Genomic DNA, 52,762 nt, shown 5'->3' on the forward strand with positions numbered 1-52,762 from the left:
GCTGGCCAGAACGCGCAGGTCGACAAGCGGGTTGTGCGCGACGAAGTCGTGCAGCCTCGGGATCAGCCATTTGGTGGCGAAGCTTGGCGTCACGCTGACCGTCAGCCGCGCCGGTTCGGGACGCAACAGCAGCGTCGCCTCGGAGATCAGGTCGAAGGCGCGGCGGATGTTGGGCACATAGGCGCGGCCCTCATCGGTCAGCGCCAGGCCGCGCGGCAGCCGCTCGAACAGCTTTGTGCCGAGATCGGCTTCCAACCCGCGAATGTGCTGGGCGACCGCCCCTTGAGTGACGTTCAGCTCCTCGGCCGCGATGCGGAAGTTGAGATGACGCGCCGAGGCTTCGAAGGCGCGCAGCGCATTCAATGGCGGCAGGCTGAGGAAGGCTTCGGGCATGCAGGAGTTTTTCTACAGGTTGATTTCAAGCATTCTGGTTCGAACCGGTGTGGAAAACCAGCTATATCGACGTTCAACTCCCGAAAACACCGTTTGCGGTGCCCGCCAACCCTGAGAGGAAAATCCGATGAGTGTAGAAAAAGTAGCTGTGGTGGTGGCCGGCGGCAGCGGCATGGGTGCGGCGGCGGCCAAGCGGCTGGCGGCGGACGGCTTCAAGGTCGCCATCCTTTCGTCTTCCGGAAAAGGCGAGGCGCTGGCTGGGGAATTGGGCGGGCTCGGCGTCACCGGCTCCAACCAATCCAATGAAGATCTGCAGCGCCTCGTCGACCTGACGCTGGAGCGCTTTGGCCGCATCGACGTGCTGGTCAACAGCGGCGGCCACGGGCCGCGCGCGCCGATCCTCGAAATCACCGACGAGCAATGGCACACCGGCATGGATGTCTATCTGCTGAACGTCATCCGTCCGGTGCGCATCGTGGCGCCGCAGATGGTCAAGCAGAAGGGCGGCGCCATCATCAACATCTCGACCGCCTGGGTGGTCGAGCCGAGCCCGATGTTCCCGACGTCCGCCGTGTTCCGCGCCGGGCTTGCCGCCTACACCAAGATCTTCGCCAACACCTATGCCGCTGACAATGTACGCATGAACAATGTGCTGCCCGGCTGGATCGACAGCCTGCCGGCCACCGAGGAGCGCCGCGACAGCGTGCCGATGCAGCGCTACGGCACCTCGGAAGAGATCGCCGCGACCATCGCCTTCCTGGCTTCGGAAGGCGCCGGCTATATCACCGGCCAGAACATCCGGGTCGACGGCGGCATTATCCGCGCTATTTGAGGGCGTCGATCGGGAGGGGGACTCCGGCATCTCACCCCAAGGAGCAAAGAATGCGGCTTTTGATACTCGGCACCGGCTGGATGGCGCAGGAACATGCGCGGCGCTTCATCGCCATCGACGGCGTCGACATTGTCGGCGCGGTCGATGTCGATCCGGCCCGGGTCGGCGAGTTCGCCGACAGCTTTGACATTCCCAACCGCTTTACCGCGCTGGATGAGGCGCTGGCATGGGGCGAGTTCGACGCGGTGGCCAATGTCACGCCCGACCGCATCCATCACCCGACCACCATGACGCTGATCGCCGCCGGCAAGCCGGTGTTGTGCGAGAAGCCGCTGGCCGAAAACTTCGGCAAGGCGACCGAGATGGCCGACGCCGCCGAGGCCGCCGGCATCGTCAACATGGTGAACCTGACCTATCGCAACGTCGCCGCGCTGCAGAAGGCTCGCCAGATGGTGCAGGCGGGCGAGATCGGCATGGTCAGGCATGTCGAGGCGTCCTATCTGCAAAGTTGGCTGGTGTCGAAATTCTGGGGCGACTGGCGCACCGATCCGAAATGGCTGTGGCGCCTGTCGCGCGGCCACGGCTCGAATGGCGTGCTTGGCGATGTCGGCATCCACATCCTCGATTTCGCCAGCTATGGCGCCGCGGTCGACATCGACCATGTCTTCTGCCGGCTGCGCGCCTTCGACAAGGCGCCCGGCAACCGCATCGGCGACTACGGGCTCGACGCCAATGACAGCTTCGCCATGACGCTGGACTTTTCCAACGGCGCCTTCGGCGTGGTGCATGCCAGCCGCTGGGCGACAGGCCATCTCAACGAGCTGCGTCTGCGCATCTATGGCGAGAAGGGGGGCATCGAAGTGGTGCACAATCTCGATGGTTCGACGCTCAAGGCCTGCATCGGCGAAAACGTCGAGAACGCTATATGGGAAGAGCTCGACGCCGGCACGGTGCCGACCAACTACCAGCGTTTCACTGACGCAGTGCGATCCGGCGTGCAAGCCGAACCGTCCTTCCGCCATGCCGCCGAATTGCAGCAGGTGCTGGATCTGGCAGTGGTATCGGACGAGAAGCGCGCGGAGCTGCGGGCGAGTGCGGAAACGCGGTGAGCTGGGGCGAAGCGGCGGAGAGCGCGGGCGCCAGCGGTCGAGATAGCACTGCCGCCAACTTCGGATTGGAGGCTGCGCCAGTCAGGGGCCGGTCACGAGCGAAAAAACCAGTTTCTGCAAATTGCCGCCATCGCCGAATTCGACGCGGTCGAAATCTCGGCTTGCCTGCACACGCGCCTTCGAAATCGCGTCGAGCCGCTTGACCACCTCGGCCCTTGTCTTGCTGCATTTGGGATCGTCGGCGACGGTCAGGCCGTCCGTAGCGGCTTGGATATCGTGGACCATCTGGACCATGCTGGCGCCATGCACCTTCTCATGGGCGGCGACGCCGGCGATGAAGGTTTCCCAGTTCTTCTGGACGGCGGGCGGCAGGGAGCCGGAGGGTTTTGGCAAGGTGTAGGTGACGATCAGCTTCGGCCGCCCGGCCGTCAGCACGCAGTCCTTGCCCCTGGGCCGGTAGTCCCTTAACCCCCAGGTCAGCTTGAAATTGGTGTAGGCGATGGCACGGGCAATGCCGAGCTTTGGCCCTTTCTCGCCGATCGAGCGGTAGAGTTCGGCGCCGGACCGGCCCGAGATCGCGTAGGGCTCGATCTTCTCGACCGGCTTCCACTCGGCATGAGCGGTGAGCGGCGAGGCCAGCAGGGCGGCAAAGGACAGACACAGGCGAACGCAGGCTTTCAATCCAACTCTCCGCGAAACAGGACTGGTTGCCGCAACGGGCATGCCATCGGATCGCTTTTCCTATATGCTGCCGACGGGCGCTGCAAATGCCCTGGAGGCAGTCAATTGGGGGGAGTCATGAGAGCTGGACATCTCGTCGTCGTCGGTGCGGTTGCGGTCCTGCAGGCCGCGCAGCCGGCGTTTGCCGCGTCGTGCGGTGGCTGGAGCGCCAAGATGGAGGAAGACGAGGGCGGCAGCGTGCTGACCGCCTCGGTCTGCGGCGGGCCGAAAGGCGATGCGCATCTGATGCTGACCTGTTTCGACACGCCGGTGCTGAGCTACGATCTCGGTGCCACCGGCCAGCAACTGGAGCCTGGCATCAGCGGTTCGTTCGCGTTCAAGGCCGACGGCAAGACGGTAACGAAGACGCTGCAGCTGGAGGCCATGTACAACTACTTCGTGGTCAATCTGGCGAAAGCCGATCCGCTGCTCGACCTGCTGCGCGGGAAGGGCGATGTGTCGGTCAGTTCAGCCAAATATGGCGAGATCAGCTTTCCGCTGAAGGGCTCCAGTGCGGCCATCGGCAAGGTGCTGGCGCAGTGCGGCAAGGCCGGGCCAGCGGAGGGGGATTGAGGGGCTCTACAGTTCGATGCCGGCGCACCAATGAGGCGGTTCTCGTTGGCTCACCGGGCTTGCTGCCGAACCACCCCACCCAGTCGCACCGTCGCGGCCATCAACTCCTCGTCCGAAAACCCCGAAAAACCCAGCACCAGACCTTGCCGGGGCGCCCCGCCGATGAACATTGAGGACAAGGCCCTGGCGCCGACACCCGCCGCCTTCGCCGCCTCGACGATCGCGGTGTCCGGCCCGGCGTCCTTCAGCGTCGCCATCAAATGCAGCCCCTGTTCGGGCACGGTTACTTCGAGGGCATCGCCGCAATGCGCCTCGAGGCCGGCGACCAGGACGTCGCGCGCGGCCTGGACGCGGCGGCGCACGCGCCGGAGATGCGCGGCGAAATGGCCTTCGTTCAACAGGTCGGTCAGCGCGCCTTCGGCCAGCGTCGAGGGGAAGCGGTCGGAGCGCGCCCTGACCGCCATCACGGCATCGAGCAGCGCTTCGGGCACCACGACATAGCCGATGCGCAGGCCGGGGAAGAGGATTTTCGAGAAGGTGCCGAGATAGGCGACACGGTCTGAACCGTCCATGCCCTGCAGCGAGGTCAGCGGTGGGCCGGCATAGCGGAACTCGCTGTCGTAGTCGTCCTCGATGATCCAGGCATCGTTGCGCCGCGCCCAGTCGAGCAAAGCGAGACGGCGGCGCATCGTCATCGTCACGCCGAGCGGATATTGATGCGAGGGCGTGACATAGGCCGCGCGCGCCTTGGAGCACAGGCTTTCGCCGATCTCGGGATCGAGCCCTTCCGCGTCGACCGGTACCCCAAAAACCCTGGCGCCGCTGCCGGCCAGCACGGCCTGCGCCATCGGGTAACAGGGGTTTTCGATCCAGACGGCATCGCCGGGGCTGAGCGCGGCGCGCACCAGAAGATCCAGCCCCTGCTGCGTGCCCGAAGTCAGCACGATCTGGCCGGCGTCGCAGCGCACGCCGCGTGCGGTCCTGAGATAGGTGGCAATTGCCGTGCGCAGCGGCAGGCCGCCACGGGGATCGCCATAGCGGAAATGCTCCGGCCCGGGGCGAGCGAGGTGGCGCGACAGAAGGATGCGAAACAAATCAAGCGTGCGCGGATCGGACACCGCCACGCCAAGGCCGCAGGGCAGCGAGGTGGCTGCGTCGATCTCCGGCGGACGCGCCTTGACCAGTGTTGTCGGCAGATGCGGCACGTCAGGCGCGACGAAGGTTCCGGCACCGATCCTGGCGACGGCGAAGCCTTCCGAGACCAGGATTTCAAAACAGGCAACCGCCGCCGAACGCGACACGCCGAAGCGCTGTGCGAGATCCCGGGTGGTCGGCAATTTGGCCCCGGCGGCCAGCGCGCCGGTCTCGATCAGCCGCCTGAGCGCCGCATAAAGCTCGCGGCTGCGCGGGCCGTCGCCCGGCAGGACCGGGATCAGCGCCGACCAATCCGGCAAATTGGTCTGTTTTTTCTTCATCGGATTGGTTCTTTTATCAACCAATGTCATGGCGCATGGTTGGCAGACAACAACCAAGGATGCAAGCCGTGAACGACACGCCAGCCAGCTTTCCGACCACCAGCCGCAACCGCGTCAAGCGCCTGCACGAGCGCGGCAGCTACGACCATGCGGCAGTCTTCGCGGTGCTGGATGCCGGGCTTCTGTGCCATGTCGCCTATACGTTCGACGGCCAGCCCTATTGCACGCCGACCATCCACTGGCGCGAGGACGACATGCTCTACTGGCACGGCTCGTCGGCCAGCCGCATGCTGCGCTATCTGCGCGGCGGCACGCCGGCGTGTCTGACGGTGTCGCATCTCGACGGGCTGGTGCTGGCGCGCTCGGGCTTCAACCATTCCGCCAATTACCGCTCGGCGATGTGTTTCGGCACGGCGCGGATCATCGACGAACCTGATGAGAAACTGAAGGCGCTGGCCGGAGTCGTCGACCGCTTCTATCCCGGCCGGAGCGAGACCTTGCGGCCGATCTCGGTGCAGGAGGCCAAGGCGACGATGGTGATCGGCATGCGCATCGAGGAGGCGTCGGCCAAAGTGCGCGCCAAGGGCGTCGGCGACGACGAGGAGGATTACGGGCATCCGGTGTGGGCCGGCGTCATCCCGGTGCGGATGGTGGTCGGCGCCACCGAGCCGTGTCCGAGGCTGCTGCCCGGTGTGGAGCGGCCGCAGAATCTGGCTAGATATGCCGAGGGTGCGAGACTTGATGACGCGCTGACGCAGGCGCAGCTGGCGTATGAGGGCGAAGTTTAGCCAGCGCCTAGTGGGAGCGTATTCAAATCTTGCCGCTGCCGCCGCCTCGCGATATCTCGACACCATGATCACCTTCCGCCGTGCGCAGGCCTCCGACCTGCCTGATATCGTCGCGATGCTGGCCGACGATCCGCTTGGCGCCGGCCGCGAGGACGCTTCCTTGCCGCTGGCGCAAGGCTATGTCGATGCTTTCAACGCCATCGACGCCGATCCCAGTCAACTGCTGGCGGTGGCTGTCGAGGGCGGCGAGGTGATTGGCACCTTGCAGATTTCTTTCCTTGCCGGGCTCTCGCGCAAGGGCGCGTGGCGCGGGCAGATCGAGGCGGTTCGGGTTGCCGGCCACCGGCGCTCGGGGGGCGTCGGCAGGCTGATGATCGAATGGGCGATCGATGCGTGCCGGGTGCGCGGCTGCGGCCTCGTCCAGTTGACCACCGACAGGTCGCGCGCTGACGCGCACCGCTTCTATGAGAGCCTCGGCTTCACCGGCAGCCATCTCGGCTATAAGAGAACCTTGTAGTTTCCCGCCCCGTCCCGCCCGGACAGCGGCTGGCGCATAGCGGACGGCTTTCAGCCCTATTCAAAGCGCCGGCAAAGACTGATATAGGTCAGCCAAGTTGACCTATATTGCAGCGTCTGGGGAGGCGTGTCGTGACCCTTATGAATCTGTTGGCTTCGCGCTCGTCGCGCATGAAAGCGTCGGAAATCCGCGAACTCTTGAAGCTGCTCGACCAGCCCGACATCATCTCGTTTGCTGGCGGCATTCCCGACCCGGCGCTGTTCCCGGCCGAGGCGATCCGCGACGCCTATGCTTCGGTGCTGGGCGGCGCCGAGGCGGGTGCGGCGCTGCAGTACCAGGTCTCGGAAGGCTATCTGCCGTTGCGGCGCTGGCTCGCCGGGCAGATGGGCAAGCTTGGCGTCGCCTGTGACGAGGCCAATATCTTCATCACCTCCGGCTCGCAGCAGGCGCTGGATTATCTCGGCAAACTGTTCCTGTCGCCGGGCGATACCGCGCTGGTGACGTGGCCGACCTATCTGGGCGCGCTGCAGGCTTTCAACGCCTATGAGCCTCGCTACGACCGCCTGACCCCGGCCGGCGGCAACATGACGCCCGATGCTTATCGCGCGGCGGCGGCTGCAAATGGCGGCAAGGCCAAATTCGCCTATCTGGTGCCGGATTTCGCCAACCCGACCGGCAACACGCTGAACCGTGAGCAGCGCGAGGCGGTGCTCGACCTCGCCGGCGAACTCGACATCGCCGTCATCGAGGATGCCGCCTATCGCGCGCTGCGCTATGACGGCGAAGGCGAGCCGCCGATCCTGGCGCTCGACTGCATCAGGTCCGGCGGTATCGACAAGGCGCGCACGCTCTATTGCGGCTCGTTCTCGAAGATCCTGTCGCCGGGCATGCGGGTCGGTTGGGTGTGCGCGCCGCGCCAAATCGTCGAGAAGCTGGTGCTGATGAAGCAGGCCTCCGACCTGCACAGCCCGTCGATCAACCAGGTGGTGATGCATCGCGTCGCCGAAGCCGTGTTCGACGGCCAGGTAGAAAAACTCATCGGCGCCTATCGCGAGCGCCGCGACGGGCTGCTCTCTGCACTGGAAGCCCACATGCCGGAAGGCGTGACCTGGAGCCATCCGGAAGGCGGCATGTTCGTCTGGGTGACGCTGCCGGAAGGGGCCGACGCCACCGAGCTTCTGGCGCGGGCGGTCAAGGAGGCGCGGGTGGCCTTCGTGCCGGGCAGCGCGTTTTATGCCGACGGCACCGGGCGCAACACGCTGCGGCTGTCTTTCACGCTCGCCGACCGGCGCGCGGTGAGCGAAGGCATTCCCAGGCTAGCCGCCATCCTGAAGGGATAGGCCGGCGCCGGAAGCCGGCTTTGCCTCCGCCATTACAGTCACCAGCCGCTCAAGCTTTGAAAGCCTGGTGCGAGCGAGCTTGCGGACCGGCTTTTCGACACCTTCTTCGCCGTTTTCGACGACGAAGACCAACGTCATGAAATCGAGCATGAACTCATCTATGGCTGCCGCGACCTCGTGCGACCTGCCCTTGAACCGGCGCAGCAGAGCGGTTGCTTCCTCGATATCGTCGACACCGGCGCTGTCGACAAGCGCTTCGAGCCTCTGAAAACAATCCAATCGCAATTCCTCCCACCGCGCCACCAAACCCGGTTGCGAGCGGAAAGTTCCAAACTGAGAGTGGTCTCGCGAAAGAAATCGCCTCCACCGCTCGAATTCCGCGGTTTCGACCGGCCATCGGCAATTTTTTGTTCGGGTGGAACCTCCGCGGCCAACAAAGGTTCTTACTAGGTCTGATCCCCCCTCAGACCTCTGAAGGCTAGACATGCTTTCCAAAGGCCCGCTGGATCCCCTCCCAGCGGGCCTTTTGTTTGCTGGACGGAAGGAGTATCCGCATTGACGACGCCCTGTCCGAACCTAAATTCGAACCCACACGAGGAGGCGTTTTCATGGAAACCCAGGAATTGCATCGCGGCCGGCTCATCGACCACATCCAACTGGTGGTCAGGGACCTTGCGGCCAGCCGGCGTTTCTACGAGGCGGTCCTGCAGGCGCTCGATGCCCCGATTGGCGGCAGCGGCGCCGACTTTTTCTGGGCCGACGAGCTGTTTGTCTCCACTGCCGACAGCCGGGCCGCACAGGGAAAACTCACCGGCCGCCATCACTTGGCTTTCCAGGCAAGGGACCACGCCATGGTCGACGCCTTCTACAAGGCCGGGCTGGCGGCTGGCGGCACGGACAATGGCGCACCGGGCGAACGGCCCTATCACCCCGGCTATTACGCCGCCTTCCTGCTCGATCCCGACGGCAACAACATCGAGGCCGTCCATCACGGCCCGCATAGTCGCAGCGCCGCTTCGGTGAAGATCACCTTCTAAGCTGCCGATATTCAGCCGGCCGGGATCGCGGCCGCATGGGGCGATGCTGGAGAGAGAGGCTGCTTTGCGTTGCCAGATTGGTGGCCACGATGCTAACCGTGCGAATGGCGAGCGGGAATCGGTATCGAAGCAACGCGCGCTGCAAAATCCTCAATAAAACTCCCCTTACCCCCGTGGAGATATATTTTTTATGCAAAACCCAACAAGGGCGATCTGTGGCGCCACGCTTTTATTTGCGATCGGCGCCGTTGGCCTCAGAAGTATATCACCTTTTGCTTATGTTTCATCGGCGCAGGCGCAGGAGGAATATCTTCCGACCCAGAAGGATTTTGTCGGCAAATGGAAACTGAACGGTGGGGCCATCCGGCCGCCGCGCGATATGAAGGATGCGCCGACACCGGAACAGGAAGCGGCCGCCAATGAATTCCAGCAGACGGTGACCGCGTTTTACGGCGCGTTCGACTATCTGGAGATCACGGCGGACGGCCGCTACAATTTTCATCAGCCGGGTGATCCGACGTCGGGGCCTTGCGTCTGGTGCGGAACCTGGTCCTTCAGCAAGAGTTCGGCGTGGCTCAAGCTGGAGACGGGGCCCCGGCTGGATATCTACGCCAAGGACGGCGACATGCAGATGACCTACACTGTCGAACCCGACGAAAAATCGAAATATGCATGGCTGGTATTCGGTTGGGCGAAGGCCGAGTAGGCGGCGAGGGGGCTAGTACCTCTGCAGGTTGACGGGTCGCTTGCGTTGAGGCGTCGCTTGCCTTGGTGATTTGGCGGAACGCCCATGACTCGTCATCCACGGGCGGAGCAAGGAGCGTAGCGACGCGGCGCAGACCCGAGGATCCATGCCGCGACTTCCGAGTGCGCGCCACGGTGCAGAATTCCGCTCCGCTGCACTCTATGGTTAAGCTCGCGGCATGGATCCTCGGGTCTCCGCGACGGAGCTTCGCTCCTGCTCCGCCCGTGGATGACGAAGGCGGGGAGGCTCCGGCCGTATGTCGGTGAAGGTCGACCGAACAGAGGATGACATCCTCTTGCAGCGCTACCCGAGCGAATTTCGAAACGGGCGCCCTAAGCGGCTTTTCATCCATCTCGTATCCTCGTATACGAGAGGGAGCCAGCCGCCCGAGGAGACCGCATGAACCCGCTGCCTGAAACCGTGCCGTTTTTCAGCCAGTGGGAGACGCCCGACCTGACGCTGGACGTCCTCGCCGACGGCGCGGATGTTGCGCTCAGGCGCGATCCGCTGTGGCGGGGGTCGGGCGCGGAAACTCTCGATGAGTATGCGGTCTGGGCGGCCAACATCTGCGGCATGGCGTGCCTGAAGATGATCTTGGCAAGCCGCGGCGAGATCGTGCCGACGATCGAGCTTGCCAGGCGCTGCACCGTATATGGCGGCTATGTCATCAACGGGGGATCGATCAAGGGGCTGATCTACGCGCCCTTCGTCAGCTTCGTGAAAGAGGTTTTTGGACTCCGGGCCGAGGTGGTGACCAATGTCGCGACGGCGGAGATTCCGGCGATCATGCAGCGGACGCGCTTCTTCATCGCGTCGGTCAGCAGTTCGATCCGCTGGCCCGAGCGCGAGCCGCCCTCGAAGGGCGGTCATCTGGTGCTGGTCACGGCGGCATCCAACCAGGGTTTCCGCTTCCACAACCCGTCCGGCCATGACCCCGCCACACAGGCAGACGCAGTGTTGGCGCCAGCCGATTTCGATCGCTTCTTCGCCAATCGCGGCATTGCCGTCGCCATTTGATTTTTTGACAGTCGAGGGATTTCGATGACCGGTAAGACAAGAGTGGCCATCCTCTATGGCGGGCGTTCGGCCGAGCATGACGTGTCGCGCCTGTCGGCCGCCAATGTGCTGAAGGCGATCGACCGGACGCGCTACGACATCGTGCCGATCGCTATTTCGCGAAGCGGCAGATGGCTGCTGCAACAACTTGATGACGCGGCAGGGGCGCCGGCATCCGAAGACGGCCCGGAGGTTGCATTGTTGCCCGGCGGCAAGGGCCGGCTGGCTGCCGTGTCGCGGGATGGTACGCAGCCTGACCTGCCCCCCATCGACGTCGTGTTCCCGGTGCTGCACGGGCCGTTCGGCGAGGACGGCTCGGTGCAGGGCTATGCCGAGGTCGCCGATGTCGCCTATGTCGGCTGCGGCATCCTCGCCTCGGCCGCCGCCATGGACAAGGATGTCGCCAAGCGGCTGATGCGCGAGGCGGGATTGGCGGTTGCCCGCTCCGTCACCGTGCATCGAAACGGCAAGCATTCCTTCCAGGAGATTGCCGGGATGCTCAGCCTGCCGTTCTTCGCCAAGCCGGCGCGCCAGGGCTCGTCCTTCGGGGTCAGCAAGGTGAATGACAGGGACGGCTTCGAGCAGGCCATCGACACGGCTTTCCGCTACGACGGCAAAGTGTTGATCGAGGAATTCGTCGAGGGCCGCGAGATCGAGTTCTCGGTGCTGGAGCGCGCCGACGGGTCGCTGACGGTGTCGCTGCCCGGCGAGATCATTCCGGCCGGCAAGCACGGCTTCTACACCTATGAGGCCAAATATCTCGATGCCGACGGCGCGCTGGTCAAGGTGCCCGCCGATATCCCGGCCGATGTGGCTGAGAAGGCCAGGGATATGGCGCGGCGGGCATTCCAGGCGCTTGGCTGCGAAGCCATGGCGCGCGTCGATTTCTTCCTGCGCGCCGATGGCAGCCTGCTCGTCAACGAGGTCAACACCATTCCCGGATTCACCGACATCTCGATGTACGCCAAGGCGCTGGCGGCATCAGGCATCGGCTACAGCCAAACCATCGACGTGCTGATCGAGCACGCGCTGGCCAGGCATGCGGCGCGCTGATCCGAACGAGCGAGCCTGACTTCCATTCCGCGCGTTGAGAGCGGCCGACGCGGGCCGGATCATTGCCTGTTGAGTGAGGTGTATTTCACCGTTGGCTAAAGTTGCACGTCGGCTCTATATGCCCGATCATGGCATTTGGCAGGGAGGCATCACGTGGCCAATCGTCGAAACGGCACGGCGTCTCCGGCTGATGGGCCGGGGGACGCCCTTTCAGCGGCCGCGCTTCATCCGCGAACCTCATTGCCAAATGTGGCGGCCATCGTCACGACAGTGGCGGCACTGTATTTCGGGCGCGAGGTTTTCCTGCCGATCGCGATCGCGCTGCTGCTGACCTTCGCCCTGGCGCCGCTTGTCTCAGCTCTTAAAAAGGTCGGTATCCCCCGAATTGCCGCCGTCATTGCCAGCGTGCTCGGCGCTTTCGCGGCCCTTGGCCTGTTCTCCTTCATCGTCGCCACGCAGGTCAGCGAACTGGCGCAGAACATCCCAGTCTACCAGACCAACATCCTGACCAAGATCCGCTCGCTCAAGGAAACCGGGGTGGGGGGCGGGATCCTTGCCAGACTGAGCAAGGTGGTCGAGCGGGTCGGCCAGGAGATCGACAGGCAGGACTCCTCGCTGCCGGCTGCCACCCCGGAAAAGCCGCCGCGCGAGCCGGTGCCGGTCGAGATCGTCGCGCGCGAAAGGCCGCTCCAGGTCCTGCAGAACATCGTCGGGCCGCTGATCAGCCCGCTTGGGTCGGCCGGGCTGATCATCGTCGTCGTCATCTTCATGCTGCTCGAGCGGGAGGATCTGCGCGACCGCTTCATCCGGCTTGTCGGCTATGGCGACCTCCACCGCACCACCGAGGCGCTTCAGGATGCCGCCAAGCGGGTGGGCCGCTATCTCTTGATGCAATTGGTCGTCAACATCGTCTACGCCGTACCGATCGCGATCGGGCTCTGGGCCCTCGGTATTCCCAATGCGCTGCTGTGGGGGCTGCTGGCGCTGGCGCTGCGTTTCGTGCCCTATATCGGCCCCATCATAGGCATGCTTTTGCCGCTGTTCCTGGCGCTGGCCGTTGCGCCGGGCTGGTCGCTCGTGCTGTGGACGGCCGCCCTGTTCGTGGTGATGGAGCTGATCACCGGCAATGTCATCGAACCCTGGCTCTACGGTTCGCGGACAGGACTGTCGCCGCTGGCGATCATCGTCGCGGCGATTTTCTGGACGTGGCTTTGGGGGCCGCTCGGGCTGATCCTGTCGACACCGCTCACCGTCTGCCTGGTGGTGCTGGGCAGACACGTGCCGCAGTTTGAATTCCTCGACGTTCTGTTCGGCAACGAGCCCGTGCTCGAACCCCATGCGCGCCTGTACCAGCGGCTGCTGGCCGGCGATCCGGAAGAAGCCACCGACCATGCCGAGGAGATGCTGGAGGAGAAATATCTGGTCGAATTCTACGACAAGGTTGCCATTCCGGCGCTTCTGCTGGGCGAACAAGACCGTGTGCGCGGCGTCATGGGCGATTTGCAAAGGCGGCAGGTGGCGGCCAGTGCCCTGATGCTGGTCGCCAATCTCGACGACAGCGCGCAGGAGGAGGCAGGTGAGGAGGAGGAGCCGCCCGTGGCCGCAGAGGCGAGCGACGATGGCGATCCCAACGGGGAGGACGAGACCGACCTGCCCGATGGCACCGATATGTCCGTGCTTTGCGCCGGTGGGCGTGGCGAGCTCGACGACGCCGCCGCCGCGATGCTGGCGCAGGTGCTGGAGGTCCAGGGCGCGACGGTATCGAAAGCCGGCTTTGCGGATATGGAGCCCGCCAGCATTCGCCGCCTTGAGCTCGAAACCGTCGACACCGTCGTGGTCGGATTCCTGAACCGGGATTCCGTCAAGCACGCCCGTTTCCTGGTTCGCCGGCTGAAGCGCGCGAAGGCCGCACTTCGGGTGGGAATCGTGTTCTGGTCGGAGGCCGCTGCTGAGGACAAGGAGACGGCCGACAAACTGGCCCGTGACATGAACGCGGATTTCGTGGCGCATGGCATGGTCGACGCCGTGCTGGGCGCGCTGTCAAACGAGCCGCCGGTCGCGCTCAAGCTTGTCGCCAAACGGCGCATGCGGCGACAGCGGGCCGCGTCCAAGAAGGTCACGGCAGCAGCGGCGGGTTAGGCCCTGCCTTCGCCTTCTTCGGCAATGTCGGGGACAAGCCAGGCACGAATTGCGGAAAATAGTTCAGACCGATGTCGATTTCCGGGAGGCCCATTCGTCTTGACGATAAGGAGCCGAAGAATTCACCCAATCAGGAACGATGCGATGACAATCACCATCACGGCATTTGAACGATCGCCCGATCGCGGCAAGGGACTGGCGCGCGATACGCGCGTTCGCTGGGCGCTCGAAGAAGCAGGGCAGCCTTATGAGGTTCGGTTTGTTTCCTTCGCGGAGATAAAGGCGCCTGGCCATCTGGCACTCCAGCCCTTTGGCCAGATCCCCACCTATGAGGAGGGTTCTCTCTCACTGTTCGAGACCGGCTCGATCATCCTTCATCTTGCCGAGCAGCACGCGGGCCTGCTGCCCGGCGATCGCGATGCCCGCGCGCGTGCGATCACCTGGATGTTTGCCGCACTTAACACAGTCGAGCCGCCGATCCTCGAATTAACGACGGCAAAGATATTCGAAGCTGACAAGCCCTGGAGCGAGGAGCGTTTGCCATTGGTGAAGGATCGTGTTCGCGCCTGTCTCGACAGGCTCTCGGCTCGCCTGAGCGCCGCCGAGTGGCTCGACGATGCATTCAGCGCGGGCGATCTGTTGATGGTATCGGTGCTGCTGCGACTAAGAATGTCGGGCATTTTGGACGAATATCAAAACCTTGCTGCCTATGTGGCGCGCGGTGAAGCTCGGCCCGCTTACATCAGGGCTTTCGCTGCGCAATTTGCGGTCAACGCCCCGAGCACGCTGGACAGGCATGGGGCGCGAACGCTCTGAGATGTTCGCAAAGCCAGGGATGATGCAGCGGATTGTAATTCTTGGAAATGCCGGAAGCGGCAAATGACCCTGGCGCGCAGATCCCAGACTTTTGCAGGCGGTGAGGAATGCTTGAAATTCGCCCAGCCCAAAAAGCCGACCGGCCAGCGATCGTGCAACTGTGGCACCAGGGCTGGCATGATGCCCATGCGCATCTGGTTCCGGCCGAAATCCTGGCGTACCGAACGCCCGCGCATTTTTCGCTGTGGCTGGAGCAATCCGCCGATGCATTCCATGTGGCGGCAGCCGATGAATTGCTTGGCTTCGTCTCCATCAACGGAGCGGAGCTGGTGAAACTCTATGTAAGCCCGCAAGCACGGGGAAGCGGGACCGCCCGCGATCTGCTGTTACGCGCCGAGCATCTCTTGTCCGAACAAGGCGTGGCGGAGGCCGAGCTTTTCTGCACGGCGGGAAATCTCCGCGCGCAGAGATTTTATGCCCGCGAAGGGTGGCGCTTGAGCCGCACCTTCGAAGACGCACTTTGGCTGCCGGACGATGTCGCCGGCAGGTTCACCGTGGAAACCCACTGCTATCGGAAGCATCTGGGCTTTCGGTAGCTTTGTCTATTCGGAACGACCTTGGCGAGACCGTCGCGGACGCTGGAGCAGGCACCCCTACCGATCGACCATCGCCATGCCCCGCTCGGTGTAGCGCGGGCCGGAGACTTTTCCCGGCGCAAGCGCTGCGTCGAGCGCGGCCATCTCGGCGGCATCGAGTTTGATGGCGGCGGCGGCGACGTTCTCTTCCAGGTATTTTGTGCGCTTAGTGCCGGGGATCGGCACGATGTCGATGCCAAAGCCGTCGCCCTTCGCCAGCAGCCAGGCCAGCGCGACCTGGCCGGGCTTGACGCCGCGGGCAGCGGCGATGTCGCTCACCTTGGCGGCCGCCTCGACATTGGCGTCGTAGTTTTCGCCCTGGTAGCGCGGGTCGTTGCGGCGATAATCGCCGTCGGGATAGTCTTCCGCGCGCTTGACCTGGCCGGTGAGAAAACCGCGGCCGAGCGGCGAGAACGGCACCAGGCCGATGCCGAGTTCGCCAAGCAGCGGGATGATCTCCGGCTCCAGATTGCGCTCCCACAGCGAATACTCGCTCTGCACGGCCGACACCGGATGCACGGCATGCGCCCGGCGGATGTCGGCCGCACCCGCCTCCGACAGGCCGAAGAAGCGCACCTTGCCTTGCGCGACGAGTTCGCCTACGGCCCCGGCGACATCCTCCATCGGCACCGCCGGGTCGACGCGATGCTGGTAGAGAAGGTCGATATGGTCGGTTCCGAGGCGGCCGAGCGAGGCTTCCACGACCTCTCGAATGTGTTCGGCCCGGCTGTCGGTTCCGACCTGCTTGCCGTTTTCGATGCGAAAGCCGAATTTGGTGGCGATCGTCACCTGGTCGCGCTTGCCCTTCAGCGCCCGGCCAAGCAGGGCTTCGTTGTCGTAAGGGCCATAGACCTCGGCGGTGTCGAGGAAGGTGCAGCCGAGTTCGATGGCACGGTGCAGCGTGGCGATGGATTCGGCCTCGTCGGCCGGGCCGTAGGACTGGCTCATGCCCATGCAGCCGAGGCCGATGGCCGAGACCTGCAGCCCCTGGCTGCCGAGCTTGCGTGTGTTCAGGGTCATGGTGGGGTCTCCAAGGAGGGAATGCCGCGACTATAGCAGCCGCATCGACATTGGCCGATCAATCGACACTCTATTCGATCAGGATGTGGGCTTCACGCGCGGCCTCGACGAGCGCCGCCCTGGCGACGTCGGGGGCGACATCGCCGCTCGTTGCCCGCCGGCAGGCGCGCAGCGCGGACTGATGCTTCGGGCTGCCTGCGTCACGCCAATGTGTGGTGAGCAAATCAATGGCCTGCTGTGTGTTGGACAGATGGTGGATGGAACCGGTGACGCCGACCGAAACCGCCACAGGCTTCGAGAACCATGCCGTTTGCATTGGAACCACCTCGATAGGGCTGAAGCGATAAACGCCTATGGCCGCTCAAAGGTTTCGTCGATGCCAATCAATCCGGTGTGAGAGTTGCCGATACCTCCCAATGGCATTGGGCGACCCATCTTGTGCGCGCGGCTCACATGTTCGAGGAGACGTCGCGGGTGGACGGTGTTTTGGGTTTGTGGGCGGCACGTTGCCGCGGCGCCTGATGGGCGGGGCGGGGTTTGACTGTGTTCACGACAGTGGGCGCCTGCGCCTTGCGGCGCTTGAGCCAGCTGGCTGACAGTTCGGCAAGGAGACTGCGCAAGCCTTTCACGACGTCCTCCTCTTGTAAGGGTGACAAGGTAATTTTCGTCGCCCCAACTTGTTCCGCCGGAAATCTTTCCGCGAAAAATAAAGGTTCTTGCCGGCGAAAGCGGCCGGGCATCACCTGCCGATATAGGCGGCCAGTTCGTCCGGCGTCCCATTCGGGAAGGCCTGTTTCAGAAAATCCAGGAACGCCGACACGCGCGCGCTGAGCAGCCGCCGGGAGGGGTAGAGCGTCCAAAGAGCGATCTCCGGGCCATCGATGTCCCCCCAATTCACCAGGGTGCCGTCAGCCAAATCGTGGCTCACCAGGGAAATTGGGAGACGTCCAACACCGACGCCGGCCCGCACCGCATCCCGCACCATGATCAGCGTCGACAGAGCAAGGACAGGCTCGACCGCAATCGTCGAGCGGCCACCATGGTCCTTTACGTGCCATGTCTGGCGTTCGCCTGTGCCGCGTGCAACGCCAGGAGCGGCCTGCCCACCGGTCGTACGAGGAAGGTCCGGGCTCGCCACAACGACCAGGCGGTCGCGGAGAAACGCTCGTCCGACCAGGCTTTCGTCGGGTTTCGGGTTGACCCGGATCACCAGGTCGTAACCTTCCTCGATCATGTCGACAGCCCTGTCCTCCGTCGTGACCTCAAGCCTCACCTCGGGATGCTTGAGGGTAAATCCCGCGGCGATCCTTCCCATCGCGGTCTGAGAAAAATGCAGAGGTGCGCTGATCCGCAGCCTGCCCTTGGGTCTTTGGCCGCCCGAGGCGATCTCGGCGGCCGTCTCGTCCAGCTCGGCGAGCAAGGTCCCCGTCCGCTCGAAGAGTGCTCGCCCTTCCTCGGTGAGCTTCAGGTTGCGCGCACCCCGTTCAAACAGGCGCACGTCAAGGCTGCTCTCCAAGTCTCCAACCCGCCGGGACAGCGTTGCCTTGGGCCGGCCGGTGGCCCTTGCCGCTTTGCCGAAACCCCCATGGCGGGCAACGAGGTTGAAATCGGTCAGGGCCAGAAGATCCATGAGTGTTCCACCAGTGAGACGGTACGTCTAAAATTTCGGCCTGTTTGACTGTTTGTGAGCCACACATATTGGGCCTGTCAAGCAACCCAACAGGAGAAATTCCATGACCATCCTTGTTACCGGCGCCACAGGCAATGTTGGCCGCCAAGTCGTCGAGCACCTCGTCAAGCGCGGCGCCGATGTCCGTGCTCTCGTCCGCGATCCGTCGAAAGCCAGCTTCCCGGCGGGCGTATCGGTCGCGCAAGGCGACTTTCTCGATGTCGATTCGCTGCGCAAAGCCATGTCCGGCGTTTCCACCCTGTTCCTCTTGAACGCCGTGGTGCCGGACGAATTCACCCAGGCTTTGGTCGCGCTGAACGTCGCCCGATCGGCGGGCATCGAGCGGATCGTCTATCTCTCGGTGATCCATGCGGACGTCTATGTGAACGTGCCGCATTTCGCCGGCAAATTCGGCGTCGAGCGAATGATCGAGCAGATGGGCTTCCAGGCTACGATCCTGCGCCCGGCCTACTTCATCCAGAACGACCTGATGATCGAAGACGTCATCACCGGCTACGGCACCTACACAATGCCGATCGGCACCAAGGGGCTCGCCATGGTCGACGTGCGTGATATCGCCGAAATCGCCGCTCTCGAGCTGCTGCGTCGGGAACGATCCGCAGGGCCGCTTGCGCTGGAGCGGATCAATCTCGTTGGTCCGCAGACACTGACCGGGACGGATATCGCGGCCATCTGGTCAGACGTGCTCGCACGCCCGATCAGCTACGGCGGCGACAATACCGAAGGTTTCGAGCAGAATCTCAAGCAGTTCCTGCCTGCCTGGATGGCGTACGACATGCGCTTGATGGGCGAGCGGTTCCTGACCGACGGCATGCTGCCCGAGGCCGGGGACGTCGAGCGGCTGACCGCGCTTCTGGGCCGCCCGCTGCGTCCCTATCGGGACTTCGCCTCACAAATCGCCGGCTCCGCCTGACGGAACAGCTCTCATCATCATCAGGGTACAGAAACAGCAGGGCGGCCTTTTGAGGAGGCCCCCTGACTGGCACGGGACAAATGCGCGTTCAGCCGGAACTGCCCTACTGCAGGGTTGCCGGACCAGGCCTGTCGAGTTGGGCGATCACGTGCTCGCCACCGTCGCCACCGAGCCCATCCACGAACAGACCAGCTACGCCGTCGAAATTGGTGAGCCCGTCGAATTCAATTGCGGCGCCAATCAACTGGGCTGCCTGGAAGACAAGGTATTCGACGTCCTCGAGGGCGACGTTTTCGGCCAGATTCCTGACCCTTACATGCTCCGCCACCGCCGTGATGCTGACGATGCCGGTCTTCCTGAAGGCGATCTGGACCGCTGAACGGACGTCATCGCGCAGTCGCGCCGAGTAATTATACCGCATCGAAACCTCCCGAAGGGAACGGTTTTCTGTTCAGATCGCACAATGCGGCAAAGACTTCGCCTTGGCAAGTCACGAATTAATAATACCCAAATAAATCAACCAGTTAGCATAGTTATGCAAGTGTGCGCCTTACGCCGAATACCCGTCAGGCTCATCATGAGCACGAGAAGCGGTTCACACATCGCGAGGTCTTGACGCGCTAGGAGCGGTTTCCTAATTATGAGGTAAATGAGTTGAATGCTCATTCGACGTAAACGTGGTCCAGAGCGAGGGAAGCGCGATGACTGAACTGGAACGCCCGGAACGGTTGCAGATCATGCTGACGTCAGACGAACTGGCGGCGCTGGAAAACTGGCGCTTCGACAAGCGCATGCCGAGCCGTTCGGCCGCCGTCAGGGAATTGCTGCGGCGCGGTCTTGCCGCGGATGGCTTCCTGACGGCGGAGCAAGGGGCGAAGTCGCAAGACTTCGGCATCCTGCCAACCGCCGACGGCAACGGCATTTCCGACGGCGGCAAGGAGTAGAGCGGTTCACCGCGCGTGGGCCGCCCTGGTCCCCGCAACGGTCGGCGGTCGCCGCGCGGTGCCGGCCGGCGTAGCGGACGATAACTCTCGATTCAGAGGATGTTTGTCGTCACTTCGACGACGATCGCGGCACCTTCCAGGCTGCCATTGGTGACGTGCACGACGCGCGATACCCGCAGATCCTGCGTGGTTCCGTCGATCGACAGCGCAACGCTTTCGCCAATCCGGGGAACCGCCTGGAAAACGGCGTCCGTGGCCTCCGGCCGGTTGTCGATCGATATGCGGCAGTTGACGGTCATGAGATGTCTCCTGTGTCGGCCCGGTGGTCAACGCGGGGTCCGCGAAATGGTTTCAGGAGGCCGGATGCAACTTAATGGCGCCCGGATCCGTAACGCAGTAATTGCTCCATTGTTCATCGTAACGGAGCAACAGGGCTCGCCGGGGAGGGCGTTGGGGCTGCCTCGGCGAGCTTGATCGCTTTGCCCGGGGGCGCTGCCTCACCGAGGTATGGAGACGAGTTTCGGCGCCCGCAATTCCCCGGCCATCCTTGCCGCCTGGAAAATTGTCATCAAAACCAGGATGGGCTCACCCTCGGTCGGGTTGATGGTCAGGACGACGCGGCCAAGCTCGTCGCTCATGCCGCAAGACCAGTCCTTGACGGCCATCACCTTTCTGGCGGCCATATGCATTCTCCTGCACAGGAGGTTCTCTGCGGGCTACGCCGTCTGGAGTTGGTCGGCAGAACCTTCGCGCGATATTGCAACCAGCCGAAATGCGGCAAATGCGGCCAATATCATGAAAACCGCCGTGATGTTCAGGGACATCGCCGATGCAAGGACGCCCCCGTCAAAGCAACTCAGTTCCATGTCGCTGCACCCCTTCGATCCACTGTCGGCCAGGATGATGATCCTGCTTCGAGTGAAATACAAGCGCGCGCTAATACGCTGAAGCCGGCTGGCCAGTCTGCGCGCAGCTTCGAACCAGCCGAACGCTTGGTTGCTTGCTGGTTCCCGCTCATGGGCTCGAACCACGATTCACGCCTTCAAAGGGCGCTGTCCTACCATTAGACGAAGCGGGAAAATGCAAGTTGCCCCCACCCCTAGCCGGTTCCCGCGCCGGGATCAACGCAATGCGGCGGCAAAGCCGACTGGAGGCGCGGTATCAGTCCGGAAAGCTGGTGACAGGTTCCTCGCAGCGGTAGACCGGGCAGCTGCCGTCACGGGTCGGGACATAGGCCGACATCGGCACCTCCGGCCAGTCGCATTCGTTGCCGAACTGCCTGACATAGCGGTCATAGGTGTTGGGGCCGGTGGTCAGCACCACGGCATGGCGGCTTTGGAGCAGTCGCCGAAGTTGGTCGCAACTCATCGTGCGGGTATCGGGCCTGGCTTCGGCGAGGCCGGTCGCGGCCAGCAGGATCGCTGCCGTCATCAAGGCAATTCGGCGCATCGGCATGGCTGTTCCCTCGAATGGATGTATTGGCCGAAACTCGCATCCCGGCGGGTGGTTCCGCAACCGCCGGCCGGCCGTCGGTGGCGGCGCAACCAAATGGTCCGTCGTGCATTGCTGGGGATGAATGGCAGGAAGCCCTACGAAACCCCGCAATGGCGTCCCGGAAACGGGGATCGCGAGGCCATGTGCTGTTCTTTTTGCGGCGGCCGCGACCACAGCTACGAGGACTGTCCGCAAAGGGATGCCGACGCCGATCCAGCACCGAATGCCCCTGACCCTCCCAAGCCGGACTGATCGGCACCGGTGTGCCGCACCGGCGATATTCGCTGCGCCCCACCGGCATTCGCACATCTGCCTGAGGTCCTCGACGCCGTCCGGCTACATCCTGACCTTGCCGGTGTTACCGATTTCCGGGCGGCTGTCGCTGACCGTTGCCGCCAGCATCTTCACATAGCTGACCACGGTGCCGGGACTGTCCCAATACTGGGCATCTTTCGGCGTCACTTTAAGCACGCGGATCGAAGGGTCATCGGCACTGTCCCACCAGGCCTTGGCCGGGGTCGACCACAACTCCCTGATCTTGGCGCGGTCGTTCGAAACCGCCGCCAGACCGCTGACGGAAACATATTTCTGGCCGCCTGAATCGGCGAAGGCGAGACCGACATTGGGCTCGGCTTCGATCTCGTCGTCCTTATGGCTGTCGACATCGGTGAGGAAGTAGATTGCGTTTTCGTCGCGCACCACATGCGCCGCCATGGGTCGCGAGCGGATGTCATCGCCTTCGCGGGTGGCCAGCATACAGAAACCGATCCTGTCCATCAGCTTCCAGACCCGGTCGAGATCGCCGTCGCTCATCGTGTGCCTCCTTATTGAGCCATCCATGGGGGTGTCGGGTGCAACTCGCGCAAGCGCGCAAGGTTCCAGTGCAAGGTCCAGTCATGAACTGCCCGGACTGTTCCTGGGAGGAATGTTGGGAGGCGATTGCAACCAAAACCCACCGCGGCGCATTGGTGGCCATGCGCGCAATCCGCGCATGAGGGAGAAGGGGTCGACAGTGACAGATTTGGCGGGCTTTGATGCCTTGATCGCCATTACCGCCGATGCGCGGCTGGCGGCGATTGTCGATTCGTCCTTCGACGCCATCGTCAGCAAGGATTTGAACAGCATCATCACCAGTTGGAACGCGGCGGCGCAACGCATGTTCGGCTACACCGTCGAAGAGGCCGTCGGCCGGTCCGTGCTCATGCTCATCCCCGATCATCTCAAGGACGAAGAGACCGACATCATCAGCCGGGTCCGCAAAGGCGAACTGCTGGCAAGCTATGAGACGATCCGCCGACGCAAGGACGGCGGCCTCATCGCCGTGTCGCTGACCATTTCGCCGATCAGGAACGCGTCGGGCGAGATCATCGGCGCCTCGAAGATCGCCCGCGACATCACCGCCAGCAAGGAGAGCGAGCGCCGGATCAGGCTTTTGCTCCGCGAGGTGAACCATCGCGTCAAGAACCAGTTCGCGGTGATCCTCTCGATGATCCGGGAGACCAGCAAACGCTCGACCGATCCGCGCGAGTTCGAGGAGTTGATTCGCTCCCGCATCATGGCGCTGTCGCGGTCGCACGATCTGCTGGTGAACTCGGAATGGGCCGGCGCCAGCCTCTTCGACCTCGCCCAGGAGCAGCTCAAGCCGTTCGGCCACGAGGCGCGGGTATCGCTGTCCGGACCGCTTTTGACCCTGCAGCCGAACGCCGTGCAAAATCTCGGCATGGCATTTCATGAGCTCGGCACCAACTCTTCAAAATATGGCGCGCTGGCGAGCGAGGCCGGGCGGCTCGAGATCACCTGGCGGATCGTCGAAGGCGTTTCGGACAAGCGGGAAATCCATCTGGTTTGGGACGAGACGATGCCGGTGCGTGAAGGAGAGCGGCCCGGGGGGCGGCAAGACGAAAGCACGCGCAAGGGTTTCGGCACCGTCGTCCTGCAACGGGTCGCGCCGCAATCGCTGAACGGCTTGGCGGTGCTGGATCGCAGCCCGGGCCATCTCAAATGGTCCCTGACGGCGCCCCTGGACTCGATCATCGTTCCGGAGCTCGGCGCCGACCTGCCCGAAACCTAGCTTCCTGAGCCCTTGAGGTCTGGTTCCATCAACCTCCCTTTGGCAGATGCGTTTTCAAAAGCGGCCGCATCCTTGCCGCACCTGGCCGTGGATTCAGGAACCGTGACCCGGTGGCCGCGTTGTGGCGTCAAGCTTTCGGAGGGGACATCATGGAACAGCTCGTCAAGGAATTCGGCCATTCCACCTACACCTCGTTTCCGGTCATCGCGGCGCGGCTGTTGCTGGCGACGCTCTATGGCGCGGTCATCGGTTTCGAGCGCGAATGGCGCAATCGCCCGGCCGGACTTCGCACGCATATTCTCGTCTGCGTCGCCACCGCCACCTTCGGCATCCTGACGGTCGAGATCGTGCACGCGCCGATGTTCGCGGGGGAATCGGTCAAGGTCGATCCGATCCGGGTGGTCGAGGCGGTGACCGCCGGGGTCGCTTTCCTCGCCGCCGGCTCGATCATGTTTTCGCGCGGCGAGGTGCATGGGCTGACGACCGGCGCCGGCATGTGGCTGGCGGGCGCGATCGGCGTCGCCTGCGGCCTGGGTCTTTGGCAAGTGGCCGGGTTCGGCACGCTGATCGTGCTGGTCGTTGCCGGCTTTCTGCGCCGGTTCGAACGCGGACCCGGCCTTGCCGCCGGTGATGAAGGCAGTCAGGCAAAGGCGGAGAAGGAGGGGGCTTCGGCCCGATCAAAGGAAGGGCGAAGGTAATTCCGGTCGCCGGGAAATGCCGTGACTGGTTTCACCGAAGAAGCCGGCCAGCAGATCGGCCGTGCGCGCCGGATTCTCTTCGGGAAAGAAGTGCCCGCCCGGCATCGCCTGGCCACGCACATCGTCGGCCCAGCCGCGCCACAGCGCCAGCGGCCCGCCTTCGCCGGCATACCAATCCGCCAAGGCGCCCTGACCGCTCCATAGCGCCAGCAGCGGGCAGCGGATGCGCCGGCCGGCTGCCTTGTCGGCATGGTCGTGCTCGCGGTCGAGCGTGGCTGCCGCCCGATATTCCTCGCAGATGGCATGGGCGTGGGCAGGCGCGCGCAAGGCCTCGATATAGGCCTGACGCACTTCGGCTGGAAACGCCGATGGCGGCGAGCCCCAGCCGTTGAGCGCATTGTCGACGATCGCCTCGACGGCGCCGGACAGGATCTTTTCCGGCAACGGCTCTGGTTGCGCCAGCAGCGACCATGGCCAATAGCCCAGCGCCAGCCTGGCGTCGGCCCGGTCCCAGGCATCGGCGGTCGGCACGATGTCGAGAACGGCGAGCCTGTCGATGCTGTCCCGATGATCGAGCGCCATGCGGTAGGCGACACGCCCGCCGCGATCATGACCGGCGACCATGAAGCTGCTGAAACCCAGCTTCTCCATCAGCCTCCTCATATCGGCGGCCATGGCACGCTTGGCATAGGGTGCGTGGTCCGGAGTGGACGTCGGACAGGAACTGCGGCCATAGCCGCGCAGGTCGGCGCAGACGACGCTGAACCGGCTGGCCAGAGCGGGGGCGATGTCGCGCCACATCAGATGCGTTTGCGGAAAGCCGTGCAGCAACAGCAGCGGTGGGCCGCCGCCGGCACGCAGGCAGTATATGCCGGCATCGCCAATGTCGATTTCCGTGCTTTGAAAACCTTCGAACATGACCGCCTCCGGCACGCGCAACGGCCGGCAAACGGGTTTGGTTGCAATGCCGCCCGGCGAGGCGGCCAACCTTTTTCTTCGACAGGCGTTGTCCCTGTGAAGGGAAGGTCGCCGCGGGCGGCCGTGAAAGAAAAGAAGGAGGCAGTGATGAGAACTCTCGCCATCATGCCACTAGGCCTCATGCTGGCGCTGGCAGTGCCGGCCGCGGCCCAGCAGCAGAACGACAGCCAGGCGCTGCAGGCCGACAAATGCAGGGCTCAGACCGAGCAAGGGGCAAAACAGCAGCCTGAACAGCAGGCCGATGACGGCAATTTGACCGCGAAGCTCAACGACTGCGGCGGCGTGCTGAAACCACCCCCGACGGGCGACCAGGGCATGGCGGCGCCCGCTCCCGACGAAGGCAAGACGCCGGTGATCAAGCCTGGTGAAGTGCCGCCCCAGCCGCCGAAACAATAAACGCCGGCTCGTTGGTATTATCGCGCAAGCTAATGGAACCTCGTTATCTTGGGAGCGTTTTTCTCACGACTTGAAATTTGGAGAGATTATCGTGAGAGATATTGCAGCCACTGCCACGTTGCTTGCCTCGATAGCGATCGTGATTGCCTTGATTCTGCTGGCGCCAAAGAGTTTTGGCTTCGAAACCTCTCACCCGATCGTACAGGGCGAGCTTCCGGCGGAATAATCGGATCGATTATTCGGATACGGAGTGATCAGGACCGATTTGCACGAAGCAGGCGAGGCACGATGCCCCGCCTGCCTTCTATTGAAACCGCTATTGCACCAAAACGCCGGAGTGGCTGCAGAGCGCTGCGAACGCTTCCTGTGCCTCGGCAGCACCTATCTTGGTTTCCAGGGCGGCTTCGACCTTCTCGCGCGCCGCCTGGTAGAACGGCCCGCGCTTGGCCTGCGGCCAGTCGATCAGGATTTCGCTGGCATCCTTGAGCGTGGCGACGTCGCGGATCGTATCCGACCCATGCGGCTTGATCCGCATCGGTGTGGGCAAAATGAGATCAGGCATGGCCCCTGTTCCAACTACTGGAGGAGTTTTGCTTCGCGCGCGGCGTCGATCATCGCCCGCATCGCTTTTTCCGCCGGCGTCCAGCCATCCAGCGCATCGCGGCAACTGCGCAACGCCGCCCGGTAGCGCCGTCCCTGGCCAGCCGGCCAGTCGCCGAGGCATTCCAGGCCTTCCCAGGCGCTGCGGATGATGCGCTCGCGCTCCGGCGCGAATTTCAACCTGATGGGGCGGGGAAACATCTTGTCGTTCAACGGTCGTCTCCATGATTGCCGCAAGTCGCTGGACGGCATGCGTGAGAGGCATCCGGTAACGTCGGCGGCAGGGCAGGGTTCCCTTTCCCGGAGATCAAATCTCAGCGTCGATGTCCGACAGCGATCTCGGCGTCGGCGCTTCGGCGTTGTGCGCCGCTGGGCGGTCATGCTCGAACTGTTCGGTCCCGGGCAGAGGGTGCAGCCAGGTCTCGCGCCTGGAGGTCCACAGTTCATATTCGGGCACGAGATCGGTCGGCGCGATGTCGAGGCTGCCGATCGCCACCTCGGCCTCGTTGTCGTCGACCCAGGCGACGCGGCCGCCGCAGGTCGGGCAAAAGCTGCGCGTGCCATAGGAGCTGACGAGGCCGGTGGTCTCGAAGGCCTCGCGCGGCCAGATGGCAAAGGCCGAATAGACCGAACCGCCGGCCTTCCGGCAATCCTTGCAGTGGCACAGGCCGACGCGCAACGGCGGGCCGTGAACCTCGAACTGCACGCCGCCGCACAGGCAGCTGCCGGTCCTGCGTATGGTGTCGGACATGACAACCTCCCTCAATGCGTGGCGCTGCGGGCCGGGTGGGACAGATGCTCGTCTGCCGTTTCGTTGGCCAGGATGAGAAACCGGGAAAAAGACATCCTGTTCACCGTACCACCAGGCCCGGTTGACACGGCCCGCAGCATCTTCAACGCCGTCCAGGCGAAATGGTTTCGGGCCTAAAGCGCGCCGCGCCCGAACGAGTTCAGACGACCCGCTTCATGCATGTCGTTCTCCCAAAACCGAGATCCACTTTTGGGCGACATGCGCTAGCCGCGGGCCGCCATATGGGCGTCGAGCTTCTTGCGCGAGGGTCCGTAGCGCTTGATGATGGTCTGTGCCTCGCTTGGCGGAATGCCGTATTTGCGGGCAAAGGCGGCAACCTCGTAGGGCTCTTCGCTCGAGACCTGCTTGCGGTCCTGCTTCGTCTTCGACTTGTCGTCAGCCATCTCAGGCCTCGCTTTCTGTTTTCGGGGAAACGCGCAACCTTCAGCGCCCGCGATCAACACGACATAACACAGATCGGCGCTGCCGGTTCCACTAGGCGACATGGCCAGGCTGCAACCGGCCTGTATCAGGCCGATGGCCGCATGAGGTCGGCGTCGGAAGCGTGGTCGCCGTCACATTCGGAGCATGCAGCGCTGAGGCCGGGGCAGCCGCGCCGGTGGGTGCCGGCAGGGCAGCAATGGCCGTTGGAACTCGTCCAGCGCGGGCATTCGAAGACTTGGCCAGCGCCACCGCAGCCGCTGCACTCCAGCGGCGCCGACCGCACGCTATGAGATATCGCCCCAAACCTGACGCTTGTACGCAAATTTCAGCCCACCCAAAATCGCTGCGCCGGCACGCCGGTGCATTAGCCCCGACTAACGATAGCACTTCCGTGATTACCAACAAGTTTCAATCGCGGGCGGCGCCGGAAGCCGTTCGGGCCGTCGTCAGGCCGGCTTCAGCCGCATCGCGGCGAGATACATGAGCGCCGAGGCGGCCTGCCCGCGGTCCCAGCCGGCGGCCTCGACCTTGCGGAGCAGGGCGGCAAACCGAAAATCGCTCTTTGCTGGCGCGGTGCGAGGCTTCGAAGCCTCCTTCGACCGCGGCAAGCGCCCTGTCGAGAAAAATTGGCCTGGCGTGTCGGACCTGGCGCCCGTCGCGCGTCCTAGGAGCGAGCAATCTGCAAAGCTGGAGAACGAGCATGTCGTCGCAAATCACTCAATCGCCGTGGCAGACCACGGCCCTTCTCATCGCCCGGCTGATCTTCGCCGGCGTCTTCCTGATGGCCGTGACCTTCAAGTTCATGGGCATGGACGCCACCGCCGGCTATATCGCCGCCGCCGGCTTTCCGTTTCCGCTGTTCCTGGCCTGGTGCGCGGCGATCCTGGAAGTCGCGCTGGTGCTGTGCTTCCTGACCGGCGCCTTCTTCTCGCAGGCGGCCCTTGTCGCCGCCGCCTATGTGCTGTTCCTCGCCCTGGCCTTCCACGGACCCAGCCACTGGGCCGGCAACCAGGCCGAGTTCGGCTTCTTCGTCGACCATTTTTCGTTCCTGGCCGGACTGCTGTTTGCGGCCGTGCATGGACCGGGCAAGGTGCTTTCGCTCAATTTGGGATGGCCGGGCAGGGCTTGAGGCGAGACCGACCGGCACCGCGCGAAGGACGCGCGCCGGGCCTGCCTTGGCACCCCCTCACAGCTGGTCGTTGTAGGGTTCCTTTATCTTGCCGACCATGCGGGCCAGCTTCGAAAAAGACGGCATCTCCGCCTCCGGCTGGCACTGGTTGGCGAGTTCCAGCAGCCGGATCGGAAAGTTGACGGCGTCGCGGCTGGACGCGGACATGCCTTCGGACCGCTCCTGGTTGGTTTCGCCTGCCTCGGTCTTGCGCAAGGCCAGGTCGATTTCCTCCGCCGTCAGCACCCCCTTTTGAACCAAGAGGCGGTTGATCGAGGCGACGGCCATCAACAGGCCTTCGAGTTGCAGGTTGGCGACATTCATGGCGATTGCTCCCGTGACTGGGGTTGAAACGCGCGAGCGGCATTTCCGCTCCAGAAAGGCTGCGGGCGAACGCCTATTCCTGCGTCAGCCGTTCGCCATATTCGCGCCACAGCGCCTTGACCTCCAGGCTGCCGAGGCTGCCGATCGAAACATCCCCACAGCTGATGGCGACGGCGCCGATGTCGTATTGGGGGTAGGCGTTGGCGACGAAACGGATGGCTTCGCCCAGCGAACGCACGCGGATGACCGGATCCGCCTGACCCTGGCCGGTGCTGCGCACGCCGGAAACCATGGCTGGTGCATGCCGCATCCTGAACACGGATGCCATGGCTGGTCTGTCCATCGTCCTCTCCCACAAGGCCGTGCGACGGGAATCATTCCATGAGCTTCGACGAATGATTTCACACCTGCCGGCTTGTGACCAGCCGCCGGCAAAAGCAGGGTTTTACGCGCTTTGCCAGCGTCGGTCAGGCCGGAATTGCGATCGATCTAGGAATTTTTTCTCAGAAAACGGTTGACGGGGTGAGTGCAGCTATGCTACATTTTTGTCCATGGTGCTGAGTTGCGCCGACGACCCGCCGCCGAGGCGGGTTTTTTGTTTCTGGGCTAGACATGTCGGCAGGACAGAGGGGGGCCCCAAGGAATGCCATCCTTCGCCCGATGACTCATTTCGCAATCCGAGAGACACTCATGACCCGCTACGCCACCATCATCACCGATGCTGACGACCAGGAAATCGTCAGCGCCATCGGCGAATTCGAAGGTGCTGCGCCGCAGCCAGGCCTGGGGCGTGTCGAGCAGGTCGCGCCCAGCGTAAAGATCGGCATGGTGCGGGATGCGGCCGGCGGGTTTGACCGAATTAGGAATTTTTTCTCAGAAAACGGTTGACGGGGTGAGTGCAGCTATGCTACATTTTTGTCCATGGTGCTGAGTTGCGCCAACGACCCGCCCCTGAGGCGGGTTTTTTGTTGCTGGGCTAGACATGTCGGCAGGACAGAGGGGGCGCCAAGGAATGCCATCCTTCGCCCGATGACTCATTTCGCAATCCGAGAGACACCCATGACCCGCTACGCCACCATCATCACCGATGCTGACGGCCAGGAAATCGTCAGCGCGATCGGCGAATTCGAAGGCATTGCGCCGCAGCCACGCCTGGGGCGTCTCGAGGAGGTCGCGCCCGGCGTAAAGATCGGCATGGTGCGGGACGACGCTGGCGAGTTCGGGTTCTCGCAGGCCGGCATCGCCGGGCACCTTGTCGGTCTGGTCATGGCGCGTCTCAGGGCGCGGGCCGGTCTGGCAAGGCCTGCCCCGGCGGCGAAGCCTGCCGACGCGGCAAAGCCAAAGCGCGTCCAGGGAGCCAAGAAGCGCACCAGGAAGAAATCCGCTCGTTCAAAGAAACCGGCCAGCCGGGCCAGATCGATGCCGAAGGCCGGCATTTCCGCTGCCGATGCCAACGCCGTGGATGGTCACGTCCGTGACTGACAAGACCGCCGCCGGGCCAACGCGCCGCAAGCCGGCAAAGCGCAAACCCGCCGCCAAAGCGGCCGCGCAAAAGCCGCGCCGCAAGCGCGCCAAGAAAACACTGGGCGACGATTTCCTGGCCGCCGTGCGGGCCGATTTCCGCGCCTATGGCGCCGGCGTGATCGCCCAGGTGCGAGCCGACAAGCCGGACCAGTATCTGAAGATCGTGCTGTCGGTGCTGCCCAAGGATTTCGATGCCACGATCAACCAAATGGACGGCCTGAGCGATGACGAGATCCGTAGCCGTATCCGCGCCCTCGAAGCCGTCGTCAAACCGTTCCTCGAAGAGCCCGGTGATGTCCGTGAAGATGGAATATCTGGTGCTACTGGCCGAACTGGACAGACGGCGCCGGACCAATCAATTGGCGGCCTATAGACCGTATGAACGCCAGGCCGAGTTTCACGCTGCAGGCGCGCAGAACCGCGAGCGCCTGTTCATGGCCGGCAACCAGCTCGGCAAGACCAGGGCAGGGGGCGCCGAATGGGCCATGCACCTGACCGGTCGTTATCCCCAGTGGTGGCAAGGCAAGGTTTTCGACACGGCCGTTCGGCTGTGGGCGGCCGGCGTCACCGGCGAAGGCACGCGTGACAATCCGCAGCGCGTGCTGGTCGGCCCGCCGCAGCAGCAGGCGGCCTGGGGCACCGGCATGATCCCGGCCGACGCCATTGTGCAGACCTTCATGGGCCGCGGCGCGCCGGGCGCGCTCGACAGCGTCGTGGTGCGCTGGGGTGGCGGCGGCGACGTGCAGGCCGATGAATCGGTGCTGTCGTTCAAGAGCTTCGAGAAGGGCCGCGAGAAATGGCAGGGCGAGACTTTGCACGGCGTCTGGTTCGACGAGGAACCGCCGCTCGACATCTATTCCGAAGGCCTGACCCGCACCAATGCGACGGGCGGCATCACCATCGTGACGTTCACGCCGCTGCTTGGGATGTCGGATGTGGTGCTGTTGTTTCTTTCGGCGGCGCAAGTGGAGGGCATGGCCAAAGGCAGCGGATGAAGACGTTCAAGGGTATTTGCTGCCCGCAAGCTGTCTGGCGCGGGCCTTGGGATCGGTTGCTTTCCGGGTTAGCGGTTGGCGCCATATCCTTTCATCACCCGTAATCTGGTTGTACCAGACATTGCATACTTTGTTTGGTGTGTCCGGGATACAAACTTCGCGTTGGAACCCTGAAGAATTGGCGTACATCTTGCAGGTTTTCTTACTCGTATCATACGGAACGTTCGATTGGCATGCCGACGCGCTCGCGGCAATGGCCACAACGATTGCTATGCGGATCATGTATCTCCCCCAATTGGCCAGCAGCTTTGCATTGATAAACAGTATTATCAATGGCGGTTACTCGTTCCAGCAAATAATTTAGGCAGACTGATATGTCCCGACACGTCACCTTCATGACCATCGACGATGCCGCGCACTACACGCCGCAGGAGCGCGCGGCGATCGTTGCCGCCTATCCCGCGCATGAGCGCGAGGCGCGGGCTCGGGGCATTCCGGTGCTGGGTTCCGGTCGCATCTTTCCGGTGGCCGAGGCGCTGATCGCCTGCGCGCCGTTCCGGCTGCCGCGCTACTGGCCAAGGCTCGGCGCGCTCGATTTTGGCTGGGACCACCCGTCGGCCGCCGTCGAGTTGGCCTGGGATACGGAAGCCGACGTCGTTTACGTAACCAAATCAGCGCGGGCCTCGCAGCAGACGCCGGCGATGCAGACGCTGACGCTGAAACCCTGGGGCGAATGGCTGCCCTTCGCCTGGCCGCGCGACGGCCGCCGCGAAACGCTGGAAGGGGCGGGCGTGGCGCTTGCCCGGCAATATTCCGCGCACGGGCTGAACATGCTGACCCGCCACGCGCAATTCCCCGACGGGTCCGTCTCGGTCGAAGCCGGGCTGATGGAGATGCTCGACCGCATGCAGAGCGGCCGCTTCAAGGTGTTTGCCACGCTCGCCGACTGGTTCGAGGAGTTTCGGCTTTTTCACCGCAGGGATGGCCAGGTTGTGAAGCTGCGAGACGATCTGATGGCGGCGACACGCTATGGCGTGATGATGCTGCGAGAGGCGGTGGTGGACCCGGCGGAGTTCAGGTCGGCGAGAAGGCCGGCGGAACAGAGCGATCCGCTGGGGGCTTTCAGGTGAAGTCGAAAGCGGCCGGACATCCGTTGTGGAATTAATCGAAACGGGAATACTTACTGGGCCGAGCACGCGCGTTTCGCGTAAAACTCGACCTATTTTGCGTTTTCATTGCGACTCAGTTCTAGTCCCGCACGGAGGGGCGAGTATGACTGCTGAAATCGCAATATTGAACAAAATGGCTGTTGCTCTTGCGACGGACAGCGCCGTTACCATTTCAGCCGGCAGCGAAGAGCAGAAGATCTATGACTCGGCTGACAAGCTATTCGATCTATGCGGCCCCACGCCGATTGGCGTGATGATCTATCACGGCATGCAGTTCATGCAGGCTCCGCTGCCGATGCTGATTGCAGACTACAGGCAGCGCTATCAAGAGTTCGATCGGCTTCCAGCCGCTGGGTTTGACCTTCTTCGGTTCCTCTGTGAATGGGGCGTGAAATCTCCAAAGAAGGTTCTTGAGGCTTCCCTATCGAACATGATCGAGCCGGTCCTGGACCGGATTAAGGGGCGTGTGCAGGAGAAGTTAGAAAAGTTGGTCAACGCGCCGCCGCTAGCTCAGCAAGACGATTTCATGAAAAATCTTCGGGCTGCTTTTGAAGAGTCGGTCGCATTGTTCGAGCGTGTTCTTGCAAAACGGCCGGACGGAAAATTCTTGGGTCCCGATGGCTCCAAAGGCCCTCCGGCCATTGGCGATACCGAGATGGCAGCCATGACTTCGATAGTGGCAGCGAATTTCCATGGCGAGTCCGAGGCAATGATAGCCCGACTTGTTGGTATCGCGAGGAATGCGGTCCTGAAAGATTGGCTGTCCGGAGGTGAGACAGGCGTCGTCGTGGCCGGGTTCGGAAAGAAGGATATCTTTCCGAGTCTTGCCTCATTCGAAATTGATGGCATGGCCTTCGGCCGCCTGAAATATATCGAAACGAACACGGTCGACATTGATCGTGACGGGGATCGTGCGCGCGTTATTCCGTTTGCCCAAAAAAAGATGGTTGAGCGCTTCCTTTACGGCCTTGACGAGGGCATTGAGCGCTACATCATGCAGTTCTGTATAAACACTGTGCCGTCTATCAGCACGCACATTTTGGCCAACCTTGAAATGAGCGAAGAGGATAAGGCGGCGCTGGGCGCTAAGGCAGAGGAGGCGCAGAACGCCTTTTTAGGCGAACTTGCAAATTCGACCTTCGCTGACATACGGTCGCAGTCAAAGTCCGCTATTGAAGATATGGTGGAATTTATGCCAAAGCCGGAGCTGGCCACGATGGCCGAGGCGTTGGTGAACCTGACGTCGATAAAGAGGAAGGTTTCGAGGGGGATGGAAACCGTCGGCGGCCCGATAGATGTGGCTGTCATATCCAGGCCCGATAGATGTGGCTGTCATATCCAGGGCAGACGGCTTCATCTGGGTCAAGCGAAAGCATTATTTCGTTCCTGAGTTGAACCCCAGGTACGCCAGTCGCGCTAAGCATCAACCATCTCGTAGGGAGAATAGTCATGAATCGCAGCCAGATCCACGACCCAATCGCCCGGCGAAAGCTCGATCACCTCGCCGATCGGCTGAATGAGCCAAACTCCCACGAACTGAATGCGGCAATCGATAAAACCAAAAAGAAGATTGCAGCGGCGTTTTCTGACGCAAAGAAGGTCCAAGCGACCTTCAAAGCCGCGCATTCGAAGGGGCAGCCGTCCGGCTGATCATCGCTCCGACACGCCTTGGTCATTGGGGCGGCAATAGCCCTTGCTGCAATCTCGTGGCTACTCCACGATCTTCCAATAAGAATCCTTGCGGATCACCTTGCCGTCGCGAAACGTGTAGAAGTCGCAGCCTCGAACTTCCTTTTTCACACCCTCGCGGGTGGTGCCGGTGAGGGTCCATTTCGACATGCCGGTCTCGGCAGCCTCGTCGGCAAAGTGCTCAGCCTTGCCGTAGTGGACATCGGGCAAGCCTTCGAAGCGTGTCGCCAGCGCGTCCCGTACGTTGCGCTTGCCCTCGCAACGGGTTCCCCAGGGCTCGGCTCCCCTCGGCATCTCCAGGACGCAGTCGTCGGCGAAGAACGCCATGATGCGATCGAGATTGTGCGCGTTGAAGGCATCGCATAGCTGCGTCAGTGTCGCTCGAATGTCCATTCGCCCGTCTCCTGGGTAGCCGTCGATGCCCGAAGTAGGTCACTGGCGACGGGGACGGTCAAGTGCGCAGGCCGCCGAGACGCCGCCCGGAAGCGAGAACTGCATTCTATTGCTCAGGCCTGCTCATGCCCCTTCGCATCATACCCGCGACGCTGCGCGACCTGTCCTACATCGCAGCCAATTTGCGCCCTGAGGACCGGGCCGAGATCGACTGCCAGCTCGACCATTGGTCGCCGGCGCTGCTGGCGCTGACAGCGCTGCAGGACTTTGCCTATGTCGCCGAGCTGGACGGCAATCCGGAGGCCGGCTTTGGCGCTGCCGAACAGCGCGGCGGCCTGTGGATCGCCTGGAGCTGGGGCACGCGCCGCATGAAGCGCTGCGTGCCTGGGATCACCGGGTTCTTTCACGCCGTGCTTGGGCCTCAGGTCGCGGCGCGGGACGCCTGGCGGGTCGAGGCGCGGGCGCTGGCCGCCAATGAACTGGCGCTGCGCTGGCTCGGTCGGCTCGGCGCGACGCAACGCTGCCTGTTGCCGGGTTACGGCCGCAACGGCGAAGACTTTTTCCTCTACGACTGGACAAGAACTTCTAATCTTGGAGAAGGCTGGAACCATGTGTCTGTTTCAAAAACCACCGGAACTGAAGCCGTTGCCGCCAACGCCGACGGCGCAGGACAAGGACGTGCAGGCGCGCGAGGCGGCATTGCGGGCTGAACTCGAACAGCGGAACGGCACCGCCGGCACCATCAAGACCGACCTCGCGCCAGGCAGCCTCACCGGCCAGCGCCGCGTGCTGCTGGGGCTATGACCATGACCGCGATGAAGCGCAGTTTCAGGAAGCGCGTGTGGGACTGGTGGGTGTGGCGACGGCATGCAAGGGTGATGAAAAGGCGGGGGTGATTAGCCGATCTCCCCCCTTGCGGGGGAGATGCCCGGCAGGGCAGAGGGGGGTGTGAAGGATCGCTACCCTTCCGCATATCTCACGCCCAGCCGAAGGCGCTTTGTGTTTGGCCGATAGGCCGAGGGACAGCACCCCCCCTCTGTCCTGCCGGACATCTCCCCCGCAAGGGGAGATTGGCAGCTTCAGCCCCTCACGCCTTCTTCGCAAAAGCCCAGACCATCAGCGGGTATTCCTCGTCATTGCTCAAATCCCGCCACAGGCCATAGGCGCGTACCGGGCCGCCGATATGGGCCCTGGCGCAGGCCTTGTTGCCCCAGCCGTGGACCTTGACGTTGGCTTCCGCGAAGCCGCCCTCGACCATAAGCTGCTTGAGGCCGGCGGGGGTCCATCTGTTGTAGTCGTGCGGCCTGGCGTGAACGCGAAACAGGAAAGGTGTCGCCACCATCGCCCAGCCGCCGGGCCTCGTCATGGCGTGGATGTTTTCCACCGCCGCGTGAGGCCGCTGCACATGTTCCAGCACCTGGTCGGCGATGACGATGGAATATTGTTCGTCGGTGCGGTCCTTGCAGATGTCGAAGGCCGGAAAATCGACCGAGCGGTAATTGGGGCACATCGCCCGCCAGTAGCGGTTCCAGCCGGGCGAGATCTCGATCACGTCGGAAGCCTTGCGGTTGCCGGCTTCCAGAAAGAGCGTGAACGCCTCGATCTGGCGGATCCGCAGCCAGTTGCGGGAATCGTAACCGATGAGCCGTTTCACGGCGCGTTTGCTTTGGCTTTTCAGGGCGGCAAGGCTTGTCGTCACATCGACCTCCTCCAAAACCCGCCGCGAGCAAGTTCGTAGCATCGCCAAGTGGGCAAAAGATGACAAGGGAAGGCTGGCGCGAGGCACCCCCCTCTGTCCTGCCGGACATCTCCCCTGCAAGGGGGGAGATTGGATGTGCTGCCGCTTTCGCCAATTGCCGACGTTGCAGGAAACGCGCCGTCGGCAAAACTGCCGATCTCCCCCCATGCGGGGGAGATGGCCGGCAGGCCAGAGGGGGGTGCTGTCCCTCCGCATCTCCAATCAATCGGCAGCTCCGCCGCGCCAAACAAGTGAGAACATCATGACCGATTCCCGCGCCCGCAATATCCTGTCCCGCCAGTCCGAGCTCGAGAGCGAGCGCAGTCAGTATGAGGCTGTGTGGGAGCAGGTGGCGGAGTTCTGCGACCCCGATGCGCCCGATATCTGGAGCGGCCGCCGAACCGGCAGCCAGGACTCGCAGGCCGAGCGGCAGGAGCGGCGCGGCGCCCGCGTCTACGCCAACACCATCAACTCGGCCGCCAACCGGCTGGCCGCCGGGCTGGAAAGCCTGATCATCCCGCAGTCGGAAAAATGGCACGGGCTGTCGACGGCGGCCATGAACGACGAGGAGACCGACGAGGAAAAGGAATGGGCGGAGGCCTTGCGCGATTTCCTGTTTGCGCTGCGCTACTCCGCCAATTCGAATTTCGTGCCGGCGACGCAGGCCTGCCTGCGCAATGTCGTGCGCTATGGCCCGGCCTATCTCTATGCCGAGGAAGGGTTCGGCGCGACGCTGATTCGCTATGCCTCGATCCCGGTGGTCGAGGGCTATCTCAGCCGCAACCGCTGGGGCCAGGTCGACATTTTCCACCGCCGCTACGAGCGCACGGCGCGGCAGGCCGCACAGCTGCTCGGCTATGAAAAACTGCCGGCGCAGATCAAGGTTCTGGTCGACGATCCGGCCAAATGCGAGACGAAGATCTCGCTGATCCAGTGCATTGAGCCGCGCGACGAGCGCAAGATGTACCGGCTCGGCGGCCAATACCAATATCTCGACACGGCCTTCGCCTCCTACCACGTCATCGAGGACGAGGAGGAGATCGTGCGGGAAAGCGGTTTTCGCACCTTTCCGGTGTCGACCTTCAACTGGCGCCGCTACGAGGGCGACCCCTATGGCATTTCGCCTGCTATCGAGGCGCTGACGACCGTGCGCGAGGAAAATGCCGTGCGCCGTTCGGGCTTGCGTGCCTTGCAGCAGATCACCGATCCGGCGACCGCCTCGAAGGCCCGGCTCGACTACGTGCCGGTGCTCAATCCAGGCGAGAATTATCCGGGGCTGATCGACGACAATGGCCGGCCGCTGATCGCGCCAATCTCGACCGGGCAGAACCCGACCTATGCCTTCAACTACGCGCAGAGCCGCGCCGACGAGATCCGCGACATGATGTTCGTCAACCTGTTCCAGACACTGGTGCAGAACCCGCAGATGACGGCTACCGAGGCGCTGATCCGCCAAGAGGAAAAGGGCGCGCTGCTGGGGCCGTCCGGCTCGATCATCCAGGCCGGCTTCGCCAGCAATCTCGATCGCGAGCTCGGCATTCTGGAGGACAAGGGGCTCTATGACGAAGACAGCCGCTTCGTGCCGCCGGAGAGCCTGGCCGGCAAGGCGGTGCGGCCGACCTTTACCGGCCCGCTCGACGTGCTCAGGCGCTCGGCCGAGGCACGCGACACCATCCAGGTGGTGACGACGGCCATGCAGATGGCGCAGTTCGATCCAGGCGTGATGGACAACATCGACAGCGACGAGGCGATCAAGATCGTGCAGAGCGCCGGCCGCAGCCCGCAGCGCATCTTCCGCCGCAAGGAGGAGGTCGACGGCCTTCGCGACGCCCGCGCCAAGGCAAGCCAGGCGCAGGCCGGCATGGCGGCGATCGCCACCGCCGGCAAGGCAGCCAAGGATGCGGTGCCGGCGGCAGTGCAGGCGCGCGACAGCGGCCTGCTCGACGGGTTGCAAGACATGCTGGGCGGCGCCCAAGATGCGCAAAGTGCTCAAAGCGGGCAGCCCGTCGGCCCGGCGGGCGGCGAAGCATGAGCCGGAAACGCTTCGCTCATTCCGGCCAGGCCGGCAGTCCTGCCAAAGCGCGGGACGCGCTGGCCAAGGCGTATCTCCGGGTGTTTTCCGGCGAGGATGGCGAGATGGTGTTGGCCGATCTCGCGGCGACGACCGGCTATTACCGGCGTCCGTCCTATGGCGAGTGGATGGCGCGGACACGGACGCCCAACGGGTTTGAACTGCACAGCGCCTTGAGCAATGCGCGCGCCGAGGTGGTGCAGCACATTATGGGGTTTCTGACGCTCGATGACGCGCAGCTGGTGGCGCTGGAGAAGGCGGCACGGGCGGAGGGGTAAAAGCTGCCGATCTTCCCCCTGTGGGGGAGATGCCCGGCAGGGCAGAGGGGGGCGCGGTCCCGCCGACCTTGCCGCGTTCATCGCACGACAATCAAATCACAAGCGGCCGCTCAAGCTTGGCCGTAGGTGGCAAGGGCATGGGCATGTTCAAAGTTCGGCGACGACAGAGGTAGGCGCTCTACGGCGCGCCCCTCTGTCCTGCCGGACATCTCCCCCACGAGGGGGGAGATTGGCTGTTTCGGCACCGGCGGTGGCGATGAAGCTACCTTGCCTGCCGGCGTTAGTTGTTCGACCAGCCAAGCAATTGGCTTTTCGTCCGCTGCGCGGAACACTCCCCAACTCCCCGTAGAACGGGGAGAAGGGGGCTAACGATCAATAGTCGCCGTTGTAGTACCGGTCGTCGCAAGGCGCGGTGTAGATGCGGCCGCGGCGGTCCTGGTAGCGGCACATCTGTTCGCCGCGGCGCTGCGGCGTGGTGGAGCTGCCGACGACCGCGCCGAGCAGGGCGCCGGCGCCGGCGCCGATGAGCGTGCTTTCGGTGTTGCCGCCGATGGCCTGGCCGACGAGGGCGCCGCCGGCGCCGCCGATCAGCGCGCCGGTTCCGGCCCGCTGCTGGCCTTCGGTCTGCGCGCAGCCTGCCAGTGCTGCGGTCATCAGCACGGCGGCGATGGCTTTGTGAAAGTTCATGTGCGGTCTCCCTTGAAGGCCTGAAATTCCCTATGGCTCGTCCCGTGCGGTCGCATTGCGGCGGAACGGGGGCACGAAGCCTCACGATATAAGACATGGTTTCTCGGGCGTTGATAGGCCGAGGGCCGAAAACATCTCTTTCGAACAAGGCTCTAGCGGTGCTCCTTGTCAAAATGATTCAGCCTTCGACGGCTCGCCCTGCTGGGGCTTGATTGGTCGAGCTGCCAGAATTGCCAATGAAAAAAATGGAGAAATGCCATGACCCGAGGTCTTCCCCGGACGCTTGCCCGTGCCGCCGCCCGCGAGGCCGGCCTTGCCCCGCCCAGGCCTGGCCTGAAAGCCGTCACCACAGGGCAGGGCGGATCGTACCGCACCGTCTTCGCCTTCGCCGGCATGCAGGTGCCGGTCACCGATGCGCTGGCCTATGCCGCCCAAAAGATCTTCGACTTCACCAAGGGCAAAGTGCGCATCAAGGGCGGCACGGCCCGGCTGCAGTTCGCTGTCCTCGGCATCCGTGCGGCGACCATCAACGACAATGCGGCGCTGACCTGGTCGCTGGGCTCGGCCGCCGCATCGAGCGCGACGCTGGCCTCGACCATGGTCAATGTGCTGGCCTCAACTGCCCGCACGCTCGACGGTGTGGGCGCCGCACTGTCCACCGCCTCGATCGCCGACATCGCCGCCGCCGCGACGCTGGATGGCACGGTGACGCCGGTCGATCTCTATCTCAACCTGGCGTTTGCTACCGGCACCGACATCGATGCCGACGGGACGATTGCCGTGACCGGTACGATCACGCTGCTTTGGGAGAACTGGGGGGACAATGTCTAGGCGCCGATGACGCTGCCGATCTCCCCCCGTGGAGGAGATGCCCGGCAGGGCAGAGGGGGCGCTGTCCCACGAGCCTGTCCTGCTGATTAGCATTTGCATGCCTCGGGAGGGCATCGGGTGACGAAGAGCGTCGAACGCTTGCGTTCCTTCGCGCCCCCCTCTGTCCTGCCGGACATCTCCCCCACAGGTGGGGAGATTGGCAGCTTTGCCGCCGGCTCATTTCTAACCCCTAGCAAAGGAACATTACATGACAGATCTGGCAGACGCCGGGTCCGTGGCGGCGCGTGCGCAGCCGGCGGGCAACCCGGCACAGTCACCGGCAGGCACGGATAACGGGTCCGCCGCGCCTGGCGGCAAAAGTTGGTTTGACGGTCTTTCCGAAGGCAACCGCAAGCTCGCTGAAACCAAGGGCTGGACCAAGCCTGAAAGCCTCGATCGGGTTTTCACATCCTATGCGGAGCTGGAGCGGCAGCAGGGTGAGAGCCTGCGCCTTCCCGCCCCGGACGCGCCACCGGAAGACTGGGACCGGTTCCACGCCCGGCTGCCCGAGGCCATGCGTCCGGTCACGTCGTCCGAGAAGGTCGAATACCTCAGGCCGGAAGGCTTGCCGGAAAACTTCGCCTATTCGGACGAACTCGCTCAGGTGTCCAAGGCTTGGGCGGTCGAAGCGGGTGCCTCGCCGAAAACCGCGCAGGCCTATCACGACAGGTTCGTCGGCTACATGGCCGAGCAGGCCAAGCATCAGGAGATCGCGCTGGCCCGCTCGGTGGAAGCCACCCATGACGAGCTTGTCAGGGACTGGGGACCGACCGATAGCGACGGCTTTCGCCAGAGACTGGAGGTCGCCAACCGGGCGATGAAGAAGCTCGGCCTGGTCGACGCCTACAAGGCGAAGGGCATCCTTCTGCCTGACGGGGCGCTGACCGATCCGCAGATCGCCAGGGCGTTCCAGGCGATCGGCGAGGCGATGTTCCGGGAAGACACGATCGACGGCGGTGCTTCTTCCAGCGGAGCCAATCCGTTCAAGCGCAATGCCGCCGGCGAACGCAACCTGACCGATATTTCAGCCCTCGTCAAAAGCGACCCCGCCCGCGCAAGGCGGCTGGCTCGCGAGGCGGGGGAAAATCCCGACCGCTGGATGCCCAACAACCCGCGCTGACGATCGATCAGCCGCACTGAAACGCCCCTCATCCGGCCGCTTCGCGTCCACCTTCTCCTCGTCAGGGAGAAGAGGCGCGCCGACGTCGCAAGTCTCCTCTCCCCCGGAGAGGTCAGCCGAGCGAACCAGAGGCTGGGTGAGGGGGCACCCGCCGCCAACCCAAACCTGAAGGAAGAGAAAAATGGCAGATGCCTACACCCGTATCGCGGACGCGATCGTTCCGTCCGTCTATGCCCAATATGCTTTCGAGGAACATGTGCAGTCGCTCGAGATCTACCAGGCCGGAATCCTGTTTTCCGACCCGGCCATCTCGTCAAAGCTGTCGATGGGCGGCCGCTCCGTCGACATGCCCGGCTGGAAGGACCTCGGCAACGATCCGTCCGAACCGGTCAATGACGATCCGGCTGATTCCATCGAGATGAAGAAGATCGGCTCGCGCCGCGAGGTCGCCGCCCGCAATGTCCGCGCCCAGGCGTGGGGCGTTCCGGACCTGACCTCGATCCTAGCCGGCGACGATCCGCAGAAGCTGATCGTCAAGCGGCAGACCGAGTACTGGCAGCGCGCCAACAAGCTGACCCTGCTCGGCATCCTGAAAGGCGTCGTCGCTGACAACGTCGCCAATGACGGCGGCGACCTGGTGCGCACCACCGGCGCCTCCATCGTCGACACCGACATCATCGAGGCCGCCTATCTGATGGGCGACCGCGCGGACAAGTTCAAGACGATCTGGATGCACTCCAAGCAGATGAAGGCGCTGAAGCTCGCCGACCTCATCGACTATGTGCCGTCTTCCGAGCAGGGCGGACCGCTGATCCCCTATTATATGGGTCTGCGGGCCGTGGTCGACGACGATATCCCGGTCACGGCGGGCGTCTACACCGCCTTCATGTTCAAGGACAAGGCGATCCTGTGGAACGAGCTGCCGGTCAACACCGAGGGCGGCCCGCTGGAGTTCGACCGCAAGCCGCGCCAGGGCCATGGCGGCGGCATCACCGAAATGGTCGGCCGCCGGCATTTTGTGCCGCATGTGCCCGGCACCCGCTTCCTCGACGCCTCCTCGGCCGGCGAATTCGCCACCGATGCGGAACTGGCGCTGGCTGCGAACTGGGACCGCACCGCGTCGAGCGTCAAGAACATGACGTTCATCGCGCTGAAGACGACCGAGGCCTGATAGGACCGAGGCGGGGGCGGGGGCGATGCGCTCCCGCTTCTTTTCTAAACTTGGCGCCGGCCATGTTCCGATCCTGGCGTGACAAACAGAGCCGGAATCCATCGCCGGCACAGGATTGGCCCGCCGAATCAATGCGTGGGCAACACGCTCGTTGGCGGCCTCTCCAAAATCCGGATCCGACGAAGGCATCGGCCTCGAGCGCCATTGCCGGCCGTGCCGCGGCGGCCGGGTGATTTTCGGCCGTTCAGCCCTCAGTGCTTCGTGAGCAGGGAACAGCCATGGTACACATCATCCCCCTTTCCATTGGCCAGCGCCGGCTCGACACCGGCAACGCGCCGCAATATCCGCAGGGGTCGCCAATCGGCGGCGCCATGCACGGGCTGGGCGATCACCTTTCCGCTGTCGCCGAGCGCTACCAGCAGATGAAGGACCAGCAGGAGGCGTTCGACGCCGAATTGGCCCGCCGCCGCTTCCACGGCCAGATCGCGCAGGCGGAAGATGAGGTGACGGCCAACGCCCCGGCTGACGGCGCCGGCCTGCAAGAGACCATGTACGGCCAGGTCAATGCGTACGACGGCAGGGTCGTCAAGACCGGCCTGTTCGACAGGCTGTTCGACAAGGCTTTGCCGAACATGCCTGAGAGCCAGCGCGCCGCTTTCGCCGAGCACAAGGAGACGATGCGCAGGGTTGGCTCGCTGCGCATGGCGCAGCGGCAGCTTCAGCAGCGCGAAGACTATGAACAAGCGCAGGTCGACACGGTGCTCACGACCAGCGGCATCGCCATCGGCAACGCCGATCCCGACGATCCTATCACCTTCGAAGTAGCCCGCCAGGAAGGGCTCGACTTGATCGCCAAGATGGGGCTCGACCCCGGGATCAGACAGCAGAAGGTGAAGGACTGGTTCGGCACCGCGGCCAAGACGCGTTTCGAGGCGCTGATCGCCAAGGATCCGAAACGCGCGCTGGAGACGTTTGGTGTCAGGACCCCGGAAGAGTCTTCGGGAGACGTTCAGCCGATCACTTGGGTTCTTGCCTCGGGCAGATCAGAGGCGGCTGCCGCGAAAGGCGATCGCGTTGGCAAGCTCACGCCAGACGAGCGCGTGGCGCAGGCGTTTGGGGACATTGCTCCGGCGCCTGATACGGCGATCAAGCCCGCAACCGACCATCTCGCCGACCTGTCTCCAGATGACATTCAGCGGCTGATCAACCAGGCACACGCCGCGAATACGGCCCAATTGATCGAGGCGCGCACCAACATCGCTCTCGCTGCGCAGAACGCCCCGAACGCGATCGCCAATACGGGAAGCTATTCCGGCAAGATGCCCAGCCCCGCCGACTTCGCCGCCGTTTATGGCGCCGAGGAGGGCGGCGATCGGTACCAAGACTTCAGCTTGAAGATGGATGTCGGCCGCCAAGCCTTTGGCATGCGGACGATGCCCAACCAGGCGATCCACGCAGCGCTGCGCGATGCGGAGCCTGGGCCGGTCGGCTCCAACGAAGAGGAGACACGGTATCGGGTTACGGCTGCCGCTGCGCTCAAGACCCTGGACATGAGGCGGGCGGACCCTGCTGGCTACGTCCGCGAGGTCTTCCCCAATGTCGACGCCGCGTGGAAGGCGACAACGAGCCCGGATGGCAAGTCGGAGACCGGCAATCCGGAGGCGTACAAATGGGCCATCGCCGTCTCTGTCGCAGCCCAGAGGCAACTCGGCATCGAGACCCCTCAACCTCTGCCGAAGGCCGTTGTCCAAAGCATAGCTGACACCTTCGGCGACAAAAACATGCCGCAGGCTAAGAAGGACATCATCCTGCGTGATCTTCTAGCAGCAGCGCCCGATCCGGGTGTCCGCCAGGCCTTATCTCAGCAGTTGGATCAAGCTGGCCTTTCTCGATCGGCCCAAGTCGGCCCGATCGTCACTGCTGCGACAGTGCAAGGACGGCTTCCATCAGCGCCTCCTGGCGAAGCCCGGTCTGCACTCCAACGAGCTGCGGACGACTTCGGCGATTATCTGAGCGAGGGTTTCGAGGCCCTAGGCCGAATCCCGCATGACATTGGGATAGCTCTCCAGGATCTGCACGATTCTCCTTTGGGTTTCCTTGAGCAACTGCCCGCCACCCCTGGCTCGGGGGCGGTTGCTGAAGGGCGCTTGGCATTAGAGACAGTCGGCGAAGCTGTTGCAAAAGGCTTGGCCATATCCGCGGCGGGACCGGCAAGTTTGCCAAACCGCTGGAGGAGTTTGCAACAAGTGGTTCGCGCGCCACATCGGAGCTTGCCGCTGAGGGCGCGGTGGCTCGCCAAGCCGTCGGTGCGGAGGCTCGTGCAGTAAATGCAGCAAATGAGGCCGCTTACCGCTTGGGCACAGGTGCAAAGCCCGACAAGGCCGAGCTTCTTGAAATAATAAAGTCAATCGCGAGAGACCCCTCAAAGATAAAGTACGCGGGGGCATCGTTTGGCAAGGCTCTTTCAAAAAATTACCGCAAAACGTTTCTCGACGCGAACCCGAAACTGGAGGGTGAAGTTGTGGTCCACCACGCGGCTGAGCAGCAAATCTTGAACAGATATCTCGGGCTCGTGGCCGAAGAGGAGATGCACTCGCTTCAGAATCTGCGTGGGATTCCTAAAAGCTTGGACAACCTCTTGCACAACAAAACTTTCCGATACGAATGGGACGAATTTTATGCGTCGCATCCTCAGGCCACTCGTCAGCAGGTGCTGGACTACGTGGCTTATATCGACAAAAAATACGGACATCTGTTCAACCCTCCAATAGGTGGATAATGCAGTATTTCTATATCAGACCTGATGTGGCTGGTGGGCTTGGCAGAAACACCGTTTTGGACCCCAGCGTCCATCCTCCGATTGTGACCAAGCTCCACTACGTGGTAGAGGGCTGGACCGGTGATGTGCTCGTTACGACGTTCCCGTGTTACCTCGTCACCGAAGAAACCCAGCGTGCACTGCAGAACATAGGTTTTTCGGGTGCGACGTTCGCTGAAGCCGAAGTGACGACATCCGAAGAGTTTCATGAATATCAACCTGGGCAGGAACTTCCACCTTTCGTCTGGTTGAAAGTGAATGGGAAGGCTGGCCGCGACGACTTCGGGATCGCAGCAAACTATCGCCTTGTCATCTCGGAGCGCATTCTTGATTTGCTGGAATCATTGGGAATACCGTTTGCAGTGGTCGAACCCTACGAGCAGTAACGGATTACGCTTGTTGAATGCGATAACAGTCCGTCTTTTGTCGGCTGCACCATGTGACTGCAGCGTGCACTGTCACCGTAATTCCAGAAGACACTGCATCCGAATGGCCGAGGAGGATTTTCCCTATGGGGAAAAAATGAAGTTGCTGGATATCGTTGGACGGTTGTCGGAATTTGACGAGGAGGACCCGGTCTACGCAGCGGAGCCCACAATCTACGCGGCGGAGCCTTGGACCGAGGATTCAGACGCAATGGTTTTGCCTCAGCAGGATGGGGTGTTGGTACCAGCCGAGGCAGCTAAAGAGGGCCTGGCATACTTTCTCGAAATCAACCTTGCGATCGAGATTACCGAGGCTTTGGTTGCATCCGCAGAAAGAAAAGCCAAGCGTTTCCGCTATCTGCGAACGCGTTATTTATTATGCCACCTATGATGCGTGAGAGGTTAAATGTCGACTAACCCACGTTATGACGGACAGCCGCTGCTTAGACTGCTGGATGTTTATGTGCTCTGGGCGATCGGAGAACTTTCTCAAGAGTCGGAAGAGGGCTTGAAAAGAATGGCCCCCAAACTGCAATCTCTGTTTGGTGGCGATGGACGGTGGCATCACGCAATTGCCCAAGCCATGCACATGCCCGGAGGAATCCCGGCAGCAATCCGGGATATGTGGGCAAGGAATCTCAAAATCGCTCGCGTCAACGGCACGACCCTCCCGCCCGAGAGATTTGCCGAGATATTCGTGGACAACAACTTCGCGGATTGGGCGTTCTGTAGCGCCAGATTTTCAGACCTTCGCTGCCCCTCAACCTCCTGCCGGGACCTTCTCCCCGTCAACGGGGACGATCAATAATCGCCATTACCTCGATAAGAAATACTGAAATCTGTTCAATCCTCCGATAGGTGAGTGATGCAATATTTTTACATAGAACCGAACGTTGCTGGTGGGCTTGGCAACCACACCGTTCTTGACACGAGTGTCCATCCGCCGATTGTGACCAAGCTTCACTACGAGGTAGAGGGCTGGTTCGGCGATGTGCTCGTTACGACGTTCCCGTGTTACCTCGCCACCGAAGAAACCCAGCGCGCTCTGCACAAGATGGGCTTTTCAGGTGCGACGTTCGCCGAAGTCGAAGTGACAACCTCCGAAGAGTTCCATGAGGACCAGCCTGGGCAGGAACTTCCGCCATTTGTCTGGTTGAAAGTGAATGGCGAGGCTGGCCGCGACGACTTCGGTATCGCAGCAGATTATCGCCTCGTCATCTCGCAACGCATTCTCGATCTGCTGGAGTCGTTGGGAATACCGTTTGCCGTGGTCGAGCCTTACGAACAGTAACGGGATTACGCTTTTGAATTGCGACGACGGCTCATTTTTGTCGGCCGCACCCATGTGACTGCAGTGAATCTTCAGACTGAGAACTGGAAATAGTGCATTGTCACCGCAATTCCTCATGGGAACGGCATCGCTCCAATCTCATCCAGGCGTCAATAATGCAGCGGGTGCTTTGAGACATGCCGAATGGTCGGCCAAGATGGCGCAATCGCTTGGGGTCAACGAAGCGAAGAAGATATCGGATGCCTATGAGATATCCCATCCGAATGACCGATATGAGCGCGCGATGGATTTGATAAATAACAATGTCGGCCGTGTGTTGGGCGAAGCTTTACCCGGGGTCGCGCCCGACGAAATCGCGCGCCTTGCCCTGGAGGCCGGACTACTTCAGACTTCACTGCCTCCGGCAATGATCTTTCACGAGAAAAGAAAATGAAGAAAGTGATGGTTCTGACGACCGCAACTATCTTGGTGGCTGCTGCAATTTTTGTTTATTGCAGCCCTCTTCTCGTCAAGCTTGAGAAGGACGGATTTGTGGGCGGAACGCTGGAAATTGCAGGCACCAAACTGGATGAAGCGGCAGGATCTGGAACGACGTACCACCTCGTTTTCGTGAATGAGGAATCCAGCGCGAGCGTTTCTTGCAGCAAGGATGGGAAAGTTACAAGCCGGGATGGATATCTATCTCCATGGCTTGGGTGGTACGTAAGTTTCCATCTTTCGAATTGCTCGATTAGTGGATTTCGTCCGATATTAAGGGTTGGAATCACGAATAACAGTGAGATGCCGGAGATCTCGCGCGTTTTGTCGATAGCATGTCCGGACTGAGACTTGGAAAATAGTGCGCTGCCGCCGTAATTCCTCGTTCTGACAATATTTCTTAGCGCCCCCTCCGTCCTGCCGGCTTTCGTCATTCGGAAAGCCAAGCAGTTGGCTTTCCGTCCGCTACGCGGACCACTCTTCAACCCCACGAAGGGAGATCGGAGGGGGCGTAGAGCACGATCTCTGAATATCGCCATCCAAACCCCCAGCCGCTTCGCAGCGGCTTTTTTCATGCCCGGAGAAAATCATGACCCGACCCACATGGACGAGGCGCTGACCCATGGCCATCACCCCGCTCGATATCGCCAACATGGCGCTGGCCGTGCTCGACGAGGCGCCGATCGACAGTCTCGATCAGGACGTCAAGGCGGCACGGCTGCTCAACTTGCATTTCGACCTCGCAAGGGAAGCAGAACTTACCAAATGTGCCTGGGTGTTCGCCATCCTGCGCGCCACGGTTGCCGGGGCGGACACCGGCAGCGATTGCGGCTTGACCTTTGCCTATGAACTGCCGGCCGACTGCCTGCGGCCGCTGCCGCTGACCCGTGATGGCGAGCCGGACGGCGTGCCGATTTCGTGGCGCCAGGAGGCGGGGCTGATCTATTCCGACCAGTCCGGCCCGCTGACCATCCGTTACGTCGCCAACCTCACCGATCCCAACGACTGGGATGCGCTGTTCACCGAGGTTCTGGTGGCGGCCCTTGCCGTCAAGGTGGCGCATCCGCTGACGCACAAGTCAGGCATGATCGATATTGCCCGCTCGGCCTATGACCGGGCGCTGGACGCGGCGCTCAACGCCAACGCCATCCAGCGCGGCAGCCGGCTCTACACCGCCTCGTGGTCCAATCAGCGCGGCGACAACAGGATTGCGCGCTGATGACGACGCTCTATCCCGTCCAGGACGTCTTCACCCGCGGCGAGATCTCGCCGCGCCTGCATGCACGCGCCTCGCTCGACTTCTATCGGGCGGCGCTGGCCAAATGCGAGAACTTCATCACCCTGCCGCATGGCGGCATCCGCAAGCGCGGCGGCACCTATTTTGCCGGCGAGGTGAAGATTTCCGCGAAGACGACGCGGCTGATCCCGTTCATCTTCTCGGCCGATCAAGCCTATGCGCTCGAATTCGGCGACCGGTACATCCGCGTCCATGCCTATGGCGCGCGCGTCGACACGGTGGAGGTCGCTTCGCCCTATCTCGAGGCGGACCTGTTCGAGCTCGCCTATGTCCAGTCGGCCGACCAGATGTGGGTCACTCACCGGGACTATCCGCCCAAGGTGCTGACGCGCAGCGCACACACGGCGTGGGCTCTGACGGATTTTGAATTCCTCGACGGTCCCTACGACCCGGTCAACGACACGGCGACGACGCTGACACCGTCCGACACCGGGCATCTGACGCCGCAGATGACCAGCAACACGACGCCTTCCGGCACCGCTTCCACCGGCAGCGGCAGCGCCTCTGCCTGGCAGATGTTCGACCGCGACAAGACGCAGGATATCCAGATCTCTGGCGGCGGTGACGGCTATATCCGGTTCCGCAATGCCGGCGGTTCACAGCGCGTGGCCGATGCCTACTGGATCACCACGTCACGGGTGGCAACGGGCAATTATGATTTCTTCACCGCCTGGGAATTGCAGGGTTCCAATGATGGCACCAACTGGGTCACCCTGGATACTCGTACGGGCGAGCTCGGCTGGGGCAATGGCGAGACGCGCTTCTACGAATTCACGAACAAATCGGCCTTTGAATATCATCAACTGGTGTTCAGCGGCGGTGGCGGCGATGATGCCGAAAGCAGCGTTTCGGCCGAGCTTGCGATCCATGTCGCCGCATTCGACCAGACGCCGTTCGACATCACCGCGTCTTCAAGCATCGGCATCAACAATGACACCGGCTTCCAGGCGACCGATGTCGGCCGCGCCATCCGCTTGTTGGGCGCCGACGGCATCTGGCGGTGGGCGAGGATCACCAGCCGCACCAGCACCACGGTGGTCAAAGTGATCCTCTACGGCCATGCGCTGCCGAACATGAACCCGATCACGCGCTGGCGGCTCGGTACGTTTGTTCCCGGAAAACATGTGGAGAGCGGCTCGCTCTATGAGGAGCGGCTGGCCTTCAGCCGCAAATTCTCGGTCTATGCCTCGGCCACCGGCGACTTCGACAATTTCGCTCTCGGCGAGAAGGACGACGATGCGCTGGAGTTCGTCCAGGCGGGCGGCGGCCAGGCCAACGACATTGTCTGGATCGCCGACAGCGACGGCGCGCTTCTGATCGGCACCTCAGGCGGCATCCGCGCCCTGTCGGGCTCGGGCATCGACGAGGCGCTGACGCCCTCCTCGTTCAAGAACCGGCGCTCGCGCACCTTTGGCTGCGCCCGCATCCGCCCGGTGGATGCCGGCCAGTCGTTCCTCTATGTCACACGCTCGCGCAAATCGATCGCCGAGCTGACGCAGACGGCGCAGAGCCGTTTTGCTTCGGACGATGTCGGCCAGGTCTCCGAGCATATTCCCAAAAAGGGTGTGGTCGAGCTCGCCTTCCAGACCGATCCCGACCCGTTGCTGTGGTTCCCGCTCGAGAATGGCGAGCTTGGCGGCTACACCCATCAGCCGAGCCAGGAGGTGCGCGGCATGCACCGGCATCGCCTGGGCGGCAACGTCAGCGGGGCGGGCTCCGATGGTTCAAATTGGGCTGATGTCGAAAGCGCTGCGGTCACCCCCGGCCAGGACGGCAATGACGATCTCTGGCTGATCGTGAAGCGCAGCATTGGCGGCGTGACCAGGCGCTACATCGAGATCAAGACCGCGCCGTTCGAATACGGCGCCATCGCGGACGCCTTCGAGGTCGATTGCGGCCTGTCCTACGCGGGTCTTGCGGTCACCACGGTGGGCGGCGCCATGCACCTTGCCGGCCAGTCCGTCGATGTGCTCGCCGACGGCAAGGTCTATCGCGGGCTGACCGTCAGCGGCGGCGGCACCGTCACGCTGCCGGGCGGTTCTACCGCCGCCAAATGGCAACTCGGCCTGCCCTACGCGGCGGGCGCCGACACGCTGGAGCTCGATGTCGGCGGCCGCGACGGCTCCATCATCGGCCGCCGCAAGAAGGTGGCGAAGGTGATCCTGTCGCTGCTGGAGACCGACACCACGGGGCTTCAAGTCCAGTCCTTGATGCGCGGCCGCTGGGAGCCGGTGCGCATGCCCTCGATCATCGCGCCGGACGGGCGGGCAACGCTGTTCACCGGCAATGTCGAGGTGCCGATCGACGACAGCTGGGAAGGGCCGGGCCGAGTGCGGATCCGCCATGTCAACCCGACGCCCTGCACGATCCGTGCGTTCACGCCGGTGTTCGACGCCGAGCCGTAGAGCGCCGGCGTTGAAGATGGTGATTTCCCCCCTTGAGGGGGAGATGTCGCCGGAGGCGACAGAGGGGGTCGGTTCGACCGGACGCCAACCTCCTCCACGTTGAAAGAGGATGCCGACGCTCCACGCGAAGCGCCAATCTCATCTGCCGCGGTAGGTCGCACCCGGTCGTGCCGACCCCCCTCTGGCCTGCCGGCCATCTCCCCCTCGAGTGGGGAGATAACAATTCACCAAAGGATCCCCGAAATGACATCTCCCCATGCCGAAATCCTCGGGATGGCGCGGACGGCTGCCGAATTCGCCGCCGTCATCGCCTTGCTCGACACCGACCTCAACGACGCGCTTCACTGCAGAACCGAACTGGCGCAAGCCGAGGACCGCGCGGTCTTCGGCGATGGCGACCTGGCCGCCGCGCGTGCCGCGCTGGACGACTGCAACGACCAGATCGGGCTGCTGGGAAAGACCATCGACGCCGCCGGCAAGCGCCGTGCGGAGGCCGCGCAAGGCGAAGCGCGGGCCGACATCGCCGCGCTTGGCGACGAGATCAAGGCCAAAGCTGCAACGCTTGGCGAGCGCTGGGGCAGCGCCCGCCGGCTGGTCGAGCTGCTGCGCCAGGAATTGTTCGAGGCCGATGCGCTCGCCCGCACCATTGCCACCGCCAACGGCCTGTTCGATGCCGCCGGCGTCGCCGAGCTGAAGATCAATCTGACCACGACCCGCCGCGCCGCCATGGCCGGCCCGCGGGCCGCTGCACCCGCCCGTCTCAGCCGGCCGGCGTTGCAGGCCGACAGGCTGCTTGTGTCGTTCCTCACCCCCGGCGGTGCGCTCGACCCGCGCCCGGCGCTCGGCGCGCCGGTGGACGGCGTCAAAAGCAAATTCATTCCCGCAAACACCTCCTTTGGCGAACGAGGCTGAACGCATGTGCACACTTGCCCTTATCGGCACCGCCCTTTCTGTTGGCGGCGCGCTGGTCGAAGGCCAGCAGTCGAAGCAGATGGCCGACTATCAGGCCAAGGCCTACGGGCAGCAAGCGCAGGCCGAGGCGCAGAGTTCCGCCTTCGAGCAGAGCCAGGAGCGCCATAAGCAGGATCTCCTGCTGGGCCAGGCGCGTGCGCAGGCCGGCGCCTCGGGCGTCGGCATATCAGGCTCGCCGGCCGAGGTGCTGGCCGCCAATGCCAGGCAGGGCCAGCTTGATCTCGACGCGATCCAGTACGGCTCGAAACTGCGCCAGAACAGTCTCAATACGCAAGCCGCGCTCTCGCGCTTCTCCGGCAAGCAGGCGGTCACGGCCTCGATCTTCAAGGCCGGCAGCAATCTCGTATCGGGTCTCTCCGGCCTCTACGACCCGACCAAGGCCGTGACCTTCGGCAAGGGCGCCTTCCCACCGCCGCCGGGCGGCTCGTCCACCGGAGGCCTCTACTGATGGCCACCATTCCGCTCCACATAGCGCAGCGCCGGCTCGATGCCGGCAATGCGGTGCCGTACCCCGGGGGATCGCCGATTGGCGGCGCCATGCAGGGTCTTGGCGACCAGTTCTCGGCTATCGCCGAGCGCTACCAGCAGATGAGGGACCAGCAAGAGGCGTTCGA

At 63.1% G+C, this 52,762-nt stretch carries 69 protein-coding genes and 1 tRNA gene (2 of these 70 running past the window's edge); 46 read left to right on the forward strand and 24 right to left on the reverse strand.

What is annotated here, in order from left to right; translation table 11 throughout:
* Positions 1–393 carry the start of a transcriptional regulator GcvA gene (gene gcvA, locus NKJ00_RS16160; RefSeq protein WP_352611178.1) on the reverse strand. 507 nt of this gene lie to the left of the window's left edge, so 393 of the gene's 900 nt are visible here — the first part of the coding sequence; it begins with the start codon at positions 391–393; the stop codon falls past the left edge of the window.
* 127 nt (positions 394–520) lie between these two features.
* Here gcvA and NKJ00_RS16165 point away from each other — a divergent pair, with 127 nt between their 5' ends.
* A complete protein-coding gene (locus tag NKJ00_RS16165; RefSeq protein ID WP_023813851.1) occupies positions 521–1,225 on the forward strand; it encodes an SDR family oxidoreductase in 705 nt (234 codons plus the stop codon).
* Positions 1,226–1,275: 50 nt separating this feature from the next.
* Positions 1,276–2,334, forward strand: a complete 1,059-nt coding sequence (locus tag NKJ00_RS16170) for a Gfo/Idh/MocA family protein (RefSeq protein ID WP_023813850.1) — start codon at positions 1,276–1,278, stop codon at positions 2,332–2,334.
* 81 nt (positions 2,335–2,415) lie between these two features.
* Here the strand turns inward: NKJ00_RS16170 and NKJ00_RS16175 are convergent, their stop codons facing one another.
* Positions 2,416–3,057 (reverse strand): DUF922 domain-containing Zn-dependent protease, encoded by a 642-nt coding sequence (locus NKJ00_RS16175; protein ID WP_502895812.1) that lies wholly within the window; start codon positions 3,055–3,057, stop codon positions 2,416–2,418.
* Between the two features lie 75 nt (positions 3,058–3,132).
* Between NKJ00_RS16175 and NKJ00_RS16180 the strand changes: the two genes are divergently transcribed.
* Positions 3,133–3,627 carry a hypothetical protein gene (locus tag NKJ00_RS16180; protein WP_031213769.1) on the forward strand — a complete coding sequence of 165 codons (495 nt, stop codon included), beginning with the start codon at positions 3,133–3,135 and terminating at the stop codon, positions 3,625–3,627.
* 50 nt (positions 3,628–3,677) lie between these two features.
* Here NKJ00_RS16180 and pdxR read toward each other — a convergent pair whose 3' ends face one another.
* Positions 3,678–5,102, reverse strand: coding sequence for a MocR-like pyridoxine biosynthesis transcription factor PdxR (pdxR, locus tag NKJ00_RS16185; protein WP_352630367.1), 1,425 nt, complete (start codon positions 5,100–5,102; stop codon positions 3,678–3,680).
* Positions 5,103–5,137: 35 nt separating this feature from the next.
* Between pdxR and NKJ00_RS16190 the strand changes: the two genes are divergently transcribed.
* The 3 genes from NKJ00_RS16190 (at position 5,138) to NKJ00_RS16200 (ending at position 7,747) form a co-directional block, all read left to right on the forward strand.
* Entirely contained in the window at positions 5,138–5,890 is a 753-nt protein-coding gene (locus tag NKJ00_RS16190; RefSeq protein WP_031213766.1) for a pyridoxamine 5'-phosphate oxidase family protein, read from the forward strand.
* Between the two features lie 64 nt (positions 5,891–5,954).
* Positions 5,955–6,407, forward strand: coding sequence for a GNAT family N-acetyltransferase (locus NKJ00_RS16195; RefSeq protein ID WP_023813845.1), 453 nt, complete (start codon positions 5,955–5,957; stop codon positions 6,405–6,407).
* Between the two features lie 140 nt (positions 6,408–6,547).
* A complete protein-coding gene (locus NKJ00_RS16200) occupies positions 6,548–7,747 on the forward strand; it encodes an aminotransferase-like domain-containing protein (RefSeq protein WP_031213765.1) in 1,200 nt (399 codons plus the stop codon).
* Here the strand turns inward: NKJ00_RS16200 and NKJ00_RS16205 are convergent.
* A complete protein-coding gene (locus NKJ00_RS16205) occupies positions 7,724–8,026 on the reverse strand; it encodes a hypothetical protein (protein WP_352630369.1) in 303 nt (100 codons plus the stop codon). The genes NKJ00_RS16200 and NKJ00_RS16205 overlap by 24 nt on opposite strands.
* A 329-nt stretch (positions 8,027–8,355) precedes the next feature.
* Here NKJ00_RS16205 and NKJ00_RS16210 point away from each other — a divergent pair, with 329 nt between their 5' ends.
* From NKJ00_RS16210 to NKJ00_RS16240, 7 genes are all read left to right on the forward strand, one after another.
* Positions 8,356–8,784, forward strand: coding sequence for a VOC family protein (locus NKJ00_RS16210; protein WP_352630371.1), 429 nt, complete (start codon positions 8,356–8,358; stop codon positions 8,782–8,784).
* Positions 8,785–8,974: 190 nt separating this feature from the next.
* A complete protein-coding gene (locus tag NKJ00_RS16215) occupies positions 8,975–9,490 on the forward strand; it encodes a hypothetical protein (RefSeq protein WP_352630373.1) in 516 nt (171 codons plus the stop codon).
* 438 nt (positions 9,491–9,928) lie between these two features.
* Complete coding sequence (locus NKJ00_RS16220) at positions 9,929–10,546, forward strand: cysteine peptidase family C39 domain-containing protein (RefSeq protein WP_352630375.1); 618 nt, start codon at positions 9,929–9,931, stop codon at positions 10,544–10,546.
* A 24-nt stretch (positions 10,547–10,570) separates the two neighbouring features.
* Positions 10,571–11,638 (forward strand): D-alanine--D-alanine ligase family protein, encoded by a 1,068-nt coding sequence (locus NKJ00_RS16225; protein ID WP_352630377.1) that lies wholly within the window; start codon positions 10,571–10,573, stop codon positions 11,636–11,638.
* A 153-nt stretch (positions 11,639–11,791) separates the two neighbouring features.
* On the forward strand, positions 11,792–13,777 hold the full coding sequence (locus NKJ00_RS16230; RefSeq protein WP_352630379.1) for an AI-2E family transporter: 1,986 nt from the start codon (positions 11,792–11,794) through the stop codon (positions 13,775–13,777).
* A gap of 144 nt (positions 13,778–13,921) precedes the next feature.
* Positions 13,922–14,593 (forward strand): glutathione S-transferase family protein, encoded by a 672-nt coding sequence (locus tag NKJ00_RS16235; RefSeq protein WP_352630381.1) that lies wholly within the window; start codon positions 13,922–13,924, stop codon positions 14,591–14,593.
* Between the two features lie 107 nt (positions 14,594–14,700).
* Positions 14,701–15,189: a GNAT family N-acetyltransferase gene (locus tag NKJ00_RS16240; RefSeq protein ID WP_352630383.1), complete on the forward strand. Its 489-nt coding sequence runs from the start codon at positions 14,701–14,703 to the stop codon at positions 15,187–15,189.
* A 57-nt stretch (positions 15,190–15,246) separates the two neighbouring features.
* On the opposite strand, the gene NKJ00_RS16245 is transcribed toward NKJ00_RS16240, so the two are convergent.
* The 3 genes from NKJ00_RS16245 to NKJ00_RS16255 form a co-directional block, all read right to left on the reverse strand.
* Positions 15,247–16,248: an aldo/keto reductase gene (locus NKJ00_RS16245; RefSeq protein WP_352630385.1), complete on the reverse strand. Its 1,002-nt coding sequence runs from the start codon at positions 16,246–16,248 to the stop codon at positions 15,247–15,249.
* Between the two features lie 70 nt (positions 16,249–16,318).
* Positions 16,319–16,564 (reverse strand): DUF982 domain-containing protein, encoded by a 246-nt coding sequence (locus NKJ00_RS16250; RefSeq protein WP_023813833.1) that lies wholly within the window; start codon positions 16,562–16,564, stop codon positions 16,319–16,321.
* A gap of 423 nt (positions 16,565–16,987) precedes the next feature.
* Complete coding sequence (locus tag NKJ00_RS16255; protein WP_352630387.1) at positions 16,988–17,878, reverse strand: LysR family transcriptional regulator; 891 nt, start codon at positions 17,876–17,878, stop codon at positions 16,988–16,990.
* Positions 17,879–17,981: 103 nt separating this feature from the next.
* On the opposite strand from NKJ00_RS16255, the gene NKJ00_RS16260 reads away from it, so the two are divergent.
* Positions 17,982–18,851 carry an NmrA/HSCARG family protein gene (locus tag NKJ00_RS16260; protein WP_352441247.1) on the forward strand — a complete coding sequence of 290 codons (870 nt, stop codon included), beginning with the start codon at positions 17,982–17,984 and terminating at the stop codon, positions 18,849–18,851.
* A 103-nt stretch (positions 18,852–18,954) separates the two neighbouring features.
* On the opposite strand, the gene NKJ00_RS16265 is transcribed toward NKJ00_RS16260, so the two are convergent.
* Positions 18,955–19,272 carry a hypothetical protein gene (locus NKJ00_RS16265; RefSeq protein WP_023813830.1) on the reverse strand — a complete coding sequence of 106 codons (318 nt, stop codon included), beginning with the start codon at positions 19,270–19,272 and terminating at the stop codon, positions 18,955–18,957.
* A 280-nt stretch (positions 19,273–19,552) separates the two neighbouring features.
* Between NKJ00_RS16265 and NKJ00_RS16270 the strand changes: the two genes are divergently transcribed.
* The gene (locus NKJ00_RS16270) at positions 19,553–19,795 is read left to right on the forward strand and encodes a hypothetical protein (protein WP_023813828.1); all 243 of its coding nucleotides are present in this window, start codon (positions 19,553–19,555) and stop codon (positions 19,793–19,795) included.
* 92 nt (positions 19,796–19,887) lie between these two features.
* Here the strand turns inward: NKJ00_RS16270 and NKJ00_RS16275 are convergent, their stop codons facing one another.
* The 5 genes from NKJ00_RS16275 to NKJ00_RS16295 all read right to left on the reverse strand — a co-directional run bounded on the left by NKJ00_RS16275 (position 19,888) and on the right by NKJ00_RS16295 (position 22,102).
* Complete coding sequence (locus NKJ00_RS16275) at positions 19,888–20,094, reverse strand: hypothetical protein (RefSeq protein ID WP_013530768.1); 207 nt, start codon at positions 20,092–20,094, stop codon at positions 19,888–19,890.
* Positions 20,095–20,292: 198 nt separating this feature from the next.
* A complete protein-coding gene (locus tag NKJ00_RS16280; protein ID WP_352630390.1) occupies positions 20,293–20,478 on the reverse strand; it encodes a hypothetical protein in 186 nt (61 codons plus the stop codon).
* Between the two features lie 321 nt (positions 20,479–20,799).
* Positions 20,800–20,873: transfer RNA gene (locus NKJ00_RS16285), tRNA-Gln, on the reverse strand.
* A gap of 83 nt (positions 20,874–20,956) precedes the next feature.
* Positions 20,957–21,250, reverse strand: coding sequence for a hypothetical protein (locus NKJ00_RS16290; RefSeq protein ID WP_352630392.1), 294 nt, complete (start codon positions 21,248–21,250; stop codon positions 20,957–20,959).
* 375 nt (positions 21,251–21,625) lie between these two features.
* Positions 21,626–22,102, reverse strand: a complete 477-nt coding sequence (locus NKJ00_RS16295; RefSeq protein WP_023813825.1) for a pyridoxamine 5'-phosphate oxidase family protein — start codon at positions 22,100–22,102, stop codon at positions 21,626–21,628.
* 199 nt (positions 22,103–22,301) lie between these two features.
* On the opposite strand from NKJ00_RS16295, the gene NKJ00_RS16300 reads away from it, so the two are divergent.
* Together NKJ00_RS16300 and NKJ00_RS16305 are read left to right on the forward strand one after the other, a co-directional pair.
* Positions 22,302–23,360 carry a PAS domain S-box protein gene (locus tag NKJ00_RS16300; protein ID WP_352630394.1) on the forward strand — a complete coding sequence of 353 codons (1,059 nt, stop codon included), beginning with the start codon at positions 22,302–22,304 and terminating at the stop codon, positions 23,358–23,360.
* Positions 23,361–23,509: 149 nt separating this feature from the next.
* On the forward strand, positions 23,510–24,058 hold the full coding sequence (locus tag NKJ00_RS16305; protein ID WP_352630396.1) for an MgtC/SapB family protein: 549 nt from the start codon (positions 23,510–23,512) through the stop codon (positions 24,056–24,058).
* Here the strand turns inward: NKJ00_RS16305 and NKJ00_RS16310 are convergent.
* Positions 24,038–24,976: an alpha/beta fold hydrolase gene (locus NKJ00_RS16310; protein ID WP_352630398.1), complete on the reverse strand. Its 939-nt coding sequence runs from the start codon at positions 24,974–24,976 to the stop codon at positions 24,038–24,040. The two genes, NKJ00_RS16305 and NKJ00_RS16310, sit on opposite strands and share 21 nt — an antisense overlap.
* Before the next feature lie 147 nt (positions 24,977–25,123).
* On the opposite strand from NKJ00_RS16310, the gene NKJ00_RS16315 reads away from it, so the two are divergent.
* Entirely contained in the window at positions 25,124–25,432 is a 309-nt protein-coding gene (locus NKJ00_RS16315) for a hypothetical protein (RefSeq protein WP_023813821.1), read from the forward strand.
* A gap of 91 nt (positions 25,433–25,523) precedes the next feature.
* Positions 25,524–25,658 (forward strand): hypothetical protein, encoded by a 135-nt coding sequence (locus NKJ00_RS16320; RefSeq protein WP_023813820.1) that lies wholly within the window; start codon positions 25,524–25,526, stop codon positions 25,656–25,658.
* A 90-nt stretch (positions 25,659–25,748) separates the two neighbouring features.
* Here the strand turns inward: NKJ00_RS16320 and NKJ00_RS16325 are convergent, their stop codons facing one another.
* From NKJ00_RS16325 to NKJ00_RS16345, 5 genes are all read right to left on the reverse strand, one after another.
* Positions 25,749–25,994 (reverse strand): DUF982 domain-containing protein, encoded by a 246-nt coding sequence (locus tag NKJ00_RS16325; protein WP_352630400.1) that lies wholly within the window; start codon positions 25,992–25,994, stop codon positions 25,749–25,751.
* 14 nt (positions 25,995–26,008) lie between these two features.
* The gene (locus NKJ00_RS16330; RefSeq protein ID WP_023813818.1) at positions 26,009–26,245 is read right to left on the reverse strand and encodes a DUF982 domain-containing protein; all 237 of its coding nucleotides are present in this window, start codon (positions 26,243–26,245) and stop codon (positions 26,009–26,011) included.
* Positions 26,246–26,339: 94 nt separating this feature from the next.
* Complete coding sequence (locus NKJ00_RS16335) at positions 26,340–26,783, reverse strand: GFA family protein (protein ID WP_352611206.1); 444 nt, start codon at positions 26,781–26,783, stop codon at positions 26,340–26,342.
* A gap of 263 nt (positions 26,784–27,046) precedes the next feature.
* Positions 27,047–27,226, reverse strand: a complete 180-nt coding sequence (locus NKJ00_RS16340) for a DUF3606 domain-containing protein (protein WP_023813816.1) — start codon at positions 27,224–27,226, stop codon at positions 27,047–27,049.
* 486 nt (positions 27,227–27,712) lie between these two features.
* Positions 27,713–27,874, reverse strand: a complete 162-nt coding sequence (locus NKJ00_RS16345; RefSeq protein WP_352630402.1) for a hypothetical protein — start codon at positions 27,872–27,874, stop codon at positions 27,713–27,715.
* Positions 27,875–27,966: 92 nt separating this feature from the next.
* On the opposite strand from NKJ00_RS16345, the gene NKJ00_RS16350 reads away from it, so the two are divergent.
* Positions 27,967–28,395 (forward strand): DoxX family protein, encoded by a 429-nt coding sequence (locus NKJ00_RS16350; protein ID WP_023813814.1) that lies wholly within the window; start codon positions 27,967–27,969, stop codon positions 28,393–28,395.
* Positions 28,396–28,452: 57 nt separating this feature from the next.
* Here NKJ00_RS16350 and NKJ00_RS16355 read toward each other — a convergent pair whose 3' ends face one another.
* Positions 28,453–28,758, reverse strand: a complete 306-nt coding sequence (locus NKJ00_RS16355; protein ID WP_023813813.1) for a hypothetical protein — start codon at positions 28,756–28,758, stop codon at positions 28,453–28,455.
* A gap of 73 nt (positions 28,759–28,831) precedes the next feature.
* Positions 28,832–29,101 carry a hypothetical protein gene (locus tag NKJ00_RS16360; protein ID WP_023813812.1) on the reverse strand — a complete coding sequence of 90 codons (270 nt, stop codon included), beginning with the start codon at positions 29,099–29,101 and terminating at the stop codon, positions 28,832–28,834.
* A gap of 347 nt (positions 29,102–29,448) precedes the next feature.
* Here NKJ00_RS16360 and NKJ00_RS16365 point away from each other — a divergent pair, with 347 nt between their 5' ends.
* The 7 genes from NKJ00_RS16365 to NKJ00_RS16395 all read left to right on the forward strand — a co-directional run bounded on the left by NKJ00_RS16365 (position 29,449) and on the right by NKJ00_RS16395 (position 34,096).
* Entirely contained in the window at positions 29,449–29,646 is a 198-nt protein-coding gene (locus NKJ00_RS16365; RefSeq protein ID WP_352630404.1) for a hypothetical protein, read from the forward strand.
* A gap of 171 nt (positions 29,647–29,817) precedes the next feature.
* Positions 29,818–30,240 (forward strand): hypothetical protein, encoded by a 423-nt coding sequence (locus NKJ00_RS16370; protein ID WP_352630406.1) that lies wholly within the window; start codon positions 29,818–29,820, stop codon positions 30,238–30,240.
* The gene (locus NKJ00_RS16375; RefSeq protein WP_352630408.1) at positions 30,233–30,655 is read left to right on the forward strand and encodes a hypothetical protein; all 423 of its coding nucleotides are present in this window, start codon (positions 30,233–30,235) and stop codon (positions 30,653–30,655) included. Before NKJ00_RS16370 ends, NKJ00_RS16375 begins: the two co-directional genes overlap by 8 nt.
* On the forward strand, positions 30,576–31,277 hold the full coding sequence (locus NKJ00_RS16380) for a terminase large subunit domain-containing protein (protein ID WP_352441238.1): 702 nt from the start codon (positions 30,576–30,578) through the stop codon (positions 31,275–31,277). The genes NKJ00_RS16375 and NKJ00_RS16380 overlap by 80 nt, the downstream gene beginning before the upstream one ends.
* Positions 31,278–31,651: 374 nt before the next feature.
* Positions 31,652–32,407 carry a phage terminase large subunit family protein gene (locus NKJ00_RS16385; RefSeq protein WP_352630410.1) on the forward strand — a complete coding sequence of 252 codons (756 nt, stop codon included), beginning with the start codon at positions 31,652–31,654 and terminating at the stop codon, positions 32,405–32,407.
* Positions 32,408–32,549: 142 nt separating this feature from the next.
* Positions 32,550–33,836, forward strand: coding sequence for a hypothetical protein (locus NKJ00_RS16390; RefSeq protein ID WP_352630412.1), 1,287 nt, complete (start codon positions 32,550–32,552; stop codon positions 33,834–33,836).
* A gap of 59 nt (positions 33,837–33,895) precedes the next feature.
* Positions 33,896–34,096: a hypothetical protein gene (locus NKJ00_RS16395; RefSeq protein WP_352630414.1), complete on the forward strand. Its 201-nt coding sequence runs from the start codon at positions 33,896–33,898 to the stop codon at positions 34,094–34,096.
* Positions 34,097–34,156: 60 nt separating this feature from the next.
* Here NKJ00_RS16395 and NKJ00_RS16400 read toward each other — a convergent pair whose 3' ends face one another.
* Positions 34,157–34,528 (reverse strand): nuclear transport factor 2 family protein, encoded by a 372-nt coding sequence (locus NKJ00_RS16400; protein ID WP_352630416.1) that lies wholly within the window; start codon positions 34,526–34,528, stop codon positions 34,157–34,159.
* Positions 34,529–34,653: 125 nt separating this feature from the next.
* Between NKJ00_RS16400 and NKJ00_RS16405 the strand changes: the two genes are divergently transcribed.
* Together NKJ00_RS16405 and NKJ00_RS16410 are read left to right on the forward strand one after the other, a co-directional pair.
* Complete coding sequence (locus tag NKJ00_RS16405) at positions 34,654–35,238, forward strand: hypothetical protein (RefSeq protein WP_352611222.1); 585 nt, start codon at positions 34,654–34,656, stop codon at positions 35,236–35,238.
* The gene (locus tag NKJ00_RS16410) at positions 35,207–35,332 is read left to right on the forward strand and encodes a hypothetical protein (protein WP_281035567.1); all 126 of its coding nucleotides are present in this window, start codon (positions 35,207–35,209) and stop codon (positions 35,330–35,332) included. The genes NKJ00_RS16405 and NKJ00_RS16410 overlap by 32 nt, the downstream gene beginning before the upstream one ends.
* A gap of 283 nt (positions 35,333–35,615) precedes the next feature.
* Here NKJ00_RS16410 and NKJ00_RS16415 read toward each other — a convergent pair whose 3' ends face one another.
* The gene (locus NKJ00_RS16415) at positions 35,616–36,227 is read right to left on the reverse strand and encodes a class I SAM-dependent methyltransferase (RefSeq protein ID WP_352630418.1); all 612 of its coding nucleotides are present in this window, start codon (positions 36,225–36,227) and stop codon (positions 35,616–35,618) included.
* A 301-nt stretch (positions 36,228–36,528) separates the two neighbouring features.
* Between NKJ00_RS16415 and NKJ00_RS16420 the strand changes: the two genes are divergently transcribed.
* Together NKJ00_RS16420 and NKJ00_RS16425 are read left to right on the forward strand one after the other, a co-directional pair.
* Positions 36,529–38,298, forward strand: coding sequence for a portal protein (locus NKJ00_RS16420; RefSeq protein ID WP_352630420.1), 1,770 nt, complete (start codon positions 36,529–36,531; stop codon positions 38,296–38,298).
* Positions 38,295–38,615: a Bbp19 family protein gene (locus tag NKJ00_RS16425; RefSeq protein WP_352630422.1), complete on the forward strand. Its 321-nt coding sequence runs from the start codon at positions 38,295–38,297 to the stop codon at positions 38,613–38,615. The genes NKJ00_RS16420 and NKJ00_RS16425 overlap by 4 nt, the downstream gene beginning before the upstream one ends.
* Positions 38,616–38,987: 372 nt before the next feature.
* Here NKJ00_RS16425 and NKJ00_RS16430 read toward each other — a convergent pair whose 3' ends face one another.
* Positions 38,988–39,302 (reverse strand): YMGG-like glycine zipper-containing protein, encoded by a 315-nt coding sequence (locus tag NKJ00_RS16430; protein WP_027040217.1) that lies wholly within the window; start codon positions 39,300–39,302, stop codon positions 38,988–38,990.
* 258 nt (positions 39,303–39,560) lie between these two features.
* On the opposite strand from NKJ00_RS16430, the gene NKJ00_RS16435 reads away from it, so the two are divergent.
* The 15 genes from NKJ00_RS16435 to NKJ00_RS16505 all read left to right on the forward strand — a co-directional run.
* The gene (locus NKJ00_RS16435) at positions 39,561–40,133 is read left to right on the forward strand and encodes a hypothetical protein (protein WP_352630424.1); all 573 of its coding nucleotides are present in this window, start codon (positions 39,561–39,563) and stop codon (positions 40,131–40,133) included.
* A gap of 247 nt (positions 40,134–40,380) precedes the next feature.
* On the forward strand, positions 40,381–41,292 hold the full coding sequence (locus NKJ00_RS16440; RefSeq protein WP_352630426.1) for a hypothetical protein: 912 nt from the start codon (positions 40,381–40,383) through the stop codon (positions 41,290–41,292).
* A gap of 181 nt (positions 41,293–41,473) precedes the next feature.
* On the forward strand, positions 41,474–42,463 hold the full coding sequence (locus tag NKJ00_RS16445; protein ID WP_352554723.1) for a Coat protein: 990 nt from the start codon (positions 41,474–41,476) through the stop codon (positions 42,461–42,463).
* A gap of 278 nt (positions 42,464–42,741) precedes the next feature.
* Entirely contained in the window at positions 42,742–44,790 is a 2,049-nt protein-coding gene (locus tag NKJ00_RS16450) for a hypothetical protein (RefSeq protein ID WP_352630429.1), read from the forward strand.
* Positions 44,751–45,242, forward strand: a complete 492-nt coding sequence (locus tag NKJ00_RS16455) for a hypothetical protein (RefSeq protein WP_352630431.1) — start codon at positions 44,751–44,753, stop codon at positions 45,240–45,242. The genes NKJ00_RS16450 and NKJ00_RS16455 overlap by 40 nt, the downstream gene beginning before the upstream one ends.
* On the forward strand, positions 45,242–45,667 hold the full coding sequence (locus NKJ00_RS16460; RefSeq protein ID WP_023814095.1) for a hypothetical protein: 426 nt from the start codon (positions 45,242–45,244) through the stop codon (positions 45,665–45,667). Before NKJ00_RS16455 ends, NKJ00_RS16460 begins: the two co-directional genes overlap by 1 nt.
* A gap of 103 nt (positions 45,668–45,770) precedes the next feature.
* The gene (locus NKJ00_RS16465; protein WP_023814094.1) at positions 45,771–46,097 is read left to right on the forward strand and encodes a hypothetical protein; all 327 of its coding nucleotides are present in this window, start codon (positions 45,771–45,773) and stop codon (positions 46,095–46,097) included.
* 474 nt (positions 46,098–46,571) lie between these two features.
* Complete coding sequence (locus tag NKJ00_RS16470; RefSeq protein ID WP_023814092.1) at positions 46,572–46,997, forward strand: hypothetical protein; 426 nt, start codon at positions 46,572–46,574, stop codon at positions 46,995–46,997.
* Between the two features lie 97 nt (positions 46,998–47,094).
* A complete protein-coding gene (locus tag NKJ00_RS16475; protein ID WP_128304615.1) occupies positions 47,095–47,430 on the forward strand; it encodes a DUF6973 domain-containing protein in 336 nt (111 codons plus the stop codon).
* A complete protein-coding gene (locus NKJ00_RS16480; protein ID WP_352630436.1) occupies positions 47,427–47,822 on the forward strand; it encodes a hypothetical protein in 396 nt (131 codons plus the stop codon). The genes NKJ00_RS16475 and NKJ00_RS16480 overlap by 4 nt, the downstream gene beginning before the upstream one ends.
* A gap of 274 nt (positions 47,823–48,096) precedes the next feature.
* The gene (locus tag NKJ00_RS16485; RefSeq protein WP_023814089.1) at positions 48,097–48,693 is read left to right on the forward strand and encodes a phage connector family protein; all 597 of its coding nucleotides are present in this window, start codon (positions 48,097–48,099) and stop codon (positions 48,691–48,693) included.
* Complete coding sequence (locus tag NKJ00_RS16490; RefSeq protein ID WP_352630439.1) at positions 48,693–51,176, forward strand: phage tail protein; 2,484 nt, start codon at positions 48,693–48,695, stop codon at positions 51,174–51,176. The genes NKJ00_RS16485 and NKJ00_RS16490 overlap by 1 nt, the downstream gene beginning before the upstream one ends.
* 243 nt (positions 51,177–51,419) lie before the next feature.
* Positions 51,420–52,088 carry a hypothetical protein gene (locus tag NKJ00_RS16495; protein ID WP_352630442.1) on the forward strand — a complete coding sequence of 223 codons (669 nt, stop codon included), beginning with the start codon at positions 51,420–51,422 and terminating at the stop codon, positions 52,086–52,088.
* 4 nt (positions 52,089–52,092) lie between these two features.
* Positions 52,093–52,596, forward strand: a complete 504-nt coding sequence (locus NKJ00_RS16500; protein ID WP_031213873.1) for a hypothetical protein — start codon at positions 52,093–52,095, stop codon at positions 52,594–52,596.
* On the forward strand, positions 52,596–52,762 hold the beginning of the coding sequence (locus NKJ00_RS16505) for an HNH endonuclease (protein WP_352612652.1). Its footprint extends 2,320 nt past the window's final position; only the first 167 of its 2,487 coding nucleotides appear in the window; its start codon is at positions 52,596–52,598; its stop codon lies beyond the right edge, outside the window. The genes NKJ00_RS16500 and NKJ00_RS16505 overlap by 1 nt, the downstream gene beginning before the upstream one ends.

It is taken from the genome of Mesorhizobium sp. M0227 (genome assembly GCF_040321855.1).
Lineage (GTDB): Bacteria > Pseudomonadota > Alphaproteobacteria > Rhizobiales > Rhizobiaceae > Mesorhizobium.

Bases quoted from the DNA above. Each gene is read 5' to 3' on its own strand.
- NKJ00_RS16210 (WP_352630371.1), top strand. From the start codon at position 8,356: ATGGAAACCCAGGAATTGCATCGCGGCCGGCTCATCGACCACATCCAA.
- NKJ00_RS16265 (WP_023813830.1), bottom strand. From the start codon at position 19,272: ATGCGGTATAATTACTCGGCGCGACTGCGCGATGACGTCCGTTCAGCG.
- NKJ00_RS16450 (WP_352630429.1), top strand. From the start codon at position 42,742: ATGGTACACATCATCCCCCTTTCCATTGGCCAGCGCCGGCTCGACACC.
- NKJ00_RS16280 (WP_352630390.1), bottom strand. From the start codon at position 20,478: ATGGCCGCCAGAAAGGTGATGGCCGTCAAGGACTGGTCTTGCGGCATG.
- NKJ00_RS16180 (WP_031213769.1), top strand. From the start codon at position 3,133: ATGAGAGCTGGACATCTCGTCGTCGTCGGTGCGGTTGCGGTCCTGCAG.
- NKJ00_RS16305 (WP_352630396.1), top strand. From the start codon at position 23,510: ATGGAACAGCTCGTCAAGGAATTCGGCCATTCCACCTACACCTCGTTT.
- NKJ00_RS16380 (WP_352441238.1), top strand. From the start codon at position 30,576: ATGTCCGTGAAGATGGAATATCTGGTGCTACTGGCCGAACTGGACAGA.
- NKJ00_RS16310 (WP_352630398.1), bottom strand. From the start codon at position 24,976: ATGTTCGAAGGTTTTCAAAGCACGGAAATCGACATTGGCGATGCCGGC.
- NKJ00_RS16480 (WP_352630436.1), top strand. From the start codon at position 47,427: ATGAAGAAAGTGATGGTTCTGACGACCGCAACTATCTTGGTGGCTGCT.
- NKJ00_RS16190 (WP_031213766.1), top strand. From the start codon at position 5,138: ATGGTTGGCAGACAACAACCAAGGATGCAAGCCGTGAACGACACGCCA.
- NKJ00_RS16445 (WP_352554723.1), top strand. From the start codon at position 41,474: ATGGCAGATGCCTACACCCGTATCGCGGACGCGATCGTTCCGTCCGTC.
- NKJ00_RS16400 (WP_352630416.1), bottom strand. From the start codon at position 34,528: ATGGACATTCGAGCGACACTGACGCAGCTATGCGATGCCTTCAACGCG.
- NKJ00_RS16490 (WP_352630439.1), top strand. From the start codon at position 48,693: ATGACGACGCTCTATCCCGTCCAGGACGTCTTCACCCGCGGCGAGATC.
- NKJ00_RS16430 (WP_027040217.1), bottom strand. From the start codon at position 39,302: ATGAACTTTCACAAAGCCATCGCCGCCGTGCTGATGACCGCAGCACTG.
- NKJ00_RS16315 (WP_023813821.1), top strand. From the start codon at position 25,124: ATGAGAACTCTCGCCATCATGCCACTAGGCCTCATGCTGGCGCTGGCA.
- NKJ00_RS16460 (WP_023814095.1), top strand. From the start codon at position 45,242: ATGCAGTATTTCTATATCAGACCTGATGTGGCTGGTGGGCTTGGCAGA.
- NKJ00_RS16245 (WP_352630385.1), bottom strand. From the start codon at position 16,248: ATGACCCTGAACACACGCAAGCTCGGCAGCCAGGGGCTGCAGGTCTCG.
- NKJ00_RS16200 (WP_031213765.1), top strand. From the start codon at position 6,548: ATGAATCTGTTGGCTTCGCGCTCGTCGCGCATGAAAGCGTCGGAAATC.
- NKJ00_RS16220 (WP_352630375.1), top strand. From the start codon at position 9,929: ATGAACCCGCTGCCTGAAACCGTGCCGTTTTTCAGCCAGTGGGAGACG.
- NKJ00_RS16440 (WP_352630426.1), top strand. From the start codon at position 40,381: ATGACAGATCTGGCAGACGCCGGGTCCGTGGCGGCGCGTGCGCAGCCG.
- NKJ00_RS16360 (WP_023813812.1), bottom strand. From the start codon at position 29,101: ATGGACAGACCAGCCATGGCATCCGTGTTCAGGATGCGGCATGCACCA.
- NKJ00_RS16240 (WP_352630383.1), top strand. From the start codon at position 14,701: ATGCTTGAAATTCGCCCAGCCCAAAAAGCCGACCGGCCAGCGATCGTG.
- NKJ00_RS16295 (WP_023813825.1), bottom strand. From the start codon at position 22,102: ATGAGCGACGGCGATCTCGACCGGGTCTGGAAGCTGATGGACAGGATC.
- NKJ00_RS16235 (WP_352630381.1), top strand. From the start codon at position 13,922: ATGACAATCACCATCACGGCATTTGAACGATCGCCCGATCGCGGCAAG.
- NKJ00_RS16350 (WP_023813814.1), top strand. From the start codon at position 27,967: ATGTCGTCGCAAATCACTCAATCGCCGTGGCAGACCACGGCCCTTCTC.
- NKJ00_RS16365 (WP_352630404.1), top strand. From the start codon at position 29,449: ATGACCCGCTACGCCACCATCATCACCGATGCTGACGACCAGGAAATC.
- NKJ00_RS16260 (WP_352441247.1), top strand. From the start codon at position 17,982: ATGACCATCCTTGTTACCGGCGCCACAGGCAATGTTGGCCGCCAAGTC.
- NKJ00_RS16435 (WP_352630424.1), top strand. From the start codon at position 39,561: ATGACCCGAGGTCTTCCCCGGACGCTTGCCCGTGCCGCCGCCCGCGAG.
- NKJ00_RS16215 (WP_352630373.1), top strand. From the start codon at position 8,975: ATGCAAAACCCAACAAGGGCGATCTGTGGCGCCACGCTTTTATTTGCG.
- NKJ00_RS16255 (WP_352630387.1), bottom strand. From the start codon at position 17,878: ATGGATCTTCTGGCCCTGACCGATTTCAACCTCGTTGCCCGCCATGGG.
- NKJ00_RS16290 (WP_352630392.1), bottom strand. From the start codon at position 21,250: ATGCCGATGCGCCGAATTGCCTTGATGACGGCAGCGATCCTGCTGGCC.
- NKJ00_RS16270 (WP_023813828.1), top strand. From the start codon at position 19,553: ATGACTGAACTGGAACGCCCGGAACGGTTGCAGATCATGCTGACGTCA.
- NKJ00_RS16425 (WP_352630422.1), top strand. From the start codon at position 38,295: ATGAGCCGGAAACGCTTCGCTCATTCCGGCCAGGCCGGCAGTCCTGCC.
- NKJ00_RS16465 (WP_023814094.1), top strand. From the start codon at position 45,771: ATGGCCGAGGAGGATTTTCCCTATGGGGAAAAAATGAAGTTGCTGGAT.
- NKJ00_RS16250 (WP_023813833.1), bottom strand. From the start codon at position 16,564: ATGCAAACGGCATGGTTCTCGAAGCCTGTGGCGGTTTCGGTCGGCGTC.
- NKJ00_RS16175 (WP_502895812.1), bottom strand. From the start codon at position 3,057: ATGCCCGTTGCGGCAACCAGTCCTGTTTCGCGGAGAGTTGGATTGAAA.
- NKJ00_RS16325 (WP_352630400.1), bottom strand. From the start codon at position 25,994: ATGCCTGATCTCATTTTGCCCACACCGATGCGGATCAAGCCGCATGGG.
- pdxR (WP_352630367.1), bottom strand. From the start codon at position 5,102: ATGAAGAAAAAACAGACCAATTTGCCGGATTGGTCGGCGCTGATCCCG.
- NKJ00_RS16500 (WP_031213873.1), top strand. From the start codon at position 52,093: ATGTGCACACTTGCCCTTATCGGCACCGCCCTTTCTGTTGGCGGCGCG.
- NKJ00_RS16165 (WP_023813851.1), top strand. From the start codon at position 521: ATGAGTGTAGAAAAAGTAGCTGTGGTGGTGGCCGGCGGCAGCGGCATG.
- NKJ00_RS16420 (WP_352630420.1), top strand. From the start codon at position 36,529: ATGACCGATTCCCGCGCCCGCAATATCCTGTCCCGCCAGTCCGAGCTC.
- NKJ00_RS16485 (WP_023814089.1), top strand. From the start codon at position 48,097: ATGGCCATCACCCCGCTCGATATCGCCAACATGGCGCTGGCCGTGCTC.
- NKJ00_RS16195 (WP_023813845.1), top strand. From the start codon at position 5,955: ATGATCACCTTCCGCCGTGCGCAGGCCTCCGACCTGCCTGATATCGTC.
- NKJ00_RS16275 (WP_013530768.1), bottom strand. From the start codon at position 20,094: ATGACCGTCAACTGCCGCATATCGATCGACAACCGGCCGGAGGCCACG.
- NKJ00_RS16470 (WP_023814092.1), top strand. From the start codon at position 46,572: ATGCAATATTTTTACATAGAACCGAACGTTGCTGGTGGGCTTGGCAAC.
- NKJ00_RS16335 (WP_352611206.1), bottom strand. From the start codon at position 26,783: ATGTCCGACACCATACGCAGGACCGGCAGCTGCCTGTGCGGCGGCGTG.
- NKJ00_RS16355 (WP_023813813.1), bottom strand. From the start codon at position 28,758: ATGAATGTCGCCAACCTGCAACTCGAAGGCCTGTTGATGGCCGTCGCC.
- NKJ00_RS16495 (WP_352630442.1), top strand. From the start codon at position 51,420: ATGACATCTCCCCATGCCGAAATCCTCGGGATGGCGCGGACGGCTGCC.
- NKJ00_RS16340 (WP_023813816.1), bottom strand. From the start codon at position 27,226: ATGGCTGACGACAAGTCGAAGACGAAGCAGGACCGCAAGCAGGTCTCG.
- NKJ00_RS16170 (WP_023813850.1), top strand. From the start codon at position 1,276: ATGCGGCTTTTGATACTCGGCACCGGCTGGATGGCGCAGGAACATGCG.
- NKJ00_RS16405 (WP_352611222.1), top strand. From the start codon at position 34,654: ATGCCCCTTCGCATCATACCCGCGACGCTGCGCGACCTGTCCTACATC.
- NKJ00_RS16390 (WP_352630412.1), top strand. From the start codon at position 32,550: ATGACTGCTGAAATCGCAATATTGAACAAAATGGCTGTTGCTCTTGCG.
- NKJ00_RS16225 (WP_352630377.1), top strand. From the start codon at position 10,571: ATGACCGGTAAGACAAGAGTGGCCATCCTCTATGGCGGGCGTTCGGCC.
- NKJ00_RS16370 (WP_352630406.1), top strand. From the start codon at position 29,818: ATGACCCGCTACGCCACCATCATCACCGATGCTGACGGCCAGGAAATC.
- NKJ00_RS16395 (WP_352630414.1), top strand. From the start codon at position 33,896: ATGAATCGCAGCCAGATCCACGACCCAATCGCCCGGCGAAAGCTCGAT.
- NKJ00_RS16385 (WP_352630410.1), top strand. From the start codon at position 31,652: ATGTCCCGACACGTCACCTTCATGACCATCGACGATGCCGCGCACTAC.